The organism is Leptolyngbya sp. FACHB-8 (assembly GCF_014695575.1).
In the GTDB taxonomy this organism is placed as follows: domain Bacteria; phylum Cyanobacteriota; class Cyanobacteriia; order Elainellales; family Elainellaceae; genus Vacuolonema.
The window spans coordinates 1-57,671 of record NZ_JACJOO010000079.1 but is presented as its reverse complement, the minus strand read 5'-3'; the positions used below and the strand labels follow the sequence as shown (position 1 = coordinate 57,671).

48 protein-coding genes and 1 pseudogene are annotated in these 57,671 nt (G+C 51.9%); 19 read left to right on the top strand and 30 right to left on the bottom strand.

Translation table 11 applies throughout. The features are described 5' to 3' along the window. Positions 1–69 precede the first annotated feature (69 nt). A complete protein-coding gene (locus H6F91_RS22520) occupies positions 70–1,434 on the top strand; it encodes a cobyrinate a,c-diamide synthase (RefSeq protein ID WP_190772197.1) in 1,365 nt (454 codons plus the stop codon). A 195-nt stretch (positions 1,435–1,629) separates the two neighbouring features. On the opposite strand, the gene H6F91_RS22515 is transcribed toward H6F91_RS22520, so the two are convergent. The 3 genes from H6F91_RS22515 to H6F91_RS22505 form a co-directional block, all read right to left on the bottom strand. Then, entirely contained in the window at positions 1,630–2,433 is an 804-nt protein-coding gene (locus tag H6F91_RS22515) for a L,D-transpeptidase (RefSeq protein ID WP_190772198.1), read from the bottom strand. 139 nt (positions 2,434–2,572) lie between these two features. Next, positions 2,573–3,895: a DUF1565 domain-containing protein gene (locus tag H6F91_RS22510; protein ID WP_190772199.1), complete on the bottom strand. Its 1,323-nt coding sequence runs from the start codon at positions 3,893–3,895 to the stop codon at positions 2,573–2,575. A gap of 315 nt (positions 3,896–4,210) precedes the next feature. Beyond that, entirely contained in the window at positions 4,211–5,026 is an 816-nt protein-coding gene (locus tag H6F91_RS22505) for a sulfite exporter TauE/SafE family protein (protein ID WP_190772201.1), read from the bottom strand. A 181-nt stretch (positions 5,027–5,207) separates the two neighbouring features. On the opposite strand from H6F91_RS22505, the gene H6F91_RS22500 reads away from it, so the two are divergent. Next, on the top strand, positions 5,208–5,435 hold the full coding sequence (locus H6F91_RS22500; RefSeq protein ID WP_190772211.1) for a hypothetical protein: 228 nt from the start codon (positions 5,208–5,210) through the stop codon (positions 5,433–5,435). Positions 5,436–5,709: 274 nt separating this feature from the next. Here the strand turns inward: H6F91_RS22500 and H6F91_RS22495 are convergent, their stop codons facing one another. Beyond that, positions 5,710–6,486 (bottom strand): tetratricopeptide repeat protein, encoded by a 777-nt coding sequence (locus H6F91_RS22495; RefSeq protein ID WP_190772202.1) that lies wholly within the window; start codon positions 6,484–6,486, stop codon positions 5,710–5,712. Between the two features lie 635 nt (positions 6,487–7,121). Between H6F91_RS22495 and H6F91_RS22490 the strand changes: the two genes are divergently transcribed. Then, positions 7,122–7,586 (top strand): hypothetical protein, encoded by a 465-nt coding sequence (locus tag H6F91_RS22490; RefSeq protein ID WP_190772203.1) that lies wholly within the window; start codon positions 7,122–7,124, stop codon positions 7,584–7,586. Between the two features lie 213 nt (positions 7,587–7,799). Next, positions 7,800–8,360, top strand: a complete 561-nt coding sequence (locus H6F91_RS22485) for a glutathione S-transferase family protein (protein WP_190772204.1) — start codon at positions 7,800–7,802, stop codon at positions 8,358–8,360. 178 nt (positions 8,361–8,538) lie between these two features. On the opposite strand, the gene H6F91_RS22480 is transcribed toward H6F91_RS22485, so the two are convergent. Continuing rightward, on the bottom strand, positions 8,539–8,676 hold the full coding sequence (locus H6F91_RS22480) for a photosystem II reaction center protein K (protein WP_190772205.1): 138 nt from the start codon (positions 8,674–8,676) through the stop codon (positions 8,539–8,541). 345 nt (positions 8,677–9,021) lie between these two features. On the opposite strand from H6F91_RS22480, the gene malQ reads away from it, so the two are divergent. Then, a complete protein-coding gene (malQ, locus tag H6F91_RS22475; RefSeq protein ID WP_190789499.1) occupies positions 9,022–10,584 on the top strand; it encodes a 4-alpha-glucanotransferase in 1,563 nt (520 codons plus the stop codon). Positions 10,585–10,745: 161 nt separating this feature from the next. On the opposite strand, the gene H6F91_RS22470 is transcribed toward malQ, so the two are convergent. From H6F91_RS22470 to pruA, 3 genes are all read right to left on the bottom strand, one after another. Continuing rightward, entirely contained in the window at positions 10,746–11,612 is an 867-nt protein-coding gene (locus H6F91_RS22470) for a RodZ domain-containing protein (RefSeq protein WP_190789498.1), read from the bottom strand. A 112-nt stretch (positions 11,613–11,724) separates the two neighbouring features. Next, complete coding sequence (locus tag H6F91_RS22465) at positions 11,725–12,489, bottom strand: pseudouridine synthase (protein WP_190772208.1); 765 nt, start codon at positions 12,487–12,489, stop codon at positions 11,725–11,727. Between the two features lie 62 nt (positions 12,490–12,551). Further along, entirely contained in the window at positions 12,552–15,527 is a 2,976-nt protein-coding gene (gene pruA / locus H6F91_RS22460; protein WP_190772209.1) for an L-glutamate gamma-semialdehyde dehydrogenase, read from the bottom strand. Positions 15,528–16,924: 1,397 nt separating this feature from the next. Between pruA and H6F91_RS22455 the strand changes: the two genes are divergently transcribed. Continuing rightward, positions 16,925–17,689, top strand: coding sequence for a carbonic anhydrase (locus tag H6F91_RS22455; protein WP_190771260.1), 765 nt, complete (start codon positions 16,925–16,927; stop codon positions 17,687–17,689). A gap of 67 nt (positions 17,690–17,756) precedes the next feature. Here H6F91_RS22455 and H6F91_RS22450 read toward each other — a convergent pair whose 3' ends face one another. The 7 genes from H6F91_RS22450 to psbV form a co-directional block, all read right to left on the bottom strand. Beyond that, the gene (locus H6F91_RS22450) at positions 17,757–18,605 is read right to left on the bottom strand and encodes a transporter substrate-binding domain-containing protein (protein WP_190771259.1); all 849 of its coding nucleotides are present in this window, start codon (positions 18,603–18,605) and stop codon (positions 17,757–17,759) included. A 9-nt stretch (positions 18,606–18,614) separates the two neighbouring features. Next, on the bottom strand, positions 18,615–18,971 hold the full coding sequence (gene rplT, locus H6F91_RS22445; RefSeq protein WP_190771258.1) for a 50S ribosomal protein L20: 357 nt from the start codon (positions 18,969–18,971) through the stop codon (positions 18,615–18,617). Positions 18,972–19,061: 90 nt separating this feature from the next. Next, positions 19,062–19,259, bottom strand: a complete 198-nt coding sequence (gene rpmI / locus H6F91_RS22440) for a 50S ribosomal protein L35 (protein ID WP_190771257.1) — start codon at positions 19,257–19,259, stop codon at positions 19,062–19,064. 601 nt (positions 19,260–19,860) lie between these two features. Next, positions 19,861–20,571: a rhomboid family intramembrane serine protease gene (locus H6F91_RS22435; RefSeq protein ID WP_190771256.1), complete on the bottom strand. Its 711-nt coding sequence runs from the start codon at positions 20,569–20,571 to the stop codon at positions 19,861–19,863. Between the two features lie 168 nt (positions 20,572–20,739). Then, positions 20,740–21,123, bottom strand: a complete 384-nt coding sequence (petE, locus tag H6F91_RS22430) for a plastocyanin (protein WP_190771255.1) — start codon at positions 21,121–21,123, stop codon at positions 20,740–20,742. Positions 21,124–21,565: 442 nt separating this feature from the next. Then, positions 21,566–22,069, bottom strand: coding sequence for a photosystem II cytochrome PsbV2 (gene psbV2, locus H6F91_RS22425; protein ID WP_190771254.1), 504 nt, complete (start codon positions 22,067–22,069; stop codon positions 21,566–21,568). A gap of 177 nt (positions 22,070–22,246) precedes the next feature. Beyond that, positions 22,247–22,738 carry a photosystem II cytochrome c-550 gene (gene psbV, locus H6F91_RS22420; protein ID WP_190771253.1) on the bottom strand — a complete coding sequence of 164 codons (492 nt, stop codon included), beginning with the start codon at positions 22,736–22,738 and terminating at the stop codon, positions 22,247–22,249. 90 nt (positions 22,739–22,828) lie between these two features. Here psbV and H6F91_RS22415 point away from each other — a divergent pair, with 90 nt between their 5' ends. From H6F91_RS22415 to mutY, 6 genes are all read left to right on the top strand, one after another. After that, positions 22,829–22,981, top strand: a complete 153-nt coding sequence (locus H6F91_RS22415; RefSeq protein ID WP_190771252.1) for a hypothetical protein — start codon at positions 22,829–22,831, stop codon at positions 22,979–22,981. Positions 22,982–23,478: 497 nt separating this feature from the next. Then, entirely contained in the window at positions 23,479–23,844 is a 366-nt protein-coding gene (locus tag H6F91_RS22410) for a response regulator (RefSeq protein WP_190771251.1), read from the top strand. 365 nt (positions 23,845–24,209) lie between these two features. Next, positions 24,210–24,641 (top strand): NUDIX domain-containing protein, encoded by a 432-nt coding sequence (locus H6F91_RS22405; RefSeq protein ID WP_190771250.1) that lies wholly within the window; start codon positions 24,210–24,212, stop codon positions 24,639–24,641. Positions 24,642–24,718: 77 nt separating this feature from the next. Further along, the gene (locus H6F91_RS22400) at positions 24,719–25,111 is read left to right on the top strand and encodes a RidA family protein (protein ID WP_190771249.1); all 393 of its coding nucleotides are present in this window, start codon (positions 24,719–24,721) and stop codon (positions 25,109–25,111) included. 446 nt (positions 25,112–25,557) lie between these two features. Further along, on the top strand, positions 25,558–25,902 hold the full coding sequence (locus tag H6F91_RS22395) for a DUF760 domain-containing protein (protein ID WP_190771248.1): 345 nt from the start codon (positions 25,558–25,560) through the stop codon (positions 25,900–25,902). Next, on the top strand, positions 25,902–27,101 hold the full coding sequence (gene mutY / locus H6F91_RS22390; RefSeq protein ID WP_190771247.1) for an A/G-specific adenine glycosylase: 1,200 nt from the start codon (positions 25,902–25,904) through the stop codon (positions 27,099–27,101). The genes H6F91_RS22395 and mutY overlap by 1 nt, the downstream gene beginning before the upstream one ends. 61 nt (positions 27,102–27,162) lie before the next feature. On the opposite strand, the gene H6F91_RS22385 is transcribed toward mutY, so the two are convergent. The 6 genes from H6F91_RS22385 to H6F91_RS22365 all read right to left on the bottom strand — a co-directional run bounded on the left by H6F91_RS22385 (position 27,163) and on the right by H6F91_RS22365 (position 31,649). Continuing rightward, the gene (locus H6F91_RS22385) at positions 27,163–27,885 is read right to left on the bottom strand and encodes an ATP-binding cassette domain-containing protein (protein ID WP_190771246.1); all 723 of its coding nucleotides are present in this window, start codon (positions 27,883–27,885) and stop codon (positions 27,163–27,165) included. Next, positions 27,878–28,624, bottom strand: a complete 747-nt coding sequence (locus H6F91_RS22380; RefSeq protein ID WP_242035928.1) for an amino acid ABC transporter permease — start codon at positions 28,622–28,624, stop codon at positions 27,878–27,880. The genes H6F91_RS22385 and H6F91_RS22380 overlap by 8 nt, the downstream gene beginning before the upstream one ends. A 253-nt stretch (positions 28,625–28,877) precedes the next feature. Beyond that, positions 28,878–29,669 carry a transporter substrate-binding domain-containing protein gene (locus H6F91_RS22375; RefSeq protein ID WP_190771245.1) on the bottom strand — a complete coding sequence of 264 codons (792 nt, stop codon included), beginning with the start codon at positions 29,667–29,669 and terminating at the stop codon, positions 28,878–28,880. A 527-nt stretch (positions 29,670–30,196) separates the two neighbouring features. Continuing rightward, the gene (locus H6F91_RS22370) at positions 30,197–30,478 is read right to left on the bottom strand and encodes a DUF2470 domain-containing protein (RefSeq protein WP_190771244.1); all 282 of its coding nucleotides are present in this window, start codon (positions 30,476–30,478) and stop codon (positions 30,197–30,199) included. A gap of 35 nt (positions 30,479–30,513) precedes the next feature. Then, positions 30,514–30,636: a hypothetical protein gene (locus H6F91_RS28365; RefSeq protein WP_277874447.1), complete on the bottom strand. Its 123-nt coding sequence runs from the start codon at positions 30,634–30,636 to the stop codon at positions 30,514–30,516. A gap of 86 nt (positions 30,637–30,722) precedes the next feature. Next, positions 30,723–31,649, bottom strand: coding sequence for a histone deacetylase (locus tag H6F91_RS22365; RefSeq protein ID WP_190771243.1), 927 nt, complete (start codon positions 31,647–31,649; stop codon positions 30,723–30,725). 390 nt (positions 31,650–32,039) lie between these two features. Between H6F91_RS22365 and gyrA the strand changes: the two genes are divergently transcribed. Further along, a complete protein-coding gene (gyrA, locus tag H6F91_RS22360) occupies positions 32,040–34,664 on the top strand; it encodes a DNA gyrase subunit A (RefSeq protein WP_190771242.1) in 2,625 nt (874 codons plus the stop codon). A gap of 359 nt (positions 34,665–35,023) precedes the next feature. On the opposite strand, the gene nrdJ is transcribed toward gyrA, so the two are convergent. The 6 genes and pseudogenes from nrdJ to H6F91_RS22330 all read right to left on the bottom strand — a co-directional run bounded on the left by nrdJ (position 35,024) and on the right by H6F91_RS22330 (position 44,312). Then, positions 35,024–38,302 (bottom strand): ribonucleoside-triphosphate reductase, adenosylcobalamin-dependent, encoded by a 3,279-nt coding sequence (nrdJ, locus tag H6F91_RS22355; RefSeq protein ID WP_190771241.1) that lies wholly within the window; start codon positions 38,300–38,302, stop codon positions 35,024–35,026. Between the two features lie 560 nt (positions 38,303–38,862). Next, positions 38,863–40,038 (bottom strand): molybdopterin-synthase adenylyltransferase MoeB, encoded by a 1,176-nt coding sequence (moeB, locus tag H6F91_RS22350; RefSeq protein WP_190771240.1) that lies wholly within the window; start codon positions 40,036–40,038, stop codon positions 38,863–38,865. 60 nt (positions 40,039–40,098) lie between these two features. Further along, positions 40,099–40,611, bottom strand: a complete 513-nt coding sequence (locus tag H6F91_RS22345; protein WP_190771239.1) for a M67 family metallopeptidase — start codon at positions 40,609–40,611, stop codon at positions 40,099–40,101. 139 nt (positions 40,612–40,750) lie between these two features. After that, positions 40,751–42,046 (bottom strand): adenylosuccinate lyase, encoded by a 1,296-nt coding sequence (gene purB / locus H6F91_RS22340; RefSeq protein ID WP_190771238.1) that lies wholly within the window; start codon positions 42,044–42,046, stop codon positions 40,751–40,753. Positions 42,047–42,316: 270 nt separating this feature from the next. Further along, positions 42,317–43,795 (bottom strand): annotated as a pseudogene (gene glgA, locus H6F91_RS22335) (glycogen synthase GlgA); the annotation flags it as partial. Positions 43,796–43,883: 88 nt separating this feature from the next. Further along, on the bottom strand, positions 43,884–44,312 hold the full coding sequence (locus H6F91_RS22330) for a hypothetical protein (protein ID WP_190771236.1): 429 nt from the start codon (positions 44,310–44,312) through the stop codon (positions 43,884–43,886). Between the two features lie 420 nt (positions 44,313–44,732). Between H6F91_RS22330 and H6F91_RS22325 the strand changes: the two genes are divergently transcribed. Further along, on the top strand, positions 44,733–46,220 hold the full coding sequence (locus H6F91_RS22325) for a glycosyl hydrolase family 57 (protein WP_190771235.1): 1,488 nt from the start codon (positions 44,733–44,735) through the stop codon (positions 46,218–46,220). Between the two features lie 344 nt (positions 46,221–46,564). Here H6F91_RS22325 and H6F91_RS22320 read toward each other — a convergent pair whose 3' ends face one another. The 3 genes from H6F91_RS22320 to H6F91_RS22310 all read right to left on the bottom strand — a co-directional run bounded on the left by H6F91_RS22320 (position 46,565) and on the right by H6F91_RS22310 (position 51,372). Continuing rightward, a complete protein-coding gene (locus H6F91_RS22320; protein WP_190770247.1) occupies positions 46,565–47,689 on the bottom strand; it encodes a tRNA (guanine-N1)-methyltransferase in 1,125 nt (374 codons plus the stop codon). Positions 47,690–47,900: 211 nt separating this feature from the next. Then, on the bottom strand, positions 47,901–48,977 hold the full coding sequence (locus tag H6F91_RS22315) for a polysaccharide biosynthesis/export family protein (protein WP_190770248.1): 1,077 nt from the start codon (positions 48,975–48,977) through the stop codon (positions 47,901–47,903). A gap of 154 nt (positions 48,978–49,131) precedes the next feature. Next, positions 49,132–51,372, bottom strand: a complete 2,241-nt coding sequence (locus H6F91_RS22310) for a polysaccharide biosynthesis tyrosine autokinase (protein ID WP_190770249.1) — start codon at positions 51,370–51,372, stop codon at positions 49,132–49,134. Between the two features lie 649 nt (positions 51,373–52,021). Here H6F91_RS22310 and H6F91_RS22305 point away from each other — a divergent pair. The 5 genes from H6F91_RS22305 to H6F91_RS22285 all read left to right on the top strand — a co-directional run bounded on the left by H6F91_RS22305 (position 52,022) and on the right by H6F91_RS22285 (position 57,561). Then, the gene (locus H6F91_RS22305) at positions 52,022–52,804 is read left to right on the top strand and encodes an ABC transporter permease (RefSeq protein ID WP_190770250.1); all 783 of its coding nucleotides are present in this window, start codon (positions 52,022–52,024) and stop codon (positions 52,802–52,804) included. Positions 52,805–52,937: 133 nt separating this feature from the next. After that, positions 52,938–53,558, top strand: coding sequence for a TenA family transcriptional regulator (locus tag H6F91_RS22300; RefSeq protein WP_190770251.1), 621 nt, complete (start codon positions 52,938–52,940; stop codon positions 53,556–53,558). A gap of 326 nt (positions 53,559–53,884) precedes the next feature. Further along, positions 53,885–55,852: an acetate--CoA ligase gene (gene acs / locus H6F91_RS22295; protein WP_190770252.1), complete on the top strand. Its 1,968-nt coding sequence runs from the start codon at positions 53,885–53,887 to the stop codon at positions 55,850–55,852. A 424-nt stretch (positions 55,853–56,276) separates the two neighbouring features. Then, the gene (locus H6F91_RS22290; RefSeq protein ID WP_190770253.1) at positions 56,277–56,867 is read left to right on the top strand and encodes an antibiotic biosynthesis monooxygenase; all 591 of its coding nucleotides are present in this window, start codon (positions 56,277–56,279) and stop codon (positions 56,865–56,867) included. 184 nt (positions 56,868–57,051) lie between these two features. Continuing rightward, positions 57,052–57,561, top strand: a complete 510-nt coding sequence (locus tag H6F91_RS22285; RefSeq protein ID WP_190770254.1) for a nuclease-related domain-containing protein — start codon at positions 57,052–57,054, stop codon at positions 57,559–57,561. The last annotated feature ends 110 nt before the right edge of the window (positions 57,562–57,671 follow it).

The following is a 57,671-nucleotide window of genomic DNA, read 5'->3' as shown; positions in this document are numbered from 1 at the left end:
AGGAGGTCCATGAAACCTTTAATGTTGATTTCAAGATAGGGTCATAAAGACGGCATTGAACTTGAAATTATGGCGCTGATTATTGCAGGGGAACGCAGTGGGGTTGGCAAAACAACGATTACCTTGGCAATGCTGGCCTACCTGCGCCAAAAGGGAGTGAATGTCCAGTCCTTTAAAGTAGGGCCAGATTATATTGACCCCATGTTTCACCGTTGGATCACAGGCCGTCCCTGCTACAACCTGGATCCAGTGCTGGCTTCGGAATCCTATGTGCAAGGCTCCTTTGCTCAACATTCCACTACCGCAGAAGCCACTCTTGTTGAAGGGGTAATGGGGCTGTTTGATGGAGCCTCGGGAACAGACGATGTCGCCAGTACGGCACATATTGCCCGCTTACTGCACGTGCCTGTCTTACTTGTATTGGATTGTGCCCGTCTTTCTCGCTCAGTGGCCGCGATCGCCCACGGCTACCGTAGCTTTGATTCCCGCATTCAAATTGCTGGCGTAATTTTGAATCGTGTAGGTAGCGATCGCCACCTCACTCTTCTCAAAGAAGCATTAGAAGGGCTGCAACTTCCCATCCTTGGTGTGCTCCATCGCCATAATCAAATCACCATTCCTGATCGTCACTTGGGCCTAGTCCCAACTGGTGAGCTGGAGCAGATGGGGGAGCTGTGTGAGAATTTGGCCGCGATCGCCCACGAAAGTTTTGATTGGGAGCAATTACTTCCGCTTCTGTCCAATACTTCTGGCAGGAGTAGGGAGTCATCTCCACAAACCCCTAAAGCGGCGGTTGGATCAGTTGCGATCGCCATCGCCCGTGATGCTGCCTTTAACTTTTACTATCCCGACAACCTTGAATGTTTGGCATCTCTTGGAGCGGAGTTACATTTTTGGAGCCCTCTGCAAGATATGGAGCTACCACCCCATATCAGCGGTTTATATTTTGGTGGAGGATTCCCAGAGGTGTTTGCAGAGGCCCTCGCAGAGAATCGGACGGCTCAGCAATCCGTGAAATCAGCGATCGCCCATGGAATGCCCGTCTATGGTGAATGCGGTGGCCTGATGTATCTGAGCCAGGCAATTACGGATTTTGAAGGAAAACGCTGGCCCATGGTAGGAGCGTTACCCACGGAGACACGAATGGGCACACGCCTGACACTGGGTTATCGACGAGCGATCGCCCAGCAGGATAGCCCCCTTGTTCAAGCTGAAACTGAAGTTTGGGGCCATGAGTTTCATCGCTCGTCTCTAACTGGATTGCCTGAAGCACCGCTTTACCAGATGCAACGGTTTGATGGAAAAGCATTGGGTGGGGAGGGATGGCGATCGCCTACCCTTCATGCCTCGTACTTACACATGCATTGGGGCGATCGGCTCGAACTGCCTGAGCGCTTCTTACAACACTGTCGTCACTTCGCCGCGCAGAAATGAGAAGTGTGTGGCTACCTTGCTCACAATGCAGCTATAGTACCCAGACGACAGCAATTTCCATTATGAGCTTCAAAGGCGAGAGGCCGCGCCCGTCGGGCGCGGCCTCTCGCCTTTGAAGCCTGAAAATGGCCCGCCGAAGGCGGGCTATTTTCAGGCTTCAATTTCAAGATGAGAATTGCTGCCCAGCCGATGAGGTTATTGGCGCACAATCACGGGTACACCGGGTGCCAGGTGTTGATACATGGCCTCAATATCTGCATTCTGCATCCGAATACAGCCGTGGGAAACGGCTTGCCCAATTAAGTCAGTCTGATAGGTGCCATGGAAACCAATCACGCCGTCCTGCATCGGCAGAAAGGCAACCCAGCGGGAGCCCAAGGGATTTCCGGGGCCGGGGGGGACATCTGTACGGGTGATCGGGTGCTGCCAGTGGGGATCGACCTGCATATCAATCACCTGAAAGCGTCCCGTGGGAGTTTCCCAGCCATCTTTGCCGATAGCGACCGGATAGCTGCCGATTTGTTCGGTGCCTTTGTAAAGGTAGACGTGGCGATCGCTTAAATCCACAATGACTTGCACAATCCGCTCGGGTAATGGATTGAGGAGGGTAGAAAGTTGGGCGGCTGCAGGTACAAACTCACCTGTTAAGTGTGCGGCTAATCCCGGCCGGGGTGGCGAGGGTAGCGGTGGTTGGATCTGACTGGGAGCTGGCCCCGCAGAACTCGAAGCTGTGCCCCCTGCTCCTCCTGCCTGGGCCATGACTGGCTGAGTCCCTTGAGGGAAATTTTGAGATCCTTCGGTGGAGGCAGGCACAGACGCTGGGCCCAGGGCTGATTGGATACGCTGACCCCATCCGGGGGAATTTGCAGAAGTTGTCGTTGTTCCCTGCTGTGGGGGGGTAAAAGCTAGCTCCTGAACTCCCTGCACACCCATGAGAAGAGCTGCCGTCAGGAAGCTCATCATCATAAAGCTACGCGCAATTGAACCTTCGCCACCCATGGCTGCTCTGAATTGATGTGCTTCCCTTAGCTTACCCTCATCAACCAGAAGGGACCACGTCTGCCGTATGGATTCTGCCGTTTAAAGGGTTGATTTTTCAGGGACATCGCCCTTGAAAAATCAACCCTTTAAGCAACGTCTAGCGCCATTCTTCAATGATGGCCCGAATGCCATTACGACTGAGTTGATCAGCCGCTTCTTCGGCATTTTCGCGGCTCTCAAATGCACCAATCTGCATCAGCGTTTGCCCGTCGGCGACGGTTTCGAAAGCATCGGGGACGACTGACCGCACCCAATCACGCACGTCTTCATCTTCGGCCGGCACCAGGACGCGATACTGCAGAGTCCCGACTCCCCGACTGATTGTTCCGCCAACGGCCTGGGTCGCTCTGGTAGAGCCCGTCAAGCTCGCCACTGAAACCCGAGGCATATCTCCGGTGTAGCCCATGGGAACGTTAGGGTCCGGGACGGGCAACAAATCATAAGGGCCAGCCGAGCCTTCAGAAGATCGCACTCCATAGGCCACACTAGAGACCGGAGCCGCTGCCGAACGAGACGGTCGTGCAGGCATTGGGTTGTCAGGAGGTGGCACGGGGATTTCAATTGGGGCTGATGATGTAGGCAGACGGCTGGGAGCGACAGCGGTTGTCTGAGCGCGCGCCCTTGAGCGGCGAGACTCGGGCGGTGGTACAGGAATTGGAATGGATTGGGACGATCGCCCCTGTCCCAATGATGCTTCTGCGGAGACCGCAGGTCTGGCTTGTCTATCAGGGGGTGGCACGGGAATGGGGATGCCCTGGAGTGCCTGCTCAGCATCTGGACGCGCTACGGCAGCGGCCGGTGGTGCTGAGCGCCGGGACGTTGGTGTAGCCGGAATGGTTGCAGTAACATCCACCGACGGCAGTTCGGAAGAACGGCGGGTGGGTTGCGATTGCACGCCTCTTGCCGTAGCAGGTCGTCGGGCCGGAGTGGGGGATACCTGTGTGGCTCCAGCTGCAGAACGTGACGTGGCAGCAACAGTTCCATGAGTTACAGCTCCGGCGATCGCAATACTGCCCCGCTCAGCCGCCGGGTCTTCCATTAAACTCACCCCCGGGGGCAACACAATGGGAAACTGTTCCCCGCTTTGCTCGGTATAACTGCCCGTGCTGAGGAAGATAACCGTATCGGGCTCGGCAAGCTGCACCGCATGGGTAATAGAACGGAAGGGCGATCGCAAGCTACCTTCCCCCTGCTGGTCATTCCCGGTCAACGGATTTACAAATAACACCCGGTTGAACTGTTGAGACGATGCCTGGGCCAACAACAGCGACGTTGATGTTGCCTGGTCCAGGCCTAGTGGGGCTGACGCTTGTCCCCAGGCCGGAGCTATTCCTGCCAAACTCATCAGGGTGACGGTTAGAGCTATGTGCTGCCACCCCAAACGCTGTGCATATCCACAAGACGAAGAGAAGTCACCCATAGCACTCACACTCTGTGTTCTAAAGAAGCATAAAAACGAGCGGTTTGTTGACATAGAAAAACCTATTTCCAATTTCAAATGTCGACTGGAGGAGGTTTTAAACCGCGACTTTGGCCATTCATCTTAGCGAACAAGAAATAAATGCATCACTTTTTTTATCGCCACACTCTAAGCGGCTTACGGAGGTTTCTGCATAAGAATTTACCCAGAATGTTGGTGCTTTGCCCGCGAAGCGGGCAAAGCACCAACATTCTGGGTGTAATTTCATTACTGGAAATCTCCTAAGAAGTTGATTGTCCATTTTTCTACAAAATTCTACAGCCCTCGTATCCCACGAATGGCCATATAGACCGCCAGGCCGATCAGGAAAAGCCGAAAAAGACGATTGACGGCGTGATCGCTCAGCTTCGGCAACATGCGAGTACCTGCCTGGGCTCCCAAAATCCCACCTAAGCCAAGGGCGATACCGGGAATCCAGAGTACGTTGTTGTTGAGGGTGTGTTGTGCCAGCCCAGAAACGGAGATAGGAACAATCGCTCCCAAACTGGTACGCACTGCTGACTTAATGGGCTCCGACAGCATCAGCATCTGTAACGGCACCATGACCACGCCACCCCCCACGCCAAACAGACCCGACAATAACCCTGCCAGTAAGCCGATAAAGGCAATGGGAAGGAGCGCATTAACCCCAGTAACCTGTTGGCTTTCAGAGGCTCCCATTTCGGTTGCATCTGTACGCATTGCATTTTGTTTCTGCTGGAGCTTGCGTTTCAGATCCATCAGCCAGATGGTTAACACAAGCAGCCCTGCGAAGGCCAGAGAAAGGACGGCATCTGAAACGCGATCGCCAATCCAAGCCCCTACTTGAGCGGTTAGCATGCCGAACAGGGCTAGCAGTAGTGAAGTACGCCAATTCAAATCACCCATGCGTAGGTTCTGCACGCTACCCGATATGGAACTGAGGAGCACCCCCACCAAACTGGTCGCAGTCGCTTCTACGAGAGGAATGCCAAACAGTGTCAGCACAGGCACCATTAAGAGCCCCCCGCCAATACCCAAAACTCCAGCCAGGGTGCCCGTTACACATCCGACTAGCAACAATAACCCCCACCCAATGGGCGTTTCTAGCATGGCGCCTCTCCTGATGCCATCAGTAGTTTTCATGTATTGCAGACTTTACTGACTTTACCAGGGGTATTGCTGCCCATAAAACCTACTTCATCACACCCCGTTCACACGTTTGAAACATGACCCTTGTGCTTTCACGCTAGTATCGGAAACGTGATTCATCGTTAATGGGAGGATGACAACGGTGTTTTTTGATGAATTGTCCCCAGTTGTGCAACAGTTGGCTTCTCACCCGGTCGCCTTCTTTGGCGGATTCGTGTCGGGTTTATTTCGCTTGAACTTGGGGGATGATCCGGTCAAGTCATGGCTGGATCAGCAGGTTGGGACGGCTCCCAGTACGGGGACGACAGCATCCTCCAATGGGCATCAGAATGGAAGTTCGCGTGGACCGCAATCCATTTCAATTGAATAGGCGATCGCCCATTCCTATGTAGCGCTAAGTTTCTAACTCAAACCCAGAAAGCTAGTTTTGCTGCCGCTAAGTGGCAGCAAAACTAGCTTTCTGGGTTTGGAAAGATATTTTTATAGCGTTACGTGCTCAGAACCAGGAAGTTTATTATTGAAAAATAAACGGGCTACCAGATGGCGTCAGGCAATACAAAGAGAGGAGAGTGAGCAGATTGCGCCCACTCTCCTCTTTCGGTGACATTGATCGGGAGGATAACCAATTAGCGTGAAAAAGACCGCTAGTCCTGCAGGGGAGCCAGCAACTCGTTCATCCACGTATGAATTTGGTGCCGCAGGCGGGTGTCGTTACCAAGGGCGGTGGCGCAAGGGTCATCGATACAGCCGAGGGCACGCTGGTAATCAGCGATCGCACAGTTCCAATCACCGCGCAGGTGATAAGTGCGGCCTCGCTCAGCATAAATGTGGCTTTCGAGGTAACCCAGGGTAAGAGCAGTATCCAGGCTTTCAATTGCCCGGTCAAACATCTGCAAATCTCGGAAGGTGATGCCCTGGTTGATCCAGGCGCGGGTGTTGTCGGGGTTCAAATCCAGCGCAGCATCGTAATCCAGAATGGCTTCCAGATACAGACCAAGAGCGGCGTAGTAATTGGCCCGGTTGTTATAAGCCCCATCCAAATAGGGATTCAGTAGAAGAGCCTGGTTGTAATCTGCCAGGGCCGCTTCGAGATGGCCGCTTTGGAAGTAAACCAGACCCCGGTTATTGTAATCGCGGGCGCTGTAAGGATTTGCGGTCAACAATTCGTTGAAGAGCGCGATCGCCGCCTGGAAGTTGCCGCATCGGGCTTCTGACAGGGCACGTTGGCGTACAACATTGGCATTGGCTTCGGGATCAAGCCCTAATAATTCTCGCTCGGGGGAGACGAAAGCTTGAGTTAATCTGCGCTTCGGTTGCCATTTTTTCTGAGCGTGACCGTTTAACGCTGACTTCTTCTGCTCAGAGGAGCGTACGAGATTTTGGGATTCTGGGTGGCGACCTTCGGAAGAGCGCGTATTCATGGACATCCTCACCGTAAGTTTTGATTATCTGAGCCGATCAGTCTGTAATCGTTTGGTTTCCCTTGGCTCTAGCTCGACGCACCCCGTTTCCACATGACCGATTTCTATCTACTAGTTACTGTGTCGCAAATGAGAAAAAAACATTAGGTTGAAACTACGGAAAGGGGTAATCGTGTGACGGCCGGAACTCCGTAGAAACAGCCCGTACAAATGGCTGAATACGTTGTCAGAAGCCTCTCTTAGTCCTCTACAAGGTATATCCGTGAAATTTCTGACTGTTCATCGAAAAAATGTAAACAGGGCGTCTCAAATTACGATCTCTTCATATGTAAACTCGTATCTCGTACTTGTTCAAATTTGGGGTTTGGAACCATAACCCTGTTGCTGCAAAACGAGGACGGAGTTACAGTTTTACGCTCTGCTGAAAGAGATATAAATAAACCTATGTAGTCATTCCTTCACACTCTAATTTGAAGCATAGCCAGAGTTTAGCGATACATGATGTAACATCGGCCAGAACCTTCAGGTGGGCACGATAGAATGCTAGAGCGAGTCATGAACCCTGCTTAGTATTGATGAGCCAAGCTACAGAACGGGTTTAGAAATTTTGAAAACCAGGATTGGAAGATACATTTATGACCTCTGTAATACCGGATTCGAATGCGTCTGATATCGTTGCCAGCGATTATGTTGTGATTGGGCTGGCAACCTGCTTCATCCGTGAGGATGGTGAGGTGCATCCGGTCAAAATTTTAGAACCCATCCCTTCTGCCGCCCTGGAGGCTCTGGTCCGAGGTATTCCGACGTCCTACGAAGCGGCTTGGGCGTTGACTGTAGAAGCCGTTCTGGCAAATGGTGAGCCTCGGCATCCCGAAGCCATCTCTGAAACAGCACAATTTTGTGATGAGTTCGCATCGCGGGCGATCGCAGCGGCCCGCACCTATAAGGCTCGCCCCATGGCCCAAGCTCTCATCCCAGCAGGGACTGTACGCCAAGATTTTAATGTCTCTCTTGAGCGGAAGCGGGTGCTCAACTCAGAGCGTCTGGTGAAAATCGAGGATAACGTCAAACAACACGCATATACCCATCAAACGTTGTAATTTCAACAGAAATGGGCCTGTCATAACAAGTATAGAAAGTGGTGCGGCGCTTTGCGCCGCACCACTTTTAACCCGACATGATATCAGTTGTGGCATGCCTTTCATTAAGGTGGGGTAAGAGAGGGCAGGAATTCGTCTTGCCCTCTCTTGCTGTCTTAGCGAGGCTAACAGTCGCTATATGATGGTTTTTTGACACCTTCTAGGTAAGACGCAATGCTAAAGCTTTATGGTGGCGATCGCTCTCGAGCATCGATCGTGAAGTGGTATCTGGAAGAACTGAACGTTCCCTATGAGTTTGTCCGGTTGGATATGCAATCCGGCGAACATTTACAACCGCCCTTCCTGGCCATTAATCCCATGGGTAAGGTTCCGGCTATCGAAGTGGATGGCTTTTCGATATGGGAGTCAGGGGCAATTCTGCTTTACTTGCAAGAGAAGTACGGCGAGCCGTTGACTCCGGAACAACGGGGGACTGTCGCCCAATGGGTTCTATTCGCAAACGCGACCTTAGGTCCTGGGTTATTTATAGAAGCAACCCGTGAAAAAGAAGCTCCACGACTGCTGGGCGGATTAAACCAGGCGCTAGAAGGCCGAACATTTCTGCTGGGAGACTTGTTCAGTGCAGCAGATGTGGCTGTAGGCTCCATGGTAGCTTACATGACCCTGATGCTGAAGATGGAGTTTAGTGGTTATCCCAATGTTGCTGCTTATGTAAAGCGCTTATCTGAGCGTCCGGCCTATCAGAAGGGAATTGCCATTCCTATTCCAGCCTAAGCTGTGCATCATTTGTAGCGCTGTGCACGTCGATTAAGTACGGTGGTGTAGGGCACGAAGTTCCCTACACCACCGTTAACTGTACTTAACGCATTTACATATTGCTATAAGACAAAGGGGCACTCTTTTGGAGCACCCCTTTGTCTTAGTTAGCGTTTGGAACCGTTGAGGCCGGAATTTAGCGAAAACCCACGGCGGCCTGCCACACAAAGGCGAGCAGGAAGAAGAACACGGGGATCAAAGGCAGAACGTCTACCAGAGGATCGAAAATGGCGTAAGCTTCAGGCAGCTTGGCCAGCAAAAGTGCCGCTTCCATCAGTAAATTGACCTCTCCAACACAGTTTTCATAATTGAAGCAGATCGTAACATGAACAGGGCGATCGCATCTTAAGCACTAGCAAATTAATAAACTCCCTAAGCCTATCGAGGGGTATGTGAAACCTGAAGGCTTCTACAGGTATGAGTTTGGATAGTCCTGTTAGAAAAGCAGTGTTGCGGAATAGGGCTTGCAATGGGATGTGGAACCGCAGTTCCAGAACTCATTTCATAGCTCCCTTCAGCTATAGGAAGAAGTTACCCAATAGCGAATTTATTATGAGCGATACTGCCAGCTCCCGCTTCTGTGAAGGAGAATAGCCTTGTTCGTCGCGAAAATATCCCCATGGCATTTCCTCGCTCCAGTGGTATTCTTCTCCATCCCACCTCGCTTCCCAGTCGCTTTGGTATTGGCGATCTTGGGCCTGCCGCTTACCAATTTGTTGATTTTTTATTTGAGAATGGTCAGCAAATCTGGCAAGTTTTGCCCTTGGGGCCAACAGGTCATGGCAACTCCCCCTACATGTGCTACAGCGCCATGGCGGGAAACCCTTCGCTTATTAGTCTAGAGCGCTTACAGGAGAAGGGATTGCTGACAGAGGATGAGCTGAATAGCCTGCCGGAATATGCCGCTCATTGGGTGGACTATGATCACGTCATTCAGAGCAAGTTACCTCTGCTGAAGCAGGCATCGCAGCGGTTTCACGATCATGCAGAGTTAGGCCAGCGGCGTGAGTTTGACAAATTTTGTGCCCATAACCACTTCTGGCTGAATGACTATGCCCTGTTTATGGCGCTCAAGGGGGTGTTTGGCGGCAAAAGCTGGCACCAGTGGGATGAGGCGATCGCCCAACGTCACCCCGAAGCTTTGGAACATTGGCGGGTGGAGTTATTGAATGACACCTTCTTCCAGAAGTTTTTGCAGTTTGAATTCTTCCAACAATGGGGTGATCTGCGAGCCTATGCCAATGATGCAGGCATTCAAATTATGGGAGATATTCCGATCTATGTTGCCCATGACAGTGTTGATGTGTGGGCTTTTCCAGAGCTGTTCCATCTAGACCCTGAGACGGGAGCACCCAAGCTAATGGCCGGGGTTCCGCCCGATTACTTTAGTGCCACCGGGCAACTCTGGGGCAACCCTATCTATCGTTGGGATCGCCTTCAGGAAACGGACTTTGAGTGGTGGGTTGAGCGTTTCCGGGCAACTTTTCAATTAGTCGATATGGTGCGGATTGACCATTTTCGGGGATTCTGTGCCTTCTGGGCTGTAGCTCAGGGTGAGGAGACTGCCATTAATGGGGAATGGTTAGAAGCTCCAGGCGAAATCTTTTTTAAGACTTTACAGGAAAAAATGGGAACGCTACCCATCATTGCTGAGGATTTGGGGGTTATTACCCCAGACGTGGTGGCCCTACGGGAGCAATTCCAGTTTCCGGGAATGAAAATTCTGCAATTTGCCTTTGGCAGTGGGCCGGATAACCATTTCCTGCCGTTCAACCACGATCGCAACTTTGTGGTTTACACGGGCACTCACGACAATGACACGACCCAGGGATGGTTTCAGACCCTACCTGATTGGGAGCGTGAGGCTTTCCGTAATTACCTGGGCTGTACCAGCGATTCTGGTATTCATTGGGATTTGATCCGGTTGGCAATGGGATCAGTGGCAAACCAGGCTGTTTTTCCCTTACAAGACACTCTGGGATTGGGGACCGAAGCTCGTATGAACTTTCCAGGTAAGGCGGAAGGTAACTGGCAATGGCGTTACCCTCAGGAAGCATTAACGCGGGAGGTGAGCGATCGCCTTCGCTTCATGACACAAATCTATGGCCGTCTCCCCCAACAACCAAGCCAACGTCACCATCGCCAGGAAGCTGAGCAGCATAGTGGGCATCATCATGGCTAACATTTATGGGCACAACCTATTTTGAAGAGGGGGGTAGGAGCGAAACTCCTGACCCCCTCTTCAACAAAACTTACGTAGAACTTCCCATAATCTAGGCGGTTTGCCTGCTTTGCGGGCAAACCGCCTAGATTACGGAGGTAATTTCGTTACTGGAAATTGCCTTACTGGTTGATGGGTGAAGTGTTACTGGGTGAAGTGTCGCTAGCGTCGGCATCAGTGCTGGCACTGGTATTCGTGCCTGCGTTCGTAGCAGTACTGGCGTTATTACCTTTAGGAGTAAACGTGACTTCTTCAACGGTACCCCGAGCTCCCAACGGTTTTGCGGGTTGATTGTTGTAAGCCACAACAACGCCACCTGCATTGCCTGCCCGAATCTTGATTTCTCGCTCAGCGGTAAAGGTGCGCTGAGTATCTGCATTCAGCATTCCTTCAAACTCTGTCTTGCCATCTATCTGAACCCGCATCCAGGATTGCTCCTTTAGCGTGACATCTACCTCAACTGGCTTGCTAAGGGCTCTTGGAGAGCTAACCGGGGTAGCACTCGGGCTGGGAGATGGGCTGAGCAGCTCGGGGGAGGGGGTGACAGGGGAAGGAATGGGGGTAGCTGTGCGAACAGGGCCGCGAGTCAATACATAGGAAAGCCCGGCGATCGCCGCCACAATCAACGCCAAGTAAGCTGCATACAGGTGCATGGGGCGCAGTTGTGCGGCAGAGGATTGCTGCCAACCCTTCGTGTTGGTTTGGAAGCTGGAATCAGTCTTGATAGGAAAGGCTTCGGCAACAGTATCACCATCTAGACCCAGGGTCATTGCATAGCGCTTTAAGAAACCTCGAATGTAAACAGGTTCAGGTAACTGTTTGAGATTGCCATTCTCAATGGCCCGCAGTAAGCGGGCTTGAACCATAGTAGTGGTGGCAATCTGTTCGATGGAAAGCGATTGCTCTTCCCGGACTTGTTGCAGATAGTTGCCGATTTGGGCGAGCTTTTCGGCTTGCTGCTGTTCTAAAGGGGAAGTTGCCTCACTCATGGCCTTCGTCACCATACACTCCTTGGAAATGAAACCGCTTCCTGTCTGTTGAGCCTGTATCGAGATGCAACAGTACGGCCCTCAGCACTTACATTACCGTAATACTGGGTACTCAACCAGTCAGATCCGATGATTTTGTTACTAAAACTTTTGCCTGATCCTGCAAATACCTAACCTCGGAGGGATGTAGCGATCGCACGTTTCCCTTAGCTAAATCACCAATTTGAATAGAGCCAATGGCAACTCGATGCAACTTCTGCACGGGATACCCCAGCTGCTCTGCGACTCTACGGATTTGACGGTTTCTTCCTTCCCTCAACACTATTTCCAATTGTGTACTTTGAGGGCTTGTACGTAACCGTTTGACTTGAGCTGGAAGAGTTTTTCGGCCATCCAATAGAATGCCCCGCCGCCATTGCTCCAGTATCCGTTCCGAGGGGTGCCCTTTGACCCACACCAGGTAGGTTTTAGCCACCTCATGAGAGGGATGGGTGAGGGCAAAGGTTAACTCTCCATCATTGGTTAGAAGTAAGGCTCCGGTTGACTCTGCATCGAGACGGCCGACCGGATGGAGGCCGCTGTGCGATCGCCATTGCTCGGGTATTAAATCCAACACGGTGCGTCGCTGATGGGAGTCGCGGCAGGTCGTAACAATCCCAGCAGGTTTATTCAGCAGCAAGTATAGCGGTTCAGGACGGGCTTCAGTCTGGAGGGGTTGACCATCGACTTCAATGTGATCGCGCTCCGGATCAACCTTTTGGCCTAAGGTCGCGCGATCGCCATTCACCTGCACTCGTCCATCCACAATCATCTGTTCCGCCTGTCGGCGGGACGCAATGCCCCATTGTGAAAGAATTTTTTGTAAACGTTCGGTCATCCGTGCGTTTGTTTTTGAGTGGGATGTTTCGTGAGTTAAACCCACGAAACATCCCATTTTATCTACTGTTCTGCCCCTTCAATGGGAGCAAAGCCCTGCCGCTGGATATTTTCGCTGATATGGCGGGGTTCCAAGAATTGCAGCAAGTAGTCGGGGCCACCCGCTTTAGAACCGACACCAGATAGCTTGAATCCACCGAAGGGGTGCCGGGCGACAATTGCCCCGGTGATGTGCCGATTGATATAGAGGTTGCCTACTTCAAAATCAGCCCGAGCACGCTCGATATGGGAAGGCGTCCGAGAATAGATTCCTCCGGTCAAGGCATAGAGTGTGCCGTTGGCGATGTCCAGTGCCTCCTCAAAGGTTTTCACCCGGATAACGGCTAATACGGGACCAAAGATTTCCTCCTGGGCAATCTTAGCGGTGGGCGGCACATCTACAAAGATGGTGGGGCCAACAAAGTAGCCTTGATCGGGAGCCGGTAGCTCCAGCGCCAGGGTGGCTTCCTCTTTGCCTTTTTCGATGTAGGCTTTGATGCGATTCTGGGCGGCGGCGTCAATCACTGGGCCAACCTTTGTACTGGGCTGTTCTGCCAGACCTACATTGAGCGATTTGGTCGCTTCTACCAGGCGATGCAGGAATGCATCGTAGATCGGCTCCAACACAATCACGCGAGAGCAGGCGGAGCATTTCTGTCCGCTGTAGCCAAAGGCAGAGTAGACCACGCCAGCGACAGCCTGATCGAGGTCAGCGCTTTCGTCCACGATGATGGCATTCTTGCCACCCATCTCCGCGATCACTCGCTTCAGGTGTCGCTGCCCCGGTTGCAGAATGGCGGCATCAGCATAAATCCGACAGCCGACTTCCTGAGATCCGGTGAACGTAATCATGTGCACGTCTGGGTGCTTCACCATGTGAGAGCCCACCGTAGAACCCTTACAGGGTACGTACTGGAATACTCCATCGGGAATGCCTGCTTCTACCAGGATTTCTGCCAGCTTGGCCGCAATGACAGAAGAGGTTTCTGCGGGCTTCAACAGAGTACAGTTGCCTGTTACCAGGGAAGCCACCGTCATCCCTGTAGGAATTGCCAGAGGGAAGTTCCAGGGAGAGATAATCAGCGAAACGCCACGCGGCTGATAGTGATAATGGTTGGTTTCCCCAGCAACGTCGTAGTTATGGCCCTGGTCTAGCTGCTCCATCTCGTCAGCATAGTAACGACAGAAGTCGATCGCCTCAGAAATCTCAGGGTCAGCCTGACCCAGCACTTTGCCTGTTTCCAACACCATCCAGGCAGCCAGTTCAGCCCGACGTTCTTCCATAATGTCAGCGGCACGACGTAGAATCGCCGCTCGCTCCTTCGCTGGGGTCGCTTTCCATTGCGGGAAAGCAGCTTTTGCCGCAGCGATCGCCTCATCCGCCTGCTGAACACTCAACAGACCCACACGACCCACCACTTCATCGGGATTAGATGGGTTCAGCGACTCAAAGCTATCCAGGGTATTCACCCGCTGACCATTCACCAACGGCTGATAGGATTGGCCCATCTGTTGGCGCACAGCTTCAATGGCAGTGAGGCCGCGATCGCGCTTCTCCTGCTGCGAATAATCTGAATCTGGCGCGTTGTGAAAAGCTCCATTCTGAGCTGCTTTGTGTCCATTTTCCTGATGCTGCGGTGGAGCCAGTAATTCTTCAATAGGTCGCTCCTCCAGGTTTTGCCGCAAGAAGGACGTGTTGGCGGTGTTCTCTAATAAGCGACGGATCAGGTAAGACATCCCCGGAATCAGTTCTCCGTAGGGACAGTAGACCCGTACCCGATAGCCTTGTTGCACAAGAGCTTTGGCAAGCTTGTCTGCCATGCCATAGAGCACTTGGAGTTCAAAGCGGCGACGGGGGATGTTGAGCTGGCGAGCAATGGCGATCGCGTAGGCTTGCGATCGCACGTTGTGGCTGCCAATCGCTGCATACAAATATGGGTGATTTTCCAGCAGCAACCGGGTTAGTGTCTCAAAATTGGCATCCGTGGATTCCTTCCGCTGGAAGACAGGTAGATCCCAGTTGTGCTGCTGAGACTTGATGGTTTCCTGATCCCAATAGGCCCCCTTCACGAGTCGAATCGTGATAGGAGTGCCCCGCTCTTTTGCCCAGGCAATCAGTCCTTTCAGGTCTTCTTCGGTTTCCTTCAAATAGGCTTGGAGAGTCACTCCAATGTCGCTGCGGGTGCGGAATTCCTCCTCCATCAGCACTTCCTTCAGGATGGCGATGGTGAGGTCTTTATAGGCGTACTGCTCCATGTCAAAGTGGATGGCAGCACCCAGTTCCTTGGCACGACGGAGGAGAGTACGGGCGCGATCGCATACCTTTTCCTGGCTGCCTTTCGCATCGAGTGGGTCAAACTGCGAGTAGAAGGCTGTCAGCTTCACAGAAACCTGTACCTTCGGCAGGGTTTCCCCATCAGCCTCATCAATCTGTGGAACTTTCGGCCAGGATTTGGCGGCGGCAGAAAGTTCTTCCAGCAGTTCGATATAGCGATCCAGATAGGATTGGGCTTCCTCTTCGGTGATCACCGCTTCCCCCAGCAGGTCTACGGTGAAGGCCATTTTGTCTTTCCGGAGCCCTTCTAGAGTTTTAATGACCTGTCTCAGGGTTTCGCCAGAAATGTACTTATGGGCCAGGGTTTCCACAGCCGTGGAAACGGTTGTAGCCGCCACCTGGCCTGGCATAGAGTCGGTATTGGCAAACCCCAGCATGCCTTTCAGAGCTGCAGGCAATTCCACCTCTTCCTGGCCTAAGTATTCCTGTAAATGGCGAGCAATCTCAGCTTTGCTTTGCAGAGAAGGTAAGCAGTCAATAAAGCGAAACAACTGTACCCGCAACCCCGGATTGCTCATGGCCCAGCCCAGCATTTTGTCATCCCACCGCATCTGGTCTCGCATCTGGGCGAAGAATGAGCGATTCTCGCGCGTTGCGCTCAGCAGTTCGCGGGCGATCGCCTGAGTATCCGCCTCGTAGGGCGAGTTCGCAATCTGGCTAACCACAGGTTCTTACTCCAAAAAAAGTTGATAGCGTCAAAAATGTGAGGAGGCAATTCATTGGCTCCTCTTTCCATTGTTCTGTTTTATTGCCCAATTGGGGCTTAAGGATTGCGAACAAAATGCAACCAATATTTGAGTCTTTTAAACTGCTCACTTCGCTGAGCATTATTCATTCAAAAGATTCATAGGTTATTGCATGTATTGCATAAGGCTCACGATCGAATCCGTTCTCGCAATGCATTGATCTTTAAGGAACAGAGGAACTACAAAATCAATACATTCGCTTAGTTCAAAAACAGAGAGACGGTAGCACGAAGTACTACTTCCCTCTCTATTATGAACCCTTAAATTTGGGTTGTGAAACGGTTGGCAGTGTCCTTTAAAGGAATCTTAAGAGTTTCTTCAAAGACCAGGAGATTGTTATATTCGCAAGTAGAAAAAATTACCCTTGTTCAATTTCAACTGCAACCACGTCAGTATTGCGGTATGGTTCCCCTGTATTGCGCCGTTGCACAGTTGATACTAAAGATTGTGTATTAGATAACCTGTAATTCTTTTTGTGGGAGGGGCGGCTTCGCCGCCCCTCCCACAAAAAGAATTACAGGTTATTTTGTTTTTGATCCTAACGACTCGAGCTAAGGCATTAATATGTATGCTCAGCGAAAGCAAAGGGGTCTATTCCTAACGACATCATCAATAAGTCCTATGGAAAAGATTGAGATTGTGAGGGGTAAAGGCGATCGAAACGATGTTGAAAAAAGTAACTTTGTGATAATAAAAATATTTTCTTGCTTAGTTGAACCTATTGTGATAAAAGGCTTTTGAATGATTACTATTGAATTTTGTCTTACTTCTTGAAGCTATAGGCTGCAATCTTTAAGAACTTTCTTAACAATTGATTTTTATGATGCTTTTCAGCGGAGAATCTATATTAAGAGAAAAGAAAACCTTCTCTTGTGTATTTTCCGATGGGCTGACAAGAACCCTATGCCAGAACAAAGATGCAATTGATAACTGAGGGTTAGGATAAGTTTTTGTCCTTGATCTTTCCTGTCGCTCCGACGGCAGCAACTGTCTTATCTAATTGCTGTTTTACTGGTGGCAAGCTGTCAAAAAGAAGCTTTGGCTATACGAAAAAATAGCTGATTTCTTTGGCCTTTAAACAAGCTAAGGAGTAAATTTTGCTGAACGTTCTTTGTGAATAACAGAGGACGATGTTTTCTATGGCATTGGCTTCAATAGCATTGGGAGAAAAATGTCAGGTCATCAAATATCTACATCTGTTCTAAGTACCAAATTGATAGGTTGTGGCGGGTATTTCTCATCGCATCTACGTACTTAATCAGAAATTGTAGGGCTGAATCATTGGAATCGTTGTTATCTTTCTGGGTCAGAGGAACATGAATAAAACTTCACGCCAGCAAAAACTTTCCCGTAGAAATGTTCTGCAATACGGTGCCGGTATTGTTGGTGCAAGCTCCCTAACGGCGTGGTTAGGAACGGGTGCCCTTGCGAGAACAGTTGAAAGCCGGACGGCTCAGAATAGCCAGAACCAAGTTGTGGTCGCAACCCAGGCTGGATCTACCGAAGGTAGTTTGACTCCCGATCAAGCATTGGCAAAGCTGATGGAAGGAAACCAGCGATTTGTTTCCAGCCAGCAGCTCAACCCCAACCAGAATGGAGCGCGTGTGGTTGAGGTTGCTGCTGGACAGGCTCCCTTTGCCGCGATTTTGAGCTGTGCCGACTCACGGGTTGTGCCTGAAATTGCCTTTGACCAAGGACTTGGCGATCTTTTCGTTGTCCGGGTTGCTGGCAATGTTGCCATCACCGAAGAAATTGCTAGTGAAGAGTATGCCGTTGCCGTCTTGAAAACACCATTGCTTGTGGTTTTGGGGCATGAGCGGTGTGGTGCTGTGGATGCTGCTGTAAAGGGAGGTGAATTTCCGGGAGTTATTGAGTCCCTTGTTCTTGCACTCCAGCCTGCCGTTAAAGCCTCAGAAGGGCAAGCAGGCGATCGCCTCACCAACGCCATCAAAGCCAATGTGCGCCTACAAGTTGAGCGGTTGCAACACTCCTCTGTGATTGCTGCCGCTGTTCAGGAGGGCAAATTGAAGGTCGTTGGTGCCTATTACGATCTCGACACCGGTGAGGTCAGCTTGGTGTAAGCAAAAAGGGCTGATAAGAGCAAAAGAGATTGGGGGCTCCCAATCTCTTCTGCTTTGGCGATAATTTCTAGGGCGTATTCTGAGGAAGGTTGGGGCTCTCTGTCGCAGGCACCTGGATCGGCAAGCCCCAATGACGAGCCCGCTCCTCCAGCCAACCTTCTTCGCGCCAGCGGGCGATCGCTCCATTTACCGCCTCACGCAATTCTTGATATTCCTGGCCTCGGGGCATGGCGATTGCCAATGCCTCCCCAGACCAGAAACCGGGCAGTAAGCGATACTCCGGATACTGTTGCACCCAGCCCGTCAGAACACTGGCATCCGCCGCGAAAACATCCGCCTCGTCTCTTTCCATTGCCTCACGGGCGGCTTCATAGGAGGGAACATCGATAAGGCGGGCATAGGGAAAGCGCGATCGCACCACAACCGCTGTATTGGCTCCTTCCAGTACCGCTATCCGTCGCCGTCGGATGTCTCGACTGGAGAGAATGCTTGGATCTCGAGTGATAAACGTGGTGCCGTCCAGGTAATAGGGGATGCTGAAGTCGACGAGTCGCGATCGTCCTGCTGTCAGGGTCATCCGAGCCACCACCAGATCCACATCGCCTGAAGTGAGAGCGGAAATGCGGTCTTGATTGGCGACGGGTTGGAGAACAACGGCATCGGAACTCCCCAGGATTTCCTGTGCCAGCCGCCGAGCAATGTCGATTTCGAACCCCTCTAATTCGCCGGAATCGGTACGAAAACCCAGGGGTGGAATATTTTCTTTAACGGCTATGACAAAGTGACCCCGGCTTTGAACTGTTTCCAGATCGGCCGCTGAGGTCACTGAGTTAGAAAGCACGAAACCCATGCCAAGGAGTGCTAGTGCTGTCGCAACGGAAACACCGAACGCCCGTACCGTCAGCAATCGCACCATGCTCCCGCTTTAGCCTTTTGCTTGAGACGCCGCTTCGACGACTTTGCCAAAGCTGTTGGGGTCTAATACAGCCATTTGTGCCAGCATCTTGCGGTTGATCAGAATGTTGGCTTTGTTGAGGTTGCCGATCAGTTGGCTGTAGCTCATACCATGCTGGCGAGAGGCCGCATTGATACGAGTGATCCACAGACGACGGAAGTCACGCTTCTTCTTGCGGCGATCGCGGTAAGCATTCCGCAATGCCTTCATAACCTGCTGGTTAGCAGTTCGGAACAATTTGGAGTGGGATCCGCGGAACCCCTTTGCCAGTTTGAGAATTTTATTGCGGCGCTTACGAGCTACGTTGCCGCGCTTTACCCGTGCCATTGGTCAAGTTTCCTTCGTTATCTACGCTAATCGGTTAGATGAATCCATGGGAGCTTCACACCGGACATCCCATATCAGCGAATGTTGACCCTAGAGATAGGGCAGCATCAGCTCTACGTTCTCAGCATCGCGCTCATGCACGAGGGAGAGTTTGGACAGACGGCTCTTGCGATTTGTGGTCTTGTGCTCCAACATGTGATTCTTGAAGGCTTTGCGGCGGATGAGCTTACCGCTACCACTTTTGCGAAATCGCTTCGCGGCCGCTTTACGAGTTTTGAGTTTGGGCATGGGACTGGCCAAAAACGAAAATAGACACAGTCTTTTATGATAGGGCTACGAGTTGTACTTAGGCAAGTTTAAATAATGAATTGAAGGAGTTTTTCCCCTTTAAATTCAAGACTTTGAGCGAATGCCGTAGCAAATTAAGGAAGAATGATTTGCAGAGAATTGTAGGGGTGGGTTTAGCAGGTAACCCTAATCTGTGTCTTCAACTTACAACGCTTTGTGCTTGAATCAGCCACGGTTGTTTTTGTGAGAGCCACGCTTCGCGCGGCTCTCACAAAAACAACCCGATTTTAAGCGCTTGAAAAGCACTATAACGCCAAAACCCGCCCTCGCTGCTTATGGCGAGGGCGGGTTTAATAAATATGGTGGGGCATTAAGATTAAGGGCAAAACTGGCCCTCAGTAGCGATCGCTACCTGATGTTAGGAGATTTCCAGATAAGAACTTCCCCATTATTTGGAAAAAAGGCGCGGCGAAGCCGCGCCTTTTTTCCAAATAATGGGGATATTGTTTCTCAGAAATCTCCTTAGGGCAGGTTTGAACGATACCCCCGGTTGGGTTATTGAGATAAGGCCAAAACCCGCCCCTCCCGTTGGTTACGGCTTCTAAACCCGGCGTTTGTCACTGAATAAGCCGAATACGGGGCCGAGCAGGGCTCCGAAGGCGAAGCCTCCCGCATGAGCCCAGTAGGCCACACCGCCCGATTCCATGCCGATGTTGGCAGGGGCATTGAGGCTGGCAACGCCATAGAGGGCTTGCATGACAAACCAGAAGCCCAGGAAGAAGAGAGCTGGGATGCGGAAGGGAAAGAGAATAAAGCCCAAAGGAACGAGAGTTAGTACCTTGGCGTTGGGGAAGCGGAGAATGTAAGCGCCCATGACCCCGGCGATCGCTCCACTCGCTCCCAGGGATGGAATGGAAGACCCTGACGAGAAGAACCACTGGGCCAAAGCCGCGAGCATGCCACACAGTAAATAGAAGATGAGGAAGCGGGAATGGCCCATTTTGTCTTCGACATTGTTGCCAAAGATCCAGAGGTAGAGCATATTCCCGGCGACATGAAGAAAACCCCCATGGAGAAATTGAGAGGTAATGAGGGTAATCCACTCAGGGTAGCCCCCAACCGTAGCAGCGCCGCCCCCTTCAAAACTGGCTGTTAGTTCACGGGGAACCACGGCCCACGTACGGAAGAAGCTTTCTAGCGTTGGACCGGAAAGCGAGAGTTCATAGATAAAAACCAGAATATTGATCAGAATTAGAACGTAAGTAACATAAGGCGTTGTCTGGGTCGGGTTGTCATCACGAATTGGAACCACGGTGTTCTCCCCCGGCTAAGCACAACAGGACAATAGCAAAAAATAAAGGTAAGGAATACATCCTGGAGAACGATTACGCTCTATCCAGTGGAATTCCTTACCTTACTTATGGGAGAAGAATGGCCCAAAAACATCGACTAGCGATGGGGACAAACTTAACGATGAGAATTATTCAACGGTGATTTTGCCAACCATGCCTGCGCCCCGGTGGGGTTCGCAGTAGTAGTCATAGGTGCCGGGGTCTACGCCGTCGAAGGAAACATCGAAGGACTCACCAGGAGCCAGCATCAGAGCTTTGTGAGAGGTCACAGCGCCGCTGCTAAATACGACGTTGTGGGGAGGGAGTTTGTTATTAACGAATTTAACGGTGTCGCCAGCCTTGACGGTAACGTTAGCCGGATCGAAGGCGAGCAGACCGCTGTCAGACCCCATCTTGATGGTGATGGTTTCTGCGGCAGCGGGAGAAACCACTGCAACGAAGCTAGCAACCACCAACACAACTGTAAATAGGGCCAGACTTAAACTCCGTGAAACACGTGCGATCAATTTCATGATTACCTCGGAAGGTTTAAGTTAGCTTATTGAACCCACGTAGCATTTTATCTTGAAAGTTTCCCCTTCAGAGGCGATCGCCAAGATTTTAGTGCTGTTTTCGGCAGTTTACTCGCTCCAGGAGAACTTCTAGTAGGCGGGCATAACCAACCATAAAGCGTTCCACCCGTTTAACGAGCGGAACGGTTGATAGCAATGTGCAAGCGCGTTAAGTACAACAGCGGTGGTGTAGGGTACTTCGTGCCCCACACCGCCATATCTAATCAACACAGCGCTATATGGTTGACTAAGCTGATTTACTTAACGTCAGTTCGGGAGAAGCCGAACTGCCCATTATTGCGTGTGCGACGCGCACGCAATAATGGGCTTTTTCGAGTGCCGCGCGAAGCGCGGCACTCGAAAAAGCCCTTAACCCGAACTGAGGTTACTTACAGAATTTGAGCTATTGGAAGGGATCGCGGCTTCCCCATCCCGGTGCTTTTTCTGCTGCTCGTAGTAGGAATGCTGCAAGATTTTCGAGGGTCTTGTCGTCCATCCAATCGGAGCTAACCTGGCGGCACCAAATACTTTCCTCGGAACCGTCATACGTCATTGGTTGGCGCGAGAAGTTGACAAGGCTTTGTACCGTGTCGCGGGATGGGGTGGCTTGTTGTAAGGATTCGAGCGAGAGGGTAACGGTCGGATCGGGCAGAGTAATGCCGCCGACGTGGCAATTGAGGCAGTTAGCTTCGAATAACTGTTTTCCCTGGGATAGATCCTGAGCTGTGTAGCTGCGGGTTTCGTTGGCGGTATAAGGTAGGGCGACAGGTTCTCTCGCATCAAAGTAACGGGCTACATAAGGGTCAATGCCTGCAGCCCAGGCTGCATTGGGAAAGAGGGCGATCGCTCCCACTAACACCCCGCCCAGCGCCCCCAGCAGGATTCGGCACATCCGGGAATTAAGCATATCCAATCCTAAAATTGCAAAAAAATAGGAACCAGAGCCTGATCATAACGACGTCTCTGATTCCCAGTTTATTTGATGGGCTGATCTGGCCTGTCCCGAAAGGAGAACACAAGAGGGTCTCACGACAGACCAGAAGAACTGTCTATGTTTGAGGCGGCCAGCGCCCGAAACATGGGTTTAGTAGTAGATCTTGCCGCCGCCCCACTTGGCACCCACAACCTTGGGCTGAAGCAGAATGTGGCCTGCAATAACCTTGAGGTCATCCTTGGTGAGGTTCCGCATCTTGGGGAAGATGTCGGTACTCTTGGTGCTGGGGTGACGCTCGGAAATATCCTCCAGACCGTCATAGGTGGTGGGGTCGTTCATGTAATCCACCAGAGCTTCAATGTTGTCGCGGGGAGGGGTGGCGAGGGCGAGGGTTTCGGGATCGAGACCGACGTTAGGATCGGTCTTGGTGATGCCACCCACGTGGCATTGCCCACAGGCGTAGTTAAACTGCTGCTTACCGAGTGCCACTTCTTTAAGGGACAGGGTATAGGTTTTTCCCGAAGCGTCTAACGGTACCGTGCGGGTTGCAGCATCCAATTCGAGGGCGATCGCTGGCCCAGCGACAAATTGAACGACCATCAACAGGGCGATCGCAACCAACCAGACGTATCTCTTAAGCACTGAAATGGTTCTCCTTCCTTAAAGACATCAAAAATATAAGGACTTGCGAACAGCCGTTCAACACAGCACAAAAGAACGACATGATTCGGCATGGGTCACACGTGTGGACGGCAACGCACTGGCTTTGCCCGTAGCCGTAGAGTCATCGACGGACTAACCAGCCCAGCGGCAAACTCTACCCCTACCCCATCCCCCGTGACTATGACCACGCATGATCCTGAGCAGAAATACTGGGATCAGTGAGGACGCGGCCTCCGAGAAACCGAAAAGCTTCTCATCTGAATATCATGCCATCGAACGGGGGCATCCCAAACGTTCAACTACGCCAATTTCAGCAGTTGAGTTAGGCAAATGTAATGGACGCTAGTGCCAAAGGGGGAATGGGCAAAATTTGCCCTGGCCTGAGCAAATGCGTGGTCAGGCGATCCGGAAACGAGAGAGGGGAGGGGAAATGAGAGTAAAGACTTGAACGTGACGTTTGGGTGAAAGGTGAAGGATTGAGGCTCTGCCTATCCAGATACCTCAAAGATCACCGAACCGCTGCCCGATACTATCGTGGATATGGGCATACTCTAAGGAGATAGGGGTTTGTGAAATGATAAGAGACAGGGCGATCGCCAGGGCGATTTCGATAAAGTCGTCTCTATGTTTACAAGAGTGCTTTTGAAACTTGCCACTTAATAGTGGGCAGGAAGGACCCGGCAGTACCGGAAGCTAGGATCCATGGAAGGATGGGGAGTATGACAAAAGTTTTAATCGTGGATGATAGCCAAACGCTTAGACAAATGCTATCCGAGCTGCTCGAGGCAACGGGTATAGACGTTGTAGAAGCCACCAATGGGGTTGAGGCAAAAAATAAGATCCGGGAGCATACTCCAGACCTCGTGATTACGGATCTGATTATGCCTGAGATGAATGGTTACGAATTGTGTCGCTGGATTAAGAACGACCCGACTACCAAGACAATTCCGGTCATGATCTGCTCAACCAAGAGCGAGGAATTTGACCGCTATTGGGGTATGAAGCAGGGAGCAGATGCTTATATTACGAAGCCGTTTCATCCGCCCGAATTGCTAAAAACTGTAAAGCGTTTACTCAGGGGATGATTGAAGGCGATCGCAAAAGCTGGACTATAGGAGTTGCAGAACGTTCATCCCATAGTCTGGTTTGAGCGATCGCAGTACTCCAACTTTTTGTCTTACGGCCCTAACGTGCTTGAAACCCCTGTAATAAAAGCTTTGTATGCAAAGCTTTTATTACAAGGGTTTCAAGGGGTGCATCCCACTTTTGTCAGTGAAGCGGGCGAAGCCCGCTTCACTGACAAAAGTGGGTTTCCAAATTTGCAAAAGTGGGATGCACCCGGTTTCAATCACGTTAGATATTTTCTTTGAATGCGCCCAATTTAATCGCGATAGATGTAACAGATGAGGTTATGCTGCTATCAGCTTAATCGTCATCTGCCAGAGCCACGGTGAACTATCGCAATCCTGTCCCTACTGTCGATATCATCATTGAGCTGATGGATAGGCCCTATCGGCCTGTCGTGCTGATCGAACGCCTCAACCCTCCCTATGGCTGGGCTTTGCCGGGGGGCTTTGTGGACTATGGCGAGTCGGTAGAGAGCGCCGCCGTTCGAGAGGCTGCTGAAGAGACGGGGCTGCACGTTAAGCTGACGGAGCAATTTCAGGTCTATTCAGATCCCAGCCGTGACCCACGACAGCACACCATCAGCATTGTGTTTCTGGCAATGGCTCGAGGCGAACCTTCTGCTGGGGATGATGCCAAAAACCTGAGCTTCTTCGAACTCTGGAACATTCCCACCAACCTCTGCTTCGACCACGAGCGGATTATTCGGGACTATCGCTATTATCGAGAGCACGGGTTGCGGCCCAAACTGCTCTGATGGGTTTAATGGCAATTCTCTATACCTTATATCCCCATTTCCTCATTCAAGATATTCCTCATTCAAGGTAAGGTTTCATGCGCGAGGTGATTCAAACAACATCGGCCCCGGCTCCTGTAGGGCCTTATAGTCAGGCGATCGCCGCTCAAGGCCGGATGGTTTTCGTCTCGGGTCAGATCCCCCTGGACCCAAAGACAGGCTCTCTGATGGGTGGTGATGATGTCGCGGCCCAAACCCAACAGGTGCTCGCCAACCTGGATGCCGTTTTAAAGGCCGCCGGAGCCAGCTTTGCGGATGTGGTCAAAACTACCGTATTCCTGGCAGACATGAATGATTTTGCGGCGATGAATGCCGTTTATGCCACAGCTTTCAACGAAGAAACGGCTCCTGCCCGAGCCACCGTGGAAGTCGCTCGCCTGCCCAAGGATGTTCGAGTTGAAATCGACTGTATTGCTGTGGTGAACTCCTAGCATGGCCCCAGGGCTCCGGGTGGGATAATCTTGCCTGTCCAACCTCAGGCGGACAGAATGCCTACTTCACAAGAGTTCTACTCACATCTTTTACCCTTCCAAACGCCAGAACCTCTGATTTCATTGATTTGCAGTGAAATCAGGGGTTCTGGCGTTTGCTGAAAGGTCTAAGTCCAGGTCATTTATATCAATACTCTGGACAGTTTTTCTGAAACCCTTGATTTTGCGTGCGCGAAGCGCACGCAAAATCAAGGGTTTCAGAAAAACTGTCCGAACTAATGTTATATGGACAACGCTGGTTACCTGCAGAGGTGGTGTTGGGTAGGACGGTAAACCCCTCTCGGATAGGTTCGGCTTCTCCCACCGACAGCCGAGTTAGGGATTGATACATTAGTAAACAAGTCAGTCAGTTAATTAGTAAGTCCTGCGTGAGAGAGGTTCCCATCGTGAACGACGCATCTAAACAGATTTCAGGATTCTTTGGTGGCCATGGCGAGAATGGTAGCCCCTTGTTTCAATACGTTCAGTCCATGAGCCCTGAAACCATTGCTCAGCTCTCCCGTCCCGATTCGATGGAAGTGTTTCAGGTGATGGAGCGCAACATTATTGGCTTGTTAGGTGGGTTGCCCTCTGAGCAGTTTGACGTCACGGTCACCACCAACCGGGAACATTTGGGTCGATTGTTGGCGTCTGCCATCATCAGCGGATACTTCCTGCGGAATGCAGAGCAGCGTTTGGCCTTTGAGCGATCGCTCCAAACTGCCGACTCTAGCTCTGATCAAGATTCGTAATGGGTGGAAGACGGTCACCCGTTGCGGGAAGCGATACAGCTAACTCCTCCTACTCGGTAGATCATTTAGATCTGCCGAGTTTTGTTGTAGCTGACCTGCGGCAGCGATTGCTGGATTGGTATGGGCAAACGGGGCGATCCCTCCCCTGGCGCGAGACCCGAGATCCCTATGCGATTTGGATCTCAGAGATCATGCTGCAACAGACCCAGGTGAAGACGGTGTTGCCTTACTACGAGCGGTGGTTGGCAGTGTTTCCGACGGTGGAAGCGTTGGCGATCGCCCCTCAGGAGCAGGTGCTAAAGCTCTGGCAAGGGTTGGGCTACTACGCCCGCGCCCGTAACCTGCACAAAGCTGCCCAGGTGATCCATACTCAGCACAATGGGCAATTTCCAAAAAATTTAGAGGCAGCCTTAGCTTTACCCGGAATTGGACAGAGTACTGCCGGAGGAATTCTCAGTGCCGCATTTAACCAACCAGTCTCTATCCTGGATGGTAATGTGAAGCGTGTGTTGACACGCCTGTTAGCATTAGAGCGCCCGCCGAACCGCGTTCTGCGGCTGTTGTGGCAGTGTTCTGATCAATTGCTGGATCCCGTCCATCCCCGAGATTTTAATCAGGCGTTGATGGATCTAGGGGCGACGGTGTGTACACCTCGTCAACCCAGTTGTGGAAGCTGCCCGTGGGCCATGCACTGTCGCGCTTATGAACGAGCCATGCAAAACGAACTGCCTGTACGTGAAGAGAAAGCGCCCGTCCCCCACAAGGCCATCGGTGTTGCAGTGATCTGGGATGCAGATGGACAGATTTTGATCGATCGCCGGCGCCAGGAAGGATTGCTGGGGGGGCTGTGGGAGTTCCCCGGTGGCAAAATTGAGCCGGGTGAAACCATTCAAGACTGTATTCGCCGTGAAATCCGTGAGGAGTTGGGCATTGAAGTGGTTGTGGGAGATTCGTTAATTACGATTGACCATGCCTACTCCCATTTCCGAGTGACCCTGAACGTCCACCATTGTCACTATCTTTCCGGGGAGCCGCAGCCCTTGGAGTGTGACGAAGTTCGCTGGGTGCGCCCAGAAGATCTGGAGCAATATCCCTTTCCGGCTGCGAATGTGCAAATTATTGAGGCCATTCACCAGAACCCAAGGCCTGACTTTTCGGATCATTTGACCGAGGAAAAATGGGGCGGTTCTGAAGATTAGATTCGCAGACCAGAACAAAAGAGGGGCGCGTCGCGCCCCTCTTTTGTTGGGTCGATGAAGGCTACAGTACCTTCTGTAGGAACTGGTTGGCCCGTTCACTCTTGGGGCTGGAGAAGAAAATATCGGGTGGCGCATCCTCTGCAACGATACCGGCATCCAGAAAGATGATGCGATCGGCCACTTCGCGCGCGAAGCCCATTTCGTGAGTCACGATCGCCATCGTAATCCCGGTCTTGGCCAGAGATTTGATGACATCCAGTACCTCTTTCACCATTTCGGGGTCAAGGGCAGAGGTGGGTTCGTCAAACAGCATCACCTCGGGTTGCATGGCGAGGGAGCGGGCGATCGCCACCCGTTGTTTTTGCCCCCCTGACAACCGCGATGGGTACACCTGGGCCTTTTCGGCTAAGCCCACCATCTGTAACTTAGACATTGCCAGCTCTTCAGCTTGGCCCCGCGTCATCCCCTTCACCTTGATAGGGCCGTAGGTAACGTTTTGCATCACCGTCATATGGGGAAACAGGTTGAAGTGCTGGAATACCATCCCCATGTTTTGGCGAACTTTGTTGATGTCTGCTTTGGGGCTGGTCACTTCAATGTCATTGATATAAATTCGCCCTTTTGTAGGAATTTCCAAAAGATTTAAGCAGCGTAAAAAGGTGGACTTCCCACAGCCCGATGGTCCTAATATGGCGACTACTTCACCTCTTCTAATCTCTGTTGAAACATCCTTCAAAACCTGAAGCGGCCCAAACGATTTACATAGGTATTCAGTCTTAATCACTTTTCCGCATCCTTCTTTCTAAACGTCGTGCCAGTAGTGTTAGCCCCATCACCATTACGTAATAAATCGCAGCAACAAAAATCAGCGGTTCGAAATAAATGAATTTCTCAGCAGCTACTACCTGCCCTCGTCGCATCAGGTCTAAAGCGCCTACCGTGGATACCAGAGCAGAGTCTTTAAGTAGAGCAATCGTTTCATTAACCAGAGCCGGAAGAATATTTTTGAATGCCTGAGGTAGGATAATATCCCACATCATTTGGGGATACTTGACCCCCAACGTCATTGCAGCTTCTCGCTGCCCTTTATCTACAGCCATAATGCCACCCCGAATGGTTTCGGAACTATAGGCGGCTGAGTTAAGGGCAAAGGTTGCAACCCCGGCCTGGAAACCTGTGGGGGTGAATCCAAGTAACTGAGGAGTTGCAAAGTAAATAATGGCCAGTTGCAAAATCAGCGGCGTACCTCTAAAAACAGAGGTATAAGCATCTGCAAACCACTTCAGTGGTTTGATATTGCTAATTTTGAAAATAGACAGAACCGTACCCCAGGTAAACCCCAATAAGGCAGAAGTAACACTGAATGCAAGGGTAATGGGAATGCCCCAAAGGATAAACGGAATATTTTCAGAAATTTTACTGAAATCTAGAGCAAAGTCCGTCGTGGCTGACGCAGTGCTGATGAGGCTCCATACTTCGGGCATGAAGCCAAGTTGGGTAACAGGTAAACAATGAGTTGCCATCGGATGAACGTCGTACAGGTGAACAGGGAGTCAATTGATTATTTCGGTTTTATGACTGGCTTTTTGTGGTTTAGCTTACTCGGAATTTTGTGTTAGCGCTAAAAACAACCAAAAGCTATAAGAATATTGTGGTAACCCTTACTCTGATGGCATAAGCTTGCAGTTTAAAGACGCCATGGGTTGAAAAAAAGCCAGGGTAGAGTGACCCTGGCTTGATGATTTATCCCATCAACAGATAAACTTTCAGCAATGCCTATTTAGCCGGTTGCTGATCACCAAACCACTTATTAACCAATTCGGTAATCTTTCCGCTATCAACCATTCTTTGAAGCACAGGGTCAAATTCTGCTTTTAAAGGAGAACCTTTGGGAAAAGCGATCGCTGAACCCGATTCTCCTTCATTTGGAATGACATTAAATTCCAGGTCAGGATTGGCGTCGATAAAGCCTTTTGCCACGGTATCTTCTACAATGGCAGCGTCAATGCGGCCCGCTTTTAATTCTTGAATAATTTCATTGATACGGTTCAGCTGAACCACATTGGCTCCCTGAATTTCCTTCGCCGCTCCTTCTTGAATGGATCCAAGTTGAACACCGACCTTCTTGCCATTCAGGCTAGCGGCATCGGTTAAGCCGCTATCTTTACGAGACACAATAGTGTTCTTCGCTTCGTAATAGACAATGGAGAAATCAGCGTTTTGTTTCCGTTCTTCGGTAGGGGTCATACCAGCCATTACGAAGTCAGCCCGATCTGCTTGTAGCGCAGGGATCAGACCATTAAAGTCAATGTTTTGAATCTGGACTTCGTAGCCTAATTCTTCCGCGATCGCCTTTGCAATATCTACGTCAAACCCAACAATCTCCTCTCGCCCCCCAGATGTTTGGATAAATTCGTAGGGAGGGTAATCTGCGGAGGTCGCCATGGTGAGTGTTTTGCTTTGCGCAGCAGTGTTGCTGTCACCACCAGACGAAGTACAGGCGTTCAGCAGACCAATTGCCGCAATCGTACCCACAAAAGCAACAGAAAAAAGCTGACGTCGTTTCATTGTGTAATGTGCTCTTAGAACCTAGGAGGACAGGCAGGACTAATCAACGTTAAGAAACCAGAGACGGTTATGAAACCGCTCGCCTCAGAACCATCGAGCTAAAACTGACTAGCTGGCAGATCCCTATTACCGGGTGGGCGCGATCGCTGCCTGGCCATCTTTAACTACTCATTAAATTGCCATGTCTTAAAGGAAATTCCTTCACCCAAGAGAGGGACTCCGCGAGGAGGATGCGTCTCACCGCGTGAATAAAAAAGGTTCCCCCTTAAGGAGAACCTGACCTATGAAGGTATTATTCAGTTTGTAAAAGCCGCTTACAAATCTAAAAAAAGTAGTAGCTGTTAAGCGCAATCAAAAAGAGAGTGAGACACCTACAAAGGCCCTTTCACATCCTGATAACAAGTAAAGTTAGATGCTGACGATAAAAAGTGGCGCGGTGCTTTGCGCCGCGCCACTTTTTATCGTCAGCATTTAACCCGACATAAAATGAGTTATTTGGCTTGAAATCAGGAGTCAGGTATTAGAAATTACGAGGGGGTACGGGCTTGACGTACCATCGCGATCAGGGTTTGATGCGCATCCTCAGAATCCTGCAGGTTGTGGTCAAAGGTGACTCGCACGGAGTCAGGGCCACTTTCACGCTGTATCTGCAAGTTCATCCCTTCGGAGTCAATGCTGAGCATTTGGGCGGCGATCGCATCGGATACCGCTCCATAGGCTTTGGCATAGAGGAGTACGGCATCTGCATGATCATCGTTCATGTGTTTGCAGATGCGATCGCTAATTTCAGGGGTTAAGGGATCGGCCATAGTGCTCCATGAAATGAATAGCTGAGTTCGGTTATTTACGAGGACAACCCATAGGATTGCAGAAAATACACTGCCAGTCGATACACGCTGGTGGCAATAAATGCCACCAGAATGAACGTAATCATGACGTTAACTACGGTTCGAATCTTTTCAAGCATCGGACTTTCTCACGGTTTTATGTTGGAGTGCATCACCGGCGGCCTCTTCAGAACACCACAGATTTGGGGGTTTGATGGCCCAATCTTCAGCTTAGGACAAGGCATCGTTCGATGGTGGCGGCAACGGATTTTGCCAACGCATCGTAGTCGTATCCGCCCTCTAATCCAAACAAAACTTTAGATGTGAGTTGCAAACAGTAGTCGGTGAAGATGCCGTAGTCACCCGGTTGCAACGAAATGTTAGCCAGGGGATCCGCAGCGTTGGCGTCATAGCCCGCACTCACCAGCAACAGGTCAGGCTGAAACGCCTGGAAGAAGGGAATAATACGCTCTTCAAAACGGGTCTTGTAATCTGCCACTGTGCTACCTGCCCGCATGGGAAGATTCAGCACATTATTGTGCACACCCGTTTCACCCGATGCTCCCGTACCAGGGTATTGAGGTGACTCATGCAGGGAACAAAAAGCAATCTGAGGATTGCTCTCGACGATCGCCTGTGTTCCATTCCCGTGATGCACATCCCAATCAAGAATGGCGACCCGCTGAATGCCGGGTTGCTTGAGGGCGTAGTGAGCGGCGATCGCCACATTTGAGAAAATACAAAACCCCATCCCCTGAGTCGGTAAGGCATGGTGCCCCGGTGGTCGGGCCAATACAAAGGCCGGCTTCCCTGTGTCCAGCACCACATCCACTCCATCGAGCCAGGCACTCACCGCTAGAATTGCCGCTTCATAGCTATGCTTCGATAGCACCGTATCCGGATCGACGTGGCCCCCCCCTTGCTTGGCCAGGTATTCAACCGCTGCCACATATTTCTCGGGGTGAATCGCGTAGAGAGCATCGGTGAGACGACCCTGGGCTTCGGGAGGAGTAGGCGATCGCCAATCCAACTGTTCAGCCCAGCCCACCGAGCGTAGGAGCGTGGTTACTGCCTTTAACCGCCCCGAATTCTCAGGGTGATAGCGTCCGGTGTCATGCTCCAAAAACAGGTCCGAGTAAAAAACAGGCAACATAGGCGCGTTAGCCTCTGTGTGGGGAATTGCTCCGATTTTAATGAATTTTTGAAAGGGTGGTTTTGAGGGTAAAAAATTTGGAGAAGGTGTGGAGACAGAGTTCCAAAGTACCCCTTCTCCCACCCCATTCCTGATCCCCCCGAACCTATCCATTCTGTGCTATAATTTCAAAGGCTGAAATCCTTACAGGGCAGCATTTTCAGCCCATTCACCCCGGTTGATGCAGAACCCCTTTACCACCGGAGCTTTCAGCCAGAACCCGGTGCATTTTCGATACTGTCGGCGCTCCGTTTTGAGCATGTTTTTGTTGAGCGCACAACTTGGCTGCTACGCCCCACAGGGCTCTCGTAATCAGACTTCTCTCACCCGACTGTTGGAGTAAATCATCCTATGACCTTTTCCCAGGAACCGCCGTCTCAGGATCGGATTATCCCCACCGATTTACGCATGGAGATGTCCCGGTCCTACCTGGAATACGCCATGAGCGTGATTGTGGGACGGGCGCTTCCCGATGCGCGAGATGGGCTTAAGCCTGTACACCGCCGCATTCTCTACGCCATGCACGAATTGGGGTTAGCCCCCGATCGCCCGTTCCGGAAATGCGCCCGTGTGGTGGGGGACGTAATCGGTAAATACCACCCGCATGGGGACCAGTCGGTTTACGATGCCCTGGTGCGGATGGCTCAAGACTTTTCCATGCGATCGCCTCTGGTGGATGGTCACGGTAACTTCGGTTCCGTCGATAACGATCCTCCAGCGGCGATGCGATACACCGAATGTCGCCTGCGCCCCATCACCACCTACGGGATGCTGCAAGACATCGAATCGGAAACTGTCGATTTCGCCCCTAACTATGATGGGTCGCAGCAAGAACCCCTGGTGATGCCCGCCCGCATTCCCCAGCTGCTGTTAAATGGCTCCTCGGGGATCGCTGTGGGAATGGCGACTAATATTCCCCCCCACAATCTGGGCGAGTTGCTGAGTGGGGTCGTAGCGCTGATCGAGAATCCTGACCTGACGGACACGGAATTGATGCGCTACATCCCCGGCCCAGACTTCCCAACGGGGGGACAAATCCTGGGCACCAGTGGGATCCGGGAAGCCTACATGAGCGGGCGCGGCAGCATCACCATGCGTGGCGTGGCCAATATCGAAACGATTGAGCGCCGGGGGGCACCGGAACGGGAAGCCATCATCATCACCGAGTTGCCCTTCCAGACCAACAAAGCGGCTCTAATTGAAAAAATTGCCGAGATGGTGAACGATCGCCGGCTGGAGGGTATTTCTGATATTCGGGATGAGAGCGATCGCGACGGGATGCGTATCGTCATTGAACTGCGACGCGACGCCTATCCCCGGGTGGTGCTGAATAACCTTTACAAAGCTACCCCACTGCAAGCCAACTTTGGGGTGAATATGCTGGCTCTGGTGAATGGGGAACCGCAAATCCTCAGCCTGAAGCAGTCGCTCCAGGTATTCTTAGATTTCCGGATTGAAACCATCACCCGCCGGACTCGCTACGAACTGCGGAAGGCAGAGGAGCGGGATCACTTGTTGCAGGGTTTGTTAATTGCCCTGGCAAACCTGGATGCGATCATTGCGCTGATTCGTCATTCTGCAGATACTCCCACGGCCAAGCAGGAGTTGATGGAAACGTACTCCCTTTCAGAAGTTCAGGCCGACGCCATTCTGCAAATGCAACTGCGTCGTCTAACCGCTCTAGAAGCGGAAAAGATCAACCAGGAACATGATCAGTTGCAGGAGAAAATTGCTGACCTGCAAGACATTCTGGCTCGCCGTGAGCGGATTCTCACCATCATCCAGGATGAAGCGGTCGCACTACGGGAAGCTCATGTTACCCCTCGCCGCACCGTCATTGAACACATGGATGGCGATCTGGGCGACATTGACCTGATTGCCAATGAACAGGCGGTAATCCTGATTACCGAGCAGGGCTACATTAAGCGGATGCCCGTCAGTGCCTTTGAGGTACAGAGTCGCGCTACCCGGGGCAAAGCGGGTGCTCGGATGAAGGAAGAGGATGGGGTGAACCACTTCCTCACCTGCAATGATCACGACAATATTCTGTTCTTTAGCGATCGCGGCATCTCCTACTCCCTGCGGGCTTATCAAATTCCCACCAGCTCCCGCACGGCCCGAGGCGTGCCCATCGTGCAGCTCCTTCCTATCTCCCATGAGGAAAAAATCACTTCCATTATTCCCGTTGTGGAGTTCACGGAAGAGGATTACTTGGTGATGCTGACCACCAAAGGTTTCATTAAGAAAACGGCTCTCTCCGCCTTCAGCAACATCCGTACCAACGGCCTGATCGCCATTTCCCTGGAGGAAGGTGACCAACTGCGTTGGGTTCGGCTGGCTCGGGTGGAAGATAGCATTATCATCGGCAGCCGCCAGGGAATGACCATCCACTTTCAGGCAAGTCATGAGCAGCTACGTCCTCTAGGGCGTCCCACCCGTGGGGTGAAGGCCATGAGCCTGCGTAAGGGAGATGAGTTGATCAGCATTGACATCATCTCCAGCCAGTACGCAAACCTGCTTGCCAGTGCGGCAGAAGCAGAAGCGGAGGATGTAGAAGATGTGGCAGAAGATGCCGAAGAAACGACGGAAGTGAGCCAGGGTCCCTGGGTGTTGATTGTTACTACGGGAGGCCTGGGTAAGCGGGTACCGATTTCCCAATTCCGTCTGCAAAACCGGGCAGGTATGGGACTTCGAGCCATTAAGTTCCGTCGCCCTAACGATCGACTGGCCGCGCTGCTGATCGTGAATGAAGGGGATGAAATGATGCTGGTAACGAGCCGAGGCATCATTATTCGTCAGGCCACAGATGCTATCTCCAAACAGTCACGTTCGGCTACTGGGGTGAAATTGCAACGGCTGGATGAAGAGGATGCGATCGCCGCTGTAGCTCTGGTTCCTCCTGTGGCAGAAGGAGCCGAAGAGGAAGAGAGCGCCATTGAAGGAGCAAGCACTGAAGTGGAAAGCCCTGAGGAATAAGCGAAGAGCTTATTTGACTACTGGTTATGGGCGATCGCCCATCACATCCGAAGAGAGAGTGGAGCAAAGCCCACTCTCTTTTTATTTGGCATCTAATTGATCAAAACCCGCTCAAAAGTAGGGGCAGGTTTAGCAGACAACCCTGGCTCCCCTATTCAATCTCTCGGCAAAACCTGCCTCTACAGTTTCATCAGGACGTACGCATTTGTGTTGTGGGTGGGGTGCTTCGCACCCTACCCACAACACAAATACACTACAGATAATAAACTCGCGTAAGTTCTGTCCATGCAAAAAAATGGGCGAAAACTCAAGTTTTTCGCCCATTAGCAGAGGGTAGTCAAATCAGTTGTAGCGAGCCGTTATTTCTGCTCAGGGAACATACATTTGTCGCTATCACATCCCGCAGGGCCAGCCTCAAACAGATCACCGGAATCATAGCGAGACAATGCCGCATAGAAATCCGTGGTGCGTTGCCGTTGCTTCACCTCGGCTTCCAGTCGATCAAACGTTTCTCTGTCGATCTTCTCGAACGGCAGGCGTGGGAAAGGAGCGTTGAAGCGGGCCAGGAGTGCGGCGCTAATATAGCCTTCATCGTTGGCGATCGCCCCATAAATTGCCTGGGCCAATGGCTCCACCTCATGCTCATTGAGCTCGATGGTGGCGCTGGTGTTGTGGGCCGTGTAATACTTCTGCACCTGCATGTAGAAGTCAAACTGGGCCAGAGCCGAGAAATTCTCAATGATGATTTCATCAGCCCCCGGCATATCTGCCCAGGGTACCCGCACCGGAATTTCCACCAACCACTCGGTACAACGGGGATCGAAGGGATCATTCAGCAGGTTGCCCTCTTCGTCCTTGTCAGATTGAGATGGCACAATGTTGTAGCCATACTCCATACAGGCCAAAGCGACGGGATCATTCTTGCGGAAGGTAATGCGACGGATGAAGCGCTGCGCCTTGGGTGGATGCCAACCGGGGCTGGCGTTGGTCAGCAGAGATTTGGTACCCGCAGGCTGGACGGTCGTGCAACGGTTGGGGCGATTGAGTTGATGGCGATCGCAATACTCCCACACCGCCTGATGCACGATCTCTTTCCAGCGGCTCAGGTATTGCTGCTCCTTCTGTTTGAATTCCAGCCCCTTCATGGTGTCAGGCCGCCCTTCCGCCCACCAGTGCAGCCATTCGACGCCAAAGGCTTTCACAAAGAAGTCGAACAGGCCGGTGAAGGAAACTCCCACAATCGGGTCTTCCAACCGTGATTGTTGGTAACGCGGCTCCATAAATTGGTGGTTCAGGAGTGAAGCCACGGACAAGGCTGCCGCTGTAAAGGCTTCTTCCTGGGCCTTCAGATCCTTTGGATCAATCTGGTTAAGGTGAACCTCCGCCAGGTTGCAGTGGAAGTTTTGCCCCAAAATTTCGCCGCAGTTATGAGCGACAAGACCGTTTGCATCAAAACAAGCAGGGCCAGGCACCGTACAATCGTAAACGGCTTCAATCCCATCTGCGTCAATAGACGCCACGGTCACCGCAAAACGTTCACGATTCAGTTTGCGTTTGTAGCCCTCTAACACTCTGTTTAGCTTCTCGGCCTTATGGGGCTCACGGAACCCAATGATTTGCTGGAACCAGTAAAGATTGTCATTCGCGATCACAAGCTCATGCTGTGCTTGGCAATAGTAAGGAGCCAATTTGCGATCGCTATCCGGCATCAGTCGATACCCCGCAGGACGCCGCCCTTGGTAAATCGTTGAAACAATTCCCATACGGGCAAGCATCCGTTGCACAGCCTTTAGAGAATCTAAATTACTTTGGGCCAGCCTGACACTTATACCTTTATTCTGGGTGCCTTGAACGCTTCCATCGGCATCGAAGAATCCCTGTAGAAAGCCTTGATAGAAGCCGTAGCTGGCTTCTTCTATGACAGAAGTAATGCGCTTTTGGCCAGGCACTATACCAAATTGTGCAGCCAATTTAGCTAATCCAGTCGAGGCAATGACGCGATGCTTAAGTTGCGTGTGGTAACACGCTTCAGCAGTCGTCGGCTCATACCCTACAGCTAACTGCAATAAGCTGACTGCATGATGGCTCATCTCATTTTGAGATTCCTCCCAGTACCGTAAAACTGCCGTATCATTCCACGGAGTTTTTGCAAGGCTACCGTCACCTAGTAGATTGCCCAAAAGCCATCCTTCTTCTTGAGTACCGTCCCCATCCCAGGGAGTAATGTCGCGATGGTTATGAAGAAGAATGCGATCGCCCGGTTGCAACTCTTCTGTTGCGACCCAATCGGTGTACTGGGCCTTCTGAGTCTGGGCTGTTACCTTTAAGACCTTATGATTGCCTGTGAGGCGAAGCTCGTATCCTTCACGGGTCGTCAGCTTCAATACAGGCTTTGTGCCAGAATAGAAGAACCCTTCTGGAGTTGTGCTAAACAATTCCCCGTTGATATAGGTGCTGTGCTGTTTGCCTAGCAAATCTTTTACTTGTCGTGGTCCATGCTCGGTATGAACCCAGGTATCGGCGGTTACACAAGGATTTAACCCATAGCGACCTTCGCCCTGGGCACGACGCTCAGCTTCCCCAGCCCACTGGATCGCGCCTTCTCCTGAGTAGAATTGCTTGCGAACTGCATCAACGCATTCTTCTAGAGTCGGTTTGCGATGGAAGACGCGGGTGTGGTTCGCCATCCGTAGGGAATCCCGTTCAGGATCAATGCGCCAGTTGCCGTTGGCATCCTGCATCCACAGGTTGTCTTTGGCGGCGGCGGCGAGGGTATCTTCGCTGTCGAACTGACGCATCCCCGCGCTCCTCCGGATGTTTCCGGCGACGACGCAAGCAGCGGCTTCGTCAATCAACAGGCAGCATTCCACGGAATTCAACTGACGCCCGATCGCCTTATTCAAAATCCGCGCGCATCGCTCATACAGACCGGGTAGGCGGATGGGATTTGCCATCCCTCCAAAGCCCTTCAACCGCTCTCCGGCAGGACGCACGGAACCTAAATCGACTTCGACGCCAACTTCACCCGAGAAACGCTCATCGGTGGAAAGTTCCAACAGCGTTTGGTAAGAGGTCACCCAACCCTGGCGACTGTCACCGACCTTGATAAGAACACGGTTACCCTCAAAGATAACTTCTGTGCGGTCTTGCCGCTGATCGGGAGGAACAGTTCCGATCTCACCCACAATCTTTACAACGAGAGGGTTCCGAATGGCAGGCAACTGGTTGATGTACTTCGGCTCCAGAACAGCCCCCGTGCCACAGCCCATCATGGCGAGATCCATCATCAAGCCGAAGGCGCGCCAGTCCACCACGTTGGTACTGGTACAGTTATAGGCTCCCGAAAAGTTTTCGGGGCGCTCGGCCCACTCGGTACCACCCACCCAAAGCCAGCGACCGGATGGCAGGCTGTAGAGGTTGCGCTGCATCCGCTTGAGCAGATCGGCTTCGCTTTCGGTGAGTTTGCCCAGCTTGATGATGCCGCTGAGGGTGCGATCGCACACATCGTCCCAGGTTTCACGACGGTTTGCGGCGACTTCTCCTAAACGGCTATACGTGCGATAGAACACCGGGTTGGCCGCTGGGGCAGAGGCCGGAAACGGACTGGTTTGACTTGGGCGATCGATGTTTTGAACCATACAACACTCTCAGCGACAGCGGGTGAAGGGAAGGTAGGAAATCGTAAATATAGAGCGTTTGCTATTTTGAGCGAGATTAATACTTAACACCATAGGTAGGAAGTTTAGCACTACTAAAACGCTATGGACAGCATTCCTGAGAATTTTGAGTAAGCTTCTCTTTGTTTATGGAGAATACTAAATATGGAAACGATAGGTTTAGAAATTAGTTCTTATGTTCTATAGCAATATGTTAACGTACCCATCAGAGGGAGTTTGCCAAGGATGTGTATCAGCATGGTGTCTTGTTATGTCTCCTTCAGGTTGAGCTATTGACTGAGCCCACCACTTCTTGTCTATTTGGATCACCTTGATTTGCATTCAAGAAACCCAGTGTTTCTGAAAACACTGGGCTTTTTAGCTTCCTATAGGCTTATAAGCAGTTGGTAAAACTTGCCTTACCGACCAGTGCTTGCACGATACGCGAAGCAGTGAGGGAGGCGATCGCCCTCACCCACAAAAAAAGGCTACTCCATGGAGTAGCCCAAAGATAAAGCTGAATTATTCAGCTATTAACAGACTTAATATTCGGGAACTGAAGAATCAACTTCACGGCTCCAGGCCAGGATACCGCCTTTGACGTTGGTGCCTTCGATGTTGGCCTTTTCCTTCAGGATGGACAACGCCTTCGCCGATCGCATACCACTCTTGCAGTGAACGACAAGTCGATGGCCGTTGAGCATTTCCTGAACCTTAGCAACCCCATCGCCGTTTTCAATGTCGGGCAGGGGCACCAGCACAGCACCAGGAATTTGAGCAATCTCGTACTCGTTAGGGTTCCGTACGTCCAGCAGCAGGAAGTCATCAACACCACTGTCGAGCAGTTGCTTCAGTTCCGTGACGCTCATTTCGGAGGTCTCAGCCGCTGCGGCCTCTTCCGCTGCTTTCGCTTGAGGAATACCACAGAACTCCTGGTAATCGATCAGCTTTTCGATCACGGGACGGACCGGGTTGGGCCGCAGCTTCAACTCACGGAACTTCATGTTCAAGGCATCGTATAGCAACAGGCGACCGCTCAGAGTACTGCCTGTTCCCAGAATGATCTTTACCGTTTCCGTTGCCTGAATGGTGCCAATTACACCGGGCAGCACTCCTAACACGCCACCTTCGGCGCAGGAGGGAACCATTCCGGGTGGCGGGGGTTCGGGGTAAAGGTCGCGATAGTTCGGGCCATCCTGGTAGTTGAAGACGCTGGCCTGCCCTTCGAAGCGGAAGATCGAACCGTAAACGTTAGGCTTGTTTAGCAGAACACAGGCATCGTTTACCAGATAGCGGGTGGGAAAGTTGTCGGTGCCATCAACGACGATATCGTAAGGTTCGACAATATCCAGTGCATTCTCAGAGCTGAGCATCGTTTCGTAGAGATCAACCTGACAATGGGGATTGATCTCTAGAATGCGGTTTTTCGCGGAGGCAATCTTGGGTTTGCCGACCCAGGAGGTGGCGTGGATGACCTGACGTTGCAGGTTGGAATTATCGACTACATCAAAGTCCACAATTCCAATACGACCAATCCCTGCAGCCGCCAAATACAGCAGCAAGGGAGAACCTAAACCGCCTGTACCAATGCACAGTACGCTAGCAGCTTTAAGACGCTTTTGCCCATCAACGCCGACCTCGGGCAGAATGAGGTGACGCGAATAGCGTTCGTAATCGTCTTTTGTAAGCTGGATCTCGTCTAAATTTGGATTCAGCATAGAACCGTTGAGGAAAACGATAGGGACATTCGGGGGCAAGAGAACAGGGAAGGAGACGGATTAAGCCAGGGGTATTTCGAAAGGCTCTGGTATGTCAATTCCATCCTGGATAATAAGCGGATCTAGTTGAAATTGATGCTGCTCGTCAAGGGTCCAGGATGAAAAATCACAAACATCGCCCTTCTGTACAGAAAGGATTAAATAGCTATACCGGGGCCAGGCCATTTGGCGATCGCATTCCGACGGCTTAGGCGGATGATCGGGGTGGGAGTGATATATCCCAACGACATCGATCTGCTGTTCACGACCATAGCGTTGAGCCTTTAGCAAGTCTTTGGGGTCAACCCAATAGCGATCGCCCCGACTATGAGGTGCCGTAGAGGGATCAGGCAACCCATACTCACTGACCAAACTGGCATCCCAGGCATTTTGCACCGGCCAAACCTCAGACACCATCGTTTTTAGGTCGGGCTGCAATGTGCCGAGTAGCAGTCCACAGCATTCCTCTGGATACGTTCCCTCAGCGTGGCGCCGAATTTGCTGAAACTGAGCCGCGGAAAGGTGGAGAGTCATAACACGATTGTTTGCCTTGACCCTATGCCATAGGGCAGATAGGTTACCAGCGTAACAGGTCTGGGGGGCTCATGGGGAAGAGGCAGGGCGATAAGCTACCGGACTCAACCAGAGGTAATGACTTGTAGACCCCAAAAACTTAGATGTTGAGTCGTTGATAGATGACATCCAGGTTTTTCAGTTGCTCGGCAGGATCGAAGCAATGGGCGATCTCTTCGGGGGAGAGGTTGGCCGTAACTCGCTCATCCTTCGAGATCAGGGCGCGGAAGTCGCCTTCGGGGCGGTTCCATGCCGCATGGGCGTTGGATTGCACGATGCTGTAGGCTTCCTCTCGGCTGAGCCCTTTGCCCACAAGAGCCAACAGCACTTTCTGGCTAAAGATTACTCCGCCATACACGTACATATTGCGCTGCATGTTTTCGGGGTAGACCAGCAGATTCTTGATCAGGTCGGTAGTTTCCACCAACATGAAGTGCAGCAGAATGCAGCAGTCGGGCAGAGCAACACGCTCAACCGAGCTGTGGGAAATATCCCGCTCGTGCCAGAGGGCAACGTTTTCCAACGAGGCCATGGCATGGCCTCGCAGAATCCGCGCCATTCCTGTCAATCGCTCAGAGCGAATAGGGTTGCGCTTGTGGGGCATGGCGGAGGAGCCCTTCTGACCTTTAGAGAAGAACTCTTCTACTTCCAGCACGTCGGTGCGTTGGAGGTTGCGGATCTCAACGGCGAAACGCTCGATGGATGCGCCTACTAGAGCCAGGGTTTGCAGGAATTCGGCGTGGCGATCGCGCGAAATCACCTGAGTTGAAGCAGGATCGGGCTCTAGCCCAAGCTTCTGGCAGGTCAATGCTTCGATTTTGGGGTCAATGTTGGCGTAGGTGCCCACAGCACCGGAGATCTGGCCCACTGCAATTTCTTTGTGGAGGCGGCAGAGGCGATCGCGATGCCGCAGCATTTCTGCCAACCAACCCGCCAGCTTGAAGCCAAAGGTGATCGGCTCTGCATGAATCCCATGGGAACGCCCCACCATTACGGTGTCGCGGTGCTGTTGAGCCTGGTAACGGATGGCCTGAATTAGGGCTTCCACATGATTTACAATCACATCCAGGCTGGCCACCATTTGCAGCGAGAGAGCCGTATCCAGCACATCGGAGCTGGTCATGCCCAGGTGGATGTAGCGTCCGGGTTCGCCCACGTACTCGTTCACATTGGTGAGGAACGCGATCACGTCATGGCGCACTTCGGCCTCGATTTCCAAAATGCGTTTGACATCAAAGGCTGCTTTTTCTTTGATAATGTCGACAGCTTCCTGGGGGATGTAGCCTAACTCTGCCTGCGCCTCGCAGACTGCAATCTCCACCTGGAGCCATGTCTTAAATTTGTATTCGTCTGTCCACAAGTCGCCCATTTCGGGCAGAGTATAGCGCTCAATCAAGGCTCAGTCACTGAAAACAACCGATATATTTTACTACTGGATCGGACACACCCTGGAGACCCATTTTCTTGAAGGAAACGGGCTTCCAGGGTGTGATTGTGTCTACACAGATTGAATCTGTTACTCTTCAGCGATCGCCGGTTCTGCGTCAGAATCTGTTGCATCTAACTCAGCAATCGGGAGTTCTGCGCTGGAAGTTGTAGCATCTGGGTCAGCGATCGCCCCATCCGCGTCAGTCGCTTCAGGTTCGGGTTCGGGAGCCGGGAATTCAAACTTATCGCGAATAAATTCGTAGATCCCCACATATTTCTCACCGGGATCCCGCCAGGAGTAGTCGTAGGCCATGCCTTGCAACGCTAACTTCTGGAAGTAGTCGGGGGCATTGTACCAGAGGTCAATAGCACGACCCAGAGCCGATTCCAACGCTACATTATCCGATTGATAGAACACAAAACCATTGCGTTCCTCGGGTGAGTGTTGCTGGTCGTAATCCCAGTCAAACACGGTGTTGACTAAACCGCCCACACCCCGAACAACGGGTACAGTGCCATATTTTAGGCTGATAATTTGGGTTAAGCCGCAGGGCTCGTAATTGCTAGGAACGACAATCATGTCAGCTCCCGCATAGATTAAATGCGACAGCTCTTCGTTGAAGCCCAGTTCTAAATGAATATTGGGGTTGGTGCTGAGAAATTCTTTTTCATGGCCGAACCAGTCATTAATACTGGCTTCCGTTCCCGAGCCCAGAAGCACAAATTGTGCCCCTCGACTCAGGGCATAGTACATAGAGTGATGCACCAGATGCACCCCTTTTTGCCCATCCAGGCGGCCGATGTAGCAAACGATTGGCTTGCTGGGGTCATCAGGCAGCCCCAACCGTTCTCGTAGCGCCTTCTTGTTGAGTTGTTTGACCTCAAACGTTTCAGGGCCGTAAGGATAGGGGATATAGGTATCGAGTTCGGGATTCCAGATGTTGTAATCAATTCCGTTCAGGATGCCGCCAAACTTATAGTGGTGTTGCTCCAGAGTGCTTTGCAAGCCGCATCCCTCTTCCGAGAAACGAGCTTCCCAGGCATGGTGAGGCGACACGGTGTTGACGTGGTTGGAGTAAACGATGCCGCCCTTCATGTAGTTGATAATGAAGGGGTTGAAGTTGTCTTGTAGGCGATCGGGCTGGAAGTAATAGCCTTCCTGGTTCAGGCCTGTGGCCCAAAGTACCTCAACGCCGCCAAAGCCTTGATGCTTAAAGTTGTGGATGGTGTAGCACACGCGCTGATGCCACATGCCATTCCACTTGTAGATCTCAAACAGCATCACGGGAACAAGACCCGTCTGCCAGTCATGGCAATGGATAACGTCAGGTTTTTTATTAGCTTGTTGTAAAAATTCCAGAGCAGCTTTGCTGAAGAAGGCAAAGCGCATGTTGTCGTCTTTGCAGCCGTAGTAGCAACCGCGATCGAAGTAATTGTCGGCAGAGTGAGGCCGGATGAAGAAGCACAAGCGACCGTGCACCCAGCCACAGAAGACAGAGCAGTGCACTGTGCTACCGTACCAGGGCACCCACAAATCCCGGTAGGCTTCGTGCAGCCCCCAGATGTGGTCGTAGCGCATATTGTCGTACATGGGCAGGATCAGTTCGACACAATGGCCCCGCACTTCGAGTTCTCGGCTCAAGCCATACACGACATCGCCTAGTCCACCCGCTTTAATGACGGGGGCGCATTCGGAAGCAATTTGCACGATATACATTGCGATTCCCTACCTAGCGATGGTGCAACATTTTGTTATCTTTACAAAAACTATAGGTTTACGGAATTACTGACAAGAGTGTCGCGGCTTAAGCTTCGGGTAATGGTTCCGATCCCGCTGCCAGCAATTCAGTAATAGAGGCGTGTTTCAAGGCGATATTAGGATCTCGCTGAATAGCTTGAAAATATCCTTTTTCGAGGGGCGTGCCAAATTCCGCAGGGCGGAACATCATACGGGCCTGTTCCAGGAGGGAGATTGCCTGCTCGGCAGGCACCACTTCTTTTGACATCAGCACGTCGTCCATCTGCACGATGAATTGGGACATGGGCCGCAGCCACTCGAACCACTCATGCTCAATGACGAGATTGAAGAATTGGGCGTTGTTTTGGATGCGGCCATAGTACTGCTCATAGGTAGCGCGCTCAGAGTTAAGCAGCGCCTTGTGGAGATCAAGGAGCGCCAGGCGAACAGTGCGTAAGCGTTGAAATGCGGGGCCGGAGTTCGGAAACACGGTCATGGCAACCAGCGGAAATGAGCAAGACTGCTTTCTATTTTGTCAGGCTGTTGCTTTCTTGACAGCCAATCTCATCCATAAGCATTTCAGCACTAGCGTGTTGTGGGTGGGGTGCGAAGCACCCCACCCACAACACATAAATCCTACATTTTTTGATTTTGCATGCACGAAGCATACGCAAAATCAAAAATTCCAGAGGAACGAACGGGAAAAATTCTTAAGCTCTTCCCCAATCTGAGGATCTTGCAGGTACAGTCACAGCTAGGAGGTCGGTGTTGCCGATCCCCTGCGATCGCCCCCTCAACTACTCTCCCTGCGGGTGCATTTGAAACGCTTATTTTCTGGGTTTGCCCATACAAATAGCCGTAACAAGCATCCTCAATGGGGGCGGCGCTTCTTCAGCCCCTTTATGTCAGAGCTACCATGATTGCCACTACGCTTCCCCCTCTTGAGGACACTCGATTCGGCCTGCCCAATATCTGCGGGGAGGAAGCGCGGATTCGCTCCGTCACCCATTCCTGTGATCCCGTCTTCCTCTCCATAACGAATCAGCGATTGGAGAACGTCACCGCTGGGTTTGCCTGCGCTCTGCACATGCACCAACCCACGATCCCCGCGGGTTGGGAGGGCAGTCTGATCAGTCATTTGCAGTATATGTTTGAGCATTCCGGCGAGGGGGATAACCACAACGCGGGGGTATTTGCCGAGTGCTATGGTCGCATGGGGGATTTTATTCCTCAGATGGTGCATGAGGGCTGCAATCCACGCATCATGCTGGACTATTCGGGTAACCTGCTGTGGGGGCTACGGCAGATGAACCGGGACGACATTTTGGGAAAATTGAGGCGGATTACGTGCGATCGCCAATACCAGCCCTATGTGGAGTGGCTGGGCACGATGTGGAGCCATGCCGTCGTTCCTTCCACCCCGATCCCCGATCTCAAGCTACATATTCAGGCGTGGCAGCATTACTTCGCGGCACTCTTCGGTTACGAGGCTTTAGCCCGAGTTCGTGGTTTCTCTCCGCCAGAGATGCATCTTCCCAACCACCCCGACACGCTTTACGAGTACATCAAAGCTCTGAAGGAATGTGGCTATCAGTGGCTTCTGGTGCAGGAGCATTCGGTTGAGACGCTGGAGGGGCATGGTTTGCCCCATGACCAGAAGTACATTCCCAATCGCCTGGTTGCCCGCAATTCTCACGGGGAAGTTATCAGTATTACGGCTCTCATTAAAACTCAGGGCTCGGATACTAAGCTGGTGGCGCAGATGCAGCCCTACTTTGAGGCGAAGGGCCGGGGGCGGCAGACGGTTGGATCTGTGGAAGTTCCCTCATTGGTGAGCCAGATTGCGGATGGAGAAAACGGCGGCGTCATGATGAATGAGTTTCCCCGCGACTTTTTCCGTATCCACTATGAGATTCGCGAGCAGGGGGGCGGCCTTCACGGTACGGTGCCGATGAATGGTACAGAGTATCTGGAGTTAATTGAAGCGGCTGGGGCGAAGCCTGAGGATTATCCGGTCTGTCAGGCGGTGCAGCAGCATAAGATCTGGCAGCGAGTGGAACCGGAGCAGGCGAGTCCGGAGGCGATCGCCCGAACTATTCAAGACCTTCAGCAAAGCGATCCTCATTTTCATATGGATGGGGCATCGTGGACGGATAATTTGAGCTGGGTGCGTGGTTACGAAAACGTTTTGGAACCTATGAATCAGCTCAGTGCTGCTTTTCATCAACGATTTGACGAGCCGTTAGCAGCGGATGCTGGCGTTGCCCAAACTCCCGAATATCAGAGAGCTCTGCTCTATAACCTTTTGTTGCAAACGAGTTGCTTCCGCTATTGGGGCCAGGGTGTCTGGACGGATTATGCGCGGGCTTTGTATGAGCGGGGCATGGATGCAATAAAAGCGTGAGAATTTTAGTCAGGACATGAGAAGGGAGTGAGTGCGAAGCACTCACTCCCTTCTCATGTCCTGACTATTCAGTGGAGAAGTTGCAAGGACCCTGCTTGGAGGCGCGTCGCCCTCCAAACCTCCCGACTGGGGGAGGGACAGCCCGTCCCCCAGACCCCCTACAACCTCAGTTCGGGTTAAGGGCTTTTTCGAGTGCCGCGCTTCGCGCGGCACTCGAAAAAGCCCATTATTGCGTGCGCGTCGCGCACGCAATAATGGGCGGTTCGGCTTATCCCGAACTGACGTTAGACAAGGAGGTTTTGCAGGGGTGGTGTTAGGCCGCTTCGCATCTGTGGGGTTTTTGATCAGGTTTGGGTGGTGTTGTTTGCTTTGATGCAAACTTCTAGGGGGGCGTCTGTTTTGATGGCTTGGGGGTTGAGGTGGGTGCGGCAGGCGCGATAACCCCAGGATTGTAGGGTTTGAATCAGGTGCGATCGCTCTCCCACATCACATTTCCCCCGGCGTCCGATTTCCCCCAGGGGAAAAAAGTAGGGAGGCATCTCGGATTCATCCTGCATGACTGTGAGCAATTCGCGGGTGGTTGTCCAGTTCCAGGTATCTGCCTGGGTTTGCATGGCGGTGAGGTAACGATCGCTATGCAGCGCCCCTAACCACATGGGCCCGCTGAGGCTAAAGGGGTGGCTGTCGTTGGGACAGCGTGCCTTTCCTAACTTCTGCCAGGAAATTGTCTGGTAATTGCCGCAGGTATGGCAGTAACCAAGAAAGCCGTAAGTGGTCTCTGAAAGGGTTGTTTGGGATTGCAGTCGCAGCATTACCCGCCAGGTTTGACCGCAAAACCAGGAGAAAATGGGGACGATACCCAACCCTCGGGAGGCGGCAAGTTGTGCGGCGCTACCGATGAGCAACCGCAACCCCTGCTCATGCACAGCGGGGTGAGAGCGGGCATAGGCTCCGTAGGCAGCGAGGGAGGAGTGGGGCGATCGCCCTCCTATGGCTCGTCCATCGGTGCTCGTAATATAAAGTAGCCCTCCTAGCGCCACCGCCCATAGAGCAGAACTTAGATGAGGGGCAGCGCTGCCAAAGCCATCTACATCTACCAGATCGTAAAAATCTCGCTGGCGATAGCATTCAAAAAAGACTTGATTGGCATCCAGATCGGTCACTTGGTAGCGCGTTGTAGGAAGCGCCTGCTCTAAGTTTCTCCTGAGAATGGAGCCGACCTCGGGATTGCCATCATTGGCCCAGACCCAATCAGCCTCACTTTCCAGGGCGTAACGGAGCGATCGCACTCCACAGGCTGCCATGCTGTCCAACACCCTCAGCCGTCCGACTTCGGCGCGATAAACTGCAGCCGCCAACACTCCCAGATCTCGGGCCCGGTAGCTTGGGTGACGGTAGAAGGCACCTCCTATGCGAAACCGGGCTTTTCCTTCCTGGTGCTCGGCTTCATCATTACCCTCAGGGGCCATATCTACCCTTCCCAATCAGCACAAAACCCGAATATACAGCGTTTATGGCTGTATATTCGGGCGCTAAGTCGAGGTGTATCAAGACGGGCGAGAGCTTTGAAAAATGCGCAAGTCCGGCTGTCTTTTGCTCTCTGCTTGCTAGGGCACGCTTTAGAGCTCGTTGGAGAGGTTTTTTTACACAAAGGGTACGAAAAAACTTCTCAAGCAAGCCTTAGTTTCCGAAGATGCTATCAATGATGTCCACAGCCCGACCGAAGGGTGTCAAGGCCCGAAGGGCGACATCAAGGAAATTCAGGTTCTCGTCTTTCGGCACGATGACCACATCTCCTTCCTGTACCTGGAAATCGTCCATCAAATTTCTCAGATCCATATCATGGCGTTCAACCTGGCCCTGCTCGTTCATCCGCACGAAGACGACGTCATCCAACTCGGCATCGGTTGTGGGGCCTCCGGCGATCGCCACTGCACTGGAAACTGAACTGTTTGGAGGAACCGCCACTTCACCAGGGTTAACCACCTCACCCACGACCCGGACCCGCACCGTTTCTGGAGCCAGGCTAGACCGGGAAATGAGCCGCTGATCAACCTCGCCACTGGCAAGTCGGGGCACGTAGATAGAATCTCCATCCTGCAGGATCAGATCGGGAGCGAGTGTGCCCGACGAAATAGCATCCCACAGGTTAATGACAGTCGGTTCAGAGCTACCGCTATTGTCAAAGCGGCGGAGCTCAATACCACGAAGGTCGGCATATCGGGTAATCCCGCCTGCCCGCACCAGTGCGGTTGAAAGGCTGGGGGTAACTTCTTCTGCCTGGTTCCCGCCCTGGGTGTTAATCAGACCACGCAGCCGCACAGGACCGGGTCGTTGCACTTCCCCTGTTACGTTTACTTCTACTGGACGGAGCGTTACTAAGGTGACGGCAACATCGGGTTCTACCAGATAGTTGTTCAGGTCACGTTCCAGTTGCAGCGCTAACTGGTCAGGCGTCATTCCGGCTACCTGAACAGAGTTGAGCAGCGGCAACAGAATGGTGCCATCTGACAAAACTACTTTCTGGACCGTCATTTCGTCGTAGCCGTAGACGGTAATCCCAATCTCATCACCTGGCCCCAGAATGTAATTGGGAGCCACTACCTGCCCACCGGAGCGGGTTCCTTGTATGGTCTGAGTGATGCTTGGGGATTCCGGTGCCGTCTGTGCTAGAGCTGGAACTGCCAGCATCAAGCTCACGAGCGATGGGGCCAGCAACGAACTCGAAAACCGCCAGAGCCAGGTTGTTTGTGCCATGTTCAGCCACCGTGTATCGATAAATTCTGAAGGGTAAGGGAGACTGGGGAACCACGCCCGAAGGAACGGTTGCCCAATCTGGTTATTTCGTAAGAGTTGTGAGTGCTATTGGGAGAGCGGGCCGAAACCCTGAATCCAGGGTTTCGGTTGCCCATTAACCTCGGAAGTCACCGGAGCGATCGCGCGCTGCCGTCAAAGTCCGCTCAATAGACTGGCCTAGCGAAGCAGGCAGACTGCGTTGGCCCTGATACTCGCGGGAGTAGTAGAAGTAGCTGTCGGGCTCGTTGCGCACATCGACGCCATTGACCACAATCCCCAGCACGTCTTGACCCGATTGCTCCAGGAAGTCCTTGGTGGCTTTGGCGCTGCGAGAATTGACCACACCAGGCCGTACCATCAGCAGCATGCCATCGACCATCTTCCCGAGCACTGAAGCATCAGCGGTTCCTGACAGGGGTGGTGTGTCAAACAGCACGTAGTCGTACTCGTCCGAGAATTCTCGAATGAGGGCCGACATCCGGTTTGAGTCAAGCAGTGCTACAGGGTTTGGTGGAATAACCCCAGCAGTCAGTACATCCAGATTGGGCATGACTCGCTGCACCAGCGTACGGAAGTCGAGTTGATCAACCAGGGCGTTGCTCAGACCCATACCGTTCGTTAAATCCCAGGCATGGTGTTGAGAGGGATGGCGCATATCGGCATCCACCAGCAGGACTCGGTGCCCTACCTGGGCGATCGCCACCGCCAGGTTTGCCGATACCTCTGATTTCCCTTCCCGGGGAGCCGAACTCGTAATGACCAGAGACTTAATTTCGCGATCGGAGCTGAGGAATTTCAGATTCGCCTGAAGCATCTGATAGGCTTCTGCCACAGGAGAATGCGGGCAATCTTGAGCGATGATACGAGGAATGGAGCGCTCCATGTCACCGTTGGAGCGCAAGCGTCCATCTCGGCTAAAGGAGGGAATGATCCCTAGCAGGGTGTAGCCAAATAGCTCCCGAGCTTCTTTGACCGTTTTCAGCGAACGATCGACCAGATCGAGCATGAGGGCTGTTGCCAGACCTGCCAGGAGACCCACGACACCCCCAAGCAATAGATAGACGCCTTTGCCAGGGCTACTGGGTGAAGCAGGCGGCTCTGCCGGAGAAATTAGACGGGCGTTTCCAGTGTTCTGGTTTTCTGAAACTTGAATTTCTTGAAGACGAGTCAGCAGAGTTTCATAGGTCGCCTGTGCGGCCTGAAGCCGTCGCTCCAACTCCCGCTGGGTCTGCTCCAGACGAGGCAAGACACCCATCCGTTCCCGGTAGCTTTGCTGTGCGCTGCTCAGGGTACGCACCTGATTTTCTAACCCGGCTCGTTGTGCTTCGGCCTGGATCAGATTGGCAATGAGATCCTGTTCAACGCTGCCCGCTTGCAGATCACCCTGCGAGATGCCCTGGGTGCTACCCGCCACTTCACCGACCCGGCGGTTGAGCTCGCTGGTCAGAGCGTCTACCTCGCGCTGGGCACTGGCGATCGCCGGGTGGTTATCCCGGTACCGTGTGCGCTGCACCTCCAGGTTGCTCTGGGCCGTTTGTAGCTGGGTAAAAACTTCCTGAATACCAGGGGCCTGGCTAACCGATGCAACCACCAAAGCTTGTTCTGGAGTGAGGCCCAACTGTCCCTGTAAAATCGATGCCCGAGCAGATGCATCCGTCAACTGAGCCTGAGCCGTGGTGAGCTGTTGCTGCAAGTTCGAGATTACGTCAACGGCTGAGGTCGCCTCTTGCTCCAGGGCAACGACGCCATTGCTTTCTTTAAACTCCCGTAGAGTTGCTTCAGCTTCTCTTACGGCTGCTTCTGTCTTAGGCAGTTGCTCAGCGATAAACTTACGGGCTTCCGCTGCATCTTGCCGCTTAATATCAATGCTTTGTTGGGAGTAGGCTGTTGCAACGGCATTGACGATCGCCGCTGCCTCTTCCGGATCATCAGACTTATACGTGATTTGTAGAATGTCAGTACCGCCGATAGGCTTCGCGGTGAGTGAACTGAGCAATGCGCCGGGCTGTAAAGGCTGGCCCTCGTCATCTTTCAGTTGCAACTCATCGATCACCTTCTGGGCCACGGGGGCAGAACGCAATACTTCGGCCTGGGTTGTCAGAACGCTACTTTCCCGGTCGACCGATTGGTTGCGGTTATCTTCTGCTTGCAAGAGACCAACTAACGCGGTCTGACGGTCCACTTTAAGCAGCAATCGTCCGACTGCTTCGTACTCCGGATCTTTGCGGGTTGCCGCAAACGCTGACAGGGCAACCACCAAGCCAAAGACGGCCGTTGCAGGCAGCCACCGCCGCCGGATAAGTGACCAGAACTTCTGTAAGTCCAGTTCGTCGGGATAGTATTGCTTCGCTTCCATAACAATGCCTCAGACTGACATGCGTCTACAAATGGTTTGTATCCGAACCGAACCCTACTAGAACCCGGAATACCCGGAGAACATCCTCAAGATATTCGGATTTTACGGATCTTCCAATGAAGCTTGAATAAAGCTCTTAAAGTTCGTATGAAGTCAACATAAACTTCAGAGGTGCAAAATTCAGAATCTTTTTCCTGTAAAGGTTTCAGGTTTTCCATAAATTTCCTGAATTCCTTCAAAAACCCTATTCAAACAATTAATTTGCCTTGATAAATAGCGTGATCAAGACGAACATTTCATTCAGACATCTGCCATAAGAGCGAACTTCCTTAATGCCCCTAATTTCGAGATAGCAGACTCCCAATCAACACTCCAGGTTCCTGGAATAAGTCAAAGTTTCCTGAGGAAATCATGGACCGAAGGGGAGAGATCTGAATGCAACAGCATAATTCTTTCAGTAAAGCCTTCATGAACACGATTTCGCCCTATCTGAAGGAATAGATTTTTTACGTTCTACCATTGTTTTATTACGGATTACAACTAGAGCACGGGTTGATGCTTCTAGCTGCAATACGGTAAATACGGATATATTGACCTAGAAAAATGCGGTTATGTGGCGAAATCTTTACACTTCATCTCGAGGCTTCCCATGCAACGCTACGTCTCTCTGCTAAAGCGCTTCTGGGAAACAGCGATCGCTGCCGAACTGGAATATCGAGCTAACTTTGCGATCGCCAGCCTCAGTAGCTTGGGCAGTCTCTCGGGTAGCCTATTCGGGCTCTTCTTGTTCTACCGAAACAATTACACCTTTGAGGGATGGAGTTGGGACGAAGCTCTGATTATTCTGGGCATATTCACAATCTTGCAGGGATTTGCTGGAACCCTACTAAGTCCTAACCTCAGCAAGATTGTGGAACAAGTGCAGAGCGGCACTCTGGACTTCGTCCTGCTCAAGCCGATTGATTCTCAATTCTGGCTCTCTCTACGAACGGTATCTCCGTGGGGAATGCCCGACATTCTGTTTGGCCTGATAATTCTGGGTTATGCGGGAAACCGCTTGTATCTTCCGCTTCAGGGTTATTTGTGGGGCCTGCTTCCTCTGGCTTTTGGGCTGTTTAGCCTCTATAGCCTGTGGTTTATCTTAGGAGCTACAAGCATCTGGTTTGTCAAAATCTATAACGTAACGGAAGTACTGCGGGGATTGCTGGAGGCGGGGCGTTACCCGATGGTGGCTTACCCCGTGGCTTACCGTTTCTTTTTTACCTTCGTGATCCCAGTCGCCTTCCTAACGACCGTTCCGGCGGAGGCCATCTTAGGTCGCGGTAGCGGCGGGTGGATTTTTGCAGCAGGGGGGTTAGCGATCGCCCTCTTCATTGCCTCCCGGCTTTTCTGGCGCTTTGCTCTACGGTTTTACACCAGTGCTTCCAGCTAGGAATATGCACTTGGCATGAGAACACATGGGGGTTATTCATTCAGGTGGGTGGCCTAGGTATAGCGCAATGTGACGTTGATTAGTACGGTGGTGTGAGGCACTTCACGCTCCATATCACCCCACTGAACTTTGTATGAGACTCACCTGTCAAAGTCTTCTTGATAAACATCCGCAACTCTGGCACGATGCCACGGTGCATCCCTTCCTTCAAGATTGCCAACAGGGCACCATTCAGCCCGCTCAATTCAACACCTGGTTGGTGCAAGACTATATCTTTGTGCTGGAATGCACCCGCATGGCAGCGCGTCTCCTCAGTGCCGCTCCTCCCGTGCATTTTGATGTGATTTTGGGAGGGCTGGGGGCATTGAAAACTGAGATCGTTTGGTTCCAGGACAATGCCACCAAGCGCCAGCTTGACCTCTCGGCCTCCCCACAGGCGATCTGTGCAGAATACTGCCAGTACATGCATGACTTGGGTTCCCAACCCTATGCCCTGCAAGCGGTCGGTTTCTGGGCCATCGAAGCCGCTTACAACCAGGCCTGGCAAGGGCACAGTCCTATGCCTGAGCCCTATACCGAGTTTGGCGATCGCTGGGGCAATGCAGGCTTCAGTGCTTATGTCACCGAACTGGGCCGACAGGCAGACGAAGCATTAGCCAGTGCGGATCCCTCCCTCTATCCCCGTGCTGAAACTGTTTTTTTGGAAGTTTCTCGACTGGAGAAAGATTTTTGGCAGATGGCTTATCAGGGGTAATTCATATTCGTAAAACCCATCGTTGTACTCGTTTCATAGGGGGAGAGGCCGTGCATAGCACGGCCTCTCCCCCTATGAAAATAAGGACTCTTATAAATCGTCTAGCATGCTGTATCAGACCCTCTATTGTCATGGGTTTTTAGTATAGTTTTTGGGTGGGAAACGTTTATATGACGTTTCCGGAATGTATTGCCGGGAGCGCATTCTGCTTTCCAATACCTATTAAGGAACCTTTACGTCTAGCCCACAACATCCCAAAAAACCGTATGGTTTTGAATGATAAGTAATCTGCCATTCGGGCTTGATTCCATCACCACATTTTGGCTATGTCGCAACCCACCATTGAATCTATCCTTCAAGAAAATCGCTCTTTTGCACCTCCTGCTGCGTTCGCCCAGCAAGCCTATATCAAAAGCCTGGAAGACTACGAGCAGATTTACGAACGAGCCAAAGCTGACCCCGTCAAGTTTTGGGAAGAGCTAGCCCAAAAAGAACTGCACTGGTTTGAAAAATGGCATACCGCCCTCGACTGGCAGCCTCCTTTCGTGAAATGGTTCGACGGCGGCAAAACCAACATCTCCTACAACTGCCTTGATCGCCATGTCAGCACCTGGCGCAAAAACAAAGCCGCTCTCATCTGGGAAGGAGAACCGGGTGATTCGCGCACTCTTACCTATGGCCAGCTGCACCGGGAAGTCTGTCAGTTTGCCAATGCGCTAAAAGGCCTGGGTATTCAGAAAGGAGATGTCGTCGGGATCTACATGCCGATGATTCCTGAGGCCGCGATCGCCATGCTGGCCTGTGCTCGCATTGGAGCTGCTCATACGGTGGTGTTCGGTGGCTTTAGTGCAGAGGCATTGCGCGATCGCCTCGCCGACGGTAAAGCCAAATTGGTGATTACAGCCGATGGCGGCTGGCGCAAAGATTCTATCGTGCCCCTCAAAGATCAGGTGGATAAAGCCCTGAGCGAAGGGGTCACCACCGTAGACAACGTGCTGGTGGTCGAGCGTACCAAGCAGCAAATTCACATGGAGCCGGGCCGAGATCACTGGTGGCACGATCTCCGCAAAACTGTTTCTGCGGATTGTCCCGCCGAACCCATGAACAGCGAAGATATGCTGTTCATTCTTTACACCTCTGGCAGCACGGGCAAACCTAAAGGAGTTGTCCATACGACCGCTGGCTACAATCTTTACACCCACATCACCACCAAGTGGATCTTTGACCTGCAAGACACCGATGTGTATTGGTGTACTGCTGATGTGGGTTGGATTACGGGCCACAGCTACATTGTCTACGGGCCCCTTTCCAATGGTGCCACCACCGTCATGTATGAAGGCGCGCCTCGCCCTTCTAACCCCGGTTGCTTCTGGGATGTAATTGAAAAATATGGCGTCACTATTTTCTATACCGCTCCCACCGCCATCCGTGCCTTTATCAAGATGGGCGAGCAGCTGCCCAAAGCTCGTAACCTCTCCTCCTTGCGCTTGCTGGGTACAGTGGGCGAGCCCATCAACCCGGAAGCCTGGATGTGGTACTACCGGGTTATCGGCCAGGAGCGTTGCCCCATTGTGGATACCTGGTGGCAAACAGAGACGGGCGGAATTATGATCACGCCGCTACCGGGGGCGATTCCTGCCAAACCCGGCTCTGCCACCCTGCCCTTCCCCGGCGTTCTGGCCGATGTCGTGGACCTGGATGGTAACCCCGTCCCTGATAACGAAGGTGGTTATCTGGTTATGCGGCATCCCTGGCCCGGTATGATGCGAACGGTTTACGGCGACCCCGATCGCTTCCGCCGCACCTACTGGGAGCACATCGCGCCCCGTGATGGACAATACCTCTACTTCGCGGGGGATGGTGCCCGCCGTGATAACGATGGTTACTACTGGGTGATGGGCCGGGTCGATGACGTTATCAGCGTGTCGGGTCACCGTCTGGGCACGATGGAAATTGAGTCGGCTCTGGTGTCGCACCCTGCAGTTGCAGAGGCCGCTGTAGTCGGTAAGCCTGATGAGATTAAGGGGGAAGACATTGTTGCCTTCGTGATGCTCGAAGGTGGCTATGAACCCAGCGAAGACCTCAGCAAGGAGCTAAAGAAACACGTTGTTCAGGAAATCGGGGCGCTGGCTCGCCCTGGTGATATCCGTTTTAGCGATGCCTTACCTAAGACTCGGTCGGGCAAGATCATGCGTCGTCTCCTGCGCAATCTAGCGGCCGGTCAGGAGATCTCGGGTGACACCTCCACCCTGGAGGATCGTTCCGTTCTTGACAAACTGCGGGAAGGTTCCTGAGTATCCATCTAAAAAACTACTTTTTCGTCGGCATAGCGCACGAAAGAGTTAAAGAGCAGGTGAGGTCTGACCTTACCTGCTCTTTATTTGTACAAATGAAATGGCGATCGCAATCCATTAACCAGATACATCGAACTACGTACTTAACGTCAGCTCGGGATAAGCCGAACCGCCCATTATTGCGTGCGCGACGCGCACGCAATAATGGGCCTTTTCGAGTGCCGCGCGAAGCGCGGCACTCGAAAAGGCCCTTAACCCGAACTGAGGTTACTTAGAACCTGTCTTATAACAATACGGCTGAGATTGTGTAGGGCGAATCGGGCGTGGAACCTCTAATAAAGTTAGTTAAAAAATTCCGAATCTGGGTTTCGAGTTTCCTTGCCTATAATTCCTAAACGGGGCGATCGCTTGGGATGGTTTTAGCATGAAAGAGATTCAACAACGCACTGATGCAATTACGCTGGTGATTTCAGAGGTCGTTGAACCCGATCGCCTTCAGGAATATGAAGTCTGGGCAAAAGGAATTAATCAGGCGGTTCAACAAGCTGAGGGGTTTCTAGGGGTTGACGTAATTCGGCCTCGTGACCACGATTACCCAGAGTATGTTGTCATTGTCAAATTTGATCATTACCAACATCTGCGCCAGTGGCTGACGTCATCTACCTACCAAGCCTGGATGGCAGAGGCCCATAAATTTATTTCCGTGCGATCGCAACAAGAACTTCCCAACGGCTTGGAGCTGTGGTTTACATTACCGCAACCGACGCAACAGCGATCGCAGCCTCCCTTTTACAAACAAGTTATTGTTGGTGTTCTAGCGGTCTATCCCTTAATTCTGCTAGCCAACGCAGTGCTCGGCCCATGGTTGAACGGTTTACATCCACTCCTGGGGCTGCTCATTTCAGTAATATTTGTCTCTACCTTATTAACGTATCCAGTTATGCCATGGCTAACCAAACTATTAAATACCTGGTTGTATCCACCCACCCAAAAGCGGTCTAAGAGAAGTCATTAATGGGATAAAACGGGCCGTGAAACTGCAGTTTCACGGCCCGTTTTATAGCTCTATTTAGCAACGGATGGCTACGGGTGTAGTTATTGCTGAATGAATAACACTCCCTGTTAAAGCGTCAATGGTTTTTCGGAATGCTAGAGGTATAGCCTGTGACCAGGCGCATAGGCAGACTGAAACCAACGCTATGGCGAAATCTCATCGGAAGGCTGGAGAAAACATTCGCAAGCTCGCTGCTAAACGTAAGCTCAAGGCTGTGATTGCTTTTTCTGCTGCTATTTTTTCCTTGGTTGGCTCGATTTATTTAAGCAATGCCCTCAAAGGGCTAACAACCCAGCTTTTAACGATTACCTCCACTTCAACGGCGACCACGGTTCAACAACCTGATTTTTCCTATTTGTTCTATATAGTAGGTTTCCTGGTTGCTACTGGCTTCGTATCCCAGGGGCTATTTTTATGGAAACGGGCTCAACATGCTGAACAGGGAGCCGAGGGAGAAGAAGCGATCGCCCAAACCCTTCTCCCATTAGCTCAGGAAGGCTGGCAATTTGAATATGGCTTGATGCTAGGTAAAGGATTAGGCGATGCTGATATTATTGGCCTTTCTCCCAAGGGGAAAGGTTTCGTGATTGATGTGAAATCTCACGGCGGAGAAATTGAGGTACAGGGCGATGGGAGCATGTCACCTTTGCGATGAGTAGAAATGCCTAAGAGGAACTGAAGTGCTGGAAAAGTTAGGTTGTATCAGCGAAAATCAGAGCTATCTACTTCGCAGACAAAGCCATGCAACCTGAACAAGAGCAAGCC

What these genes read in the sequence shown, in the direction of transcription:
- H6F91_RS22520 (WP_190772197.1), top strand. Translation starts at nt 70, where the DNA reads ATGGCGCTGATTATTGCAGGGGAACGCAGTGGGGTTGGCAAAACAACG.
- H6F91_RS22515 (WP_190772198.1), bottom strand. Translation starts at nt 2,433, where the DNA reads ATGGGTGGCGAAGGTTCAATTGCGCGTAGCTTTATGATGATGAGCTTC.
- H6F91_RS22510 (WP_190772199.1), bottom strand. Translation starts at nt 3,895, where the DNA reads ATGGGTGACTTCTCTTCGTCTTGTGGATATGCACAGCGTTTGGGGTGG.
- H6F91_RS22505 (WP_190772201.1), bottom strand. Translation starts at nt 5,026, where the DNA reads ATGCTAGAAACGCCCATTGGGTGGGGGTTATTGTTGCTAGTCGGATGT.
- H6F91_RS22495 (WP_190772202.1), bottom strand. Translation starts at nt 6,486, where the DNA reads ATGAATACGCGCTCTTCCGAAGGTCGCCACCCAGAATCCCAAAATCTC.
- H6F91_RS22490 (WP_190772203.1), top strand. Translation starts at nt 7,122, where the DNA reads ATGACCTCTGTAATACCGGATTCGAATGCGTCTGATATCGTTGCCAGC.
- H6F91_RS22485 (WP_190772204.1), top strand. Translation starts at nt 7,800, where the DNA reads ATGCTAAAGCTTTATGGTGGCGATCGCTCTCGAGCATCGATCGTGAAG.
- H6F91_RS22480 (WP_190772205.1), bottom strand. Translation starts at nt 8,676, where the DNA reads ATGGAAGCGGCACTTTTGCTGGCCAAGCTGCCTGAAGCTTACGCCATT.
- malQ (WP_190789499.1), top strand. Translation starts at nt 9,022, where the DNA reads ATGGCATTTCCTCGCTCCAGTGGTATTCTTCTCCATCCCACCTCGCTT.
- H6F91_RS22470 (WP_190789498.1), bottom strand. Translation starts at nt 11,612, where the DNA reads ATGAGTGAGGCAACTTCCCCTTTAGAACAGCAGCAAGCCGAAAAGCTC.
- H6F91_RS22465 (WP_190772208.1), bottom strand. Translation starts at nt 12,489, where the DNA reads ATGACCGAACGTTTACAAAAAATTCTTTCACAATGGGGCATTGCGTCC.
- H6F91_RS22455 (WP_190771260.1), top strand. Translation starts at nt 16,925, where the DNA reads ATGAATAAAACTTCACGCCAGCAAAAACTTTCCCGTAGAAATGTTCTG.
- H6F91_RS22450 (WP_190771259.1), bottom strand. Translation starts at nt 18,605, where the DNA reads ATGGTGCGATTGCTGACGGTACGGGCGTTCGGTGTTTCCGTTGCGACA.
- rplT (WP_190771258.1), bottom strand. Translation starts at nt 18,971, where the DNA reads ATGGCACGGGTAAAGCGCGGCAACGTAGCTCGTAAGCGCCGCAATAAA.
- rpmI (WP_190771257.1), bottom strand. Translation starts at nt 19,259, where the DNA reads ATGCCCAAACTCAAAACTCGTAAAGCGGCCGCGAAGCGATTTCGCAAA.
- petE (WP_190771255.1), bottom strand. Translation starts at nt 21,123, where the DNA reads ATGAAATTGATCGCACGTGTTTCACGGAGTTTAAGTCTGGCCCTATTT.
- psbV2 (WP_190771254.1), bottom strand. Translation starts at nt 22,069, where the DNA reads ATGCTTAATTCCCGGATGTGCCGAATCCTGCTGGGGGCGCTGGGCGGG.
- H6F91_RS22415 (WP_190771252.1), top strand. Translation starts at nt 22,829, where the DNA reads ATGGGTCACACGTGTGGACGGCAACGCACTGGCTTTGCCCGTAGCCGT.
- H6F91_RS22410 (WP_190771251.1), top strand. Translation starts at nt 23,479, where the DNA reads ATGACAAAAGTTTTAATCGTGGATGATAGCCAAACGCTTAGACAAATG.
- H6F91_RS22400 (WP_190771249.1), top strand. Translation starts at nt 24,719, where the DNA reads ATGCGCGAGGTGATTCAAACAACATCGGCCCCGGCTCCTGTAGGGCCT.
- mutY (WP_190771247.1), top strand. Translation starts at nt 25,902, where the DNA reads ATGGGTGGAAGACGGTCACCCGTTGCGGGAAGCGATACAGCTAACTCC.
- H6F91_RS22380 (WP_242035928.1), bottom strand. Translation starts at nt 28,624, where the DNA reads ATGGCAACTCATTGTTTACCTGTTACCCAACTTGGCTTCATGCCCGAA.
- H6F91_RS22375 (WP_190771245.1), bottom strand. Translation starts at nt 29,669, where the DNA reads ATGAAACGACGTCAGCTTTTTTCTGTTGCTTTTGTGGGTACGATTGCG.
- H6F91_RS22370 (WP_190771244.1), bottom strand. Translation starts at nt 30,478, where the DNA reads ATGGCCGATCCCTTAACCCCTGAAATTAGCGATCGCATCTGCAAACAC.
- H6F91_RS28365 (WP_277874447.1), bottom strand. Translation starts at nt 30,636, where the DNA reads ATGCTTGAAAAGATTCGAACCGTAGTTAACGTCATGATTACGTTCATT.
- H6F91_RS22365 (WP_190771243.1), bottom strand. Translation starts at nt 31,649, where the DNA reads ATGTTGCCTGTTTTTTACTCGGACCTGTTTTTGGAGCATGACACCGGA.
- gyrA (WP_190771242.1), top strand. Translation starts at nt 32,040, where the DNA reads ATGACCTTTTCCCAGGAACCGCCGTCTCAGGATCGGATTATCCCCACC.
- nrdJ (WP_190771241.1), bottom strand. Translation starts at nt 38,302, where the DNA reads ATGGTTCAAAACATCGATCGCCCAAGTCAAACCAGTCCGTTTCCGGCC.
- moeB (WP_190771240.1), bottom strand. Translation starts at nt 40,038, where the DNA reads ATGCTGAATCCAAATTTAGACGAGATCCAGCTTACAAAAGACGATTAC.
- H6F91_RS22345 (WP_190771239.1), bottom strand. Translation starts at nt 40,611, where the DNA reads ATGACTCTCCACCTTTCCGCGGCTCAGTTTCAGCAAATTCGGCGCCAC.
- H6F91_RS22330 (WP_190771236.1), bottom strand. Translation starts at nt 44,312, where the DNA reads ATGACCGTGTTTCCGAACTCCGGCCCCGCATTTCAACGCTTACGCACT.
- H6F91_RS22325 (WP_190771235.1), top strand. Translation starts at nt 44,733, where the DNA reads ATGATTGCCACTACGCTTCCCCCTCTTGAGGACACTCGATTCGGCCTG.
- H6F91_RS22320 (WP_190770247.1), bottom strand. Translation starts at nt 47,689, where the DNA reads ATGGCCCCTGAGGGTAATGATGAAGCCGAGCACCAGGAAGGAAAAGCC.
- H6F91_RS22315 (WP_190770248.1), bottom strand. Translation starts at nt 48,977, where the DNA reads ATGGCACAAACAACCTGGCTCTGGCGGTTTTCGAGTTCGTTGCTGGCC.
- H6F91_RS22310 (WP_190770249.1), bottom strand. Translation starts at nt 51,372, where the DNA reads ATGGAAGCGAAGCAATACTATCCCGACGAACTGGACTTACAGAAGTTC.
- H6F91_RS22305 (WP_190770250.1), top strand. Translation starts at nt 52,022, where the DNA reads ATGCAACGCTACGTCTCTCTGCTAAAGCGCTTCTGGGAAACAGCGATC.
- H6F91_RS22300 (WP_190770251.1), top strand. Translation starts at nt 52,938, where the DNA reads ATGAGACTCACCTGTCAAAGTCTTCTTGATAAACATCCGCAACTCTGG.
- acs (WP_190770252.1), top strand. Translation starts at nt 53,885, where the DNA reads ATGTCGCAACCCACCATTGAATCTATCCTTCAAGAAAATCGCTCTTTT.
- H6F91_RS22290 (WP_190770253.1), top strand. Translation starts at nt 56,277, where the DNA reads ATGAAAGAGATTCAACAACGCACTGATGCAATTACGCTGGTGATTTCA.
- H6F91_RS22285 (WP_190770254.1), top strand. Translation starts at nt 57,052, where the DNA reads ATGGCGAAATCTCATCGGAAGGCTGGAGAAAACATTCGCAAGCTCGCT.